The organism is Pontibacter sp. E15-1 (assembly GCF_022601975.1).
Taxonomy (GTDB): Bacteria; Bacteroidota; Bacteroidia; order Cytophagales; family Hymenobacteraceae; genus Pontibacter.
On sequence record NZ_JAKVIR010000014.1, the window covers coordinates 57,672 to 113,814 of the forward strand.

Genomic DNA, 56,143 nt, shown 5'->3' on the forward strand with positions numbered 1-56,143 from the left:
ATGGTTAAATTATTGTACATGTTGGTCTAGCTAGAAGCACTTCTAATTTTGGCTGCGTTCCCTTTCTCTTCTACCAGGATCCTTACAGGATGACAAACGGAAGAAAGCGCTACTTTGCTGCTGCTATTGGCGAAGCCAACAATTTAACAATCCAACAATCAACAATTAAATTACCCCCTCGAACTGGCGCAGGAAGCGCACATCGTTTTCGGTGAAGAGGCGCAGGTCCTTGATCTGGTACCGCAGCATTGTGATGCGCTCAATGCCCATCCCGAAGGCGAAGCCAGAGTATACCTCCGGGTCGATGCCGGAGCTTTGCAGCACGGCAGGGTCTACCATACCCGAGCCGCCGATCTCTACCCAACCGGTGCCCTTGCAGATGTTGCAGCCCTCGCCCTTGCAAATAAAGCAGGTGATGTCGATCTCGGCGCTTGGCTCCGTGAACGGGAAGAACGACGGGCGGAAACGGATCTGCGTGTCCTGCCCGAACATCTCCTTGGCAAAGTAATAGAGTGTCTCCTTCAGGTCCTTGAAACTCACCCCTTTGTTTACGTAGAGGCCCTCCACCTGGTGGAATACCATGTGCGCCCGCGCCGAAATGGCCTCGTTGCGGTATACGCGGCCCGGCATGATGCTGCGGAGCGGCGGCTGGTTGTTCTCCATCAGGCGCACCTGCACCGTGGAGGTATGGGTGCGCAGCAGTTTCTCCTTGTCTTCGCTCAGGAAGAAGGTGTCCTGCATCTCACGGGCCGGGTGGTTCTCCGGGAAGTTCAGGGCCGAGAAGTTGTGCCAGTCGTCCTCCATCTCGGGGCCTTCCGACACGTTGAAGCCGATGCGCTCAAAGATGCGCACAATCTCCTGGCGCACCAGCGAAAGCGGGTGGCGCGTGCCTAGCGTGTTGGGCACCGTGGGCAGGCTGAAGTCGAAGCCCGAGTCGGCAGACGAGGCGGTGGCGTTGGCAAGCTGCTCCTGTGCCTGGTCGAAGCGCTCCTGGGCGCGGTTCTTCAGCGTGTTCAGGAGCTGACCTACCTCGCGGCGCTGCTCCGGCGCTACCTCTTTCAGGTTGTTAAACAAATCGGCAATGCGGCCCTTGCGGCCTATATAGGCAATACGGAATTGCTCCAGTTCGGCAGCGTCGGCAAGCGCCGCCGCCTCTATCTCTTGTGCTACTTTTTGTATGTTCTCCACCATAGTATGCAAAGATAATAATTTGCCTTGTTCTGACCTATTCAGGTAATCCAGAGTTGGTATGGAAAGAGGAGGGTGGGGATAAGCGCATTTAACCGGGGTTTTGCAGGGGCAGGTCGCGACCTGTCCACGATAGGCTGATCCATGAAACGCAGGCAAAGCAGAAACAAAAGCCCGACCTATCGCTCTTCAAATCTTGTGCATTCTGATTTTGGTAGACCTGTTTGGGTGCGATTGCCGGTGCACGATTCGGACAGGTCGCGACCTGTCCCTACGAATAGAACGCTGATGCTGTGCCGCATCGGTAAATTGCAGAACGCGGCTATCCTTTGTAGCTTACCGACGCAAACCCGCAGCTTACCGACTTCTCTGCTGCGCCTGCCTATTGCCTCTGGCCCTGTGGGCTTGCGTTGAGTACCTTTATCTCAGAAACTTAAAGAAAAGGAACAATGGATAACAGAAATCAAACTCCGGACAATAACTATGGCGGCAACGGGCAAAACCCGCAGCGCGGCATGGGTGGCAAAGTAATGGCAGGCCTGCTGCTCGTAACCGTCGGCATGATTATACTTGCCTCCAGGCTCCACATTTTCTTCTTCCCCTACTGGATCTTCTCCTGGCCCATGATCCTGATCGTGATTGGCCTCTTCATCGGTTTCCGGCACAACTTCCGCAAGTCTGGGTGGCTCGTGCTGGTGCTAATCGGGAGCCTTTTTCTGGCCAACGACCTGATCACCGGCCTCGACATGCACGTGTTCTTCTGGCCTGTCCTGCTGATCGGTATCGGGTTGTGGGTGATGCTGAAGCCCAGAAACCGGTATGAAGAATTCAACCAAAACAGGGGACCCCGCACTCCCGGGCCGGGTATGGCAGGCGCCTACGACCAGAGCTCTGGCGCATCTAACCCGGAGGGGTATGCCTCAGACAGCCACTACGATACGGCAGAGGTAGTAGACTCGGCGGCCATACTGGGTGGTGTAAAAAAAAACATCATCTCTAAAAACTTCAGGGGAGGCGAAGTGGTGAGTGTGTTTGGGGGCACCGAGCTGAACCTGAGCCAGGCCGACCTGCAGTCGCCGGCTGTGCTGGAGGCCACGCAGATATTCGGCGGCACCTCCCTGATCGTGCCGGCAAACTGGCAGGTAAAGTCTGAGGTGGTGGCCATACTGGGCGGTGTGGACGATAAACGGCCACTCATGCAAAGCAGCAGCTACGATCCCAACAAAGTCCTCATCCTGAAAGGTGTCGCGCTGTTTGGCGGGCTCACCATCAAGAGTTATTAAATTGCTATGTGTTTACCGTTGATTGTCAGTTGCTATAGGACTACCCGTTTAACAGCTGTTCGCAGGCTATAGCAGCCCTAAAAAGAATCAAACCGATTGCGATATAAAGTAGCTGGAGGAAACTATCACCCTGGTGCATCCACCCCTGCCCCTCCCAGAAGGTGAAATTCTGGATACTTAAACGCTCGCTCCTCTGCTGGGATGGAGGGTATAAATGAAACGGTCAATCGCAACTTGAGCCAACCAACAATTAACAACCACCAATTAACATTCATACCCCATGTCTACGGTTCGTGTCATACTGGTTTACCTGGCTTGGGCGCTGCTGTGGGCGGGTGTGCAAACCGCCTTGCTCTGGTATGGCGGTTTACCCCCGGAACTTGCCGCCGTTGATGCGCTCCTGACCAATCTGCTGCTGGTGAGCGGCAGCTATGCCATGGGGATGGGCTTGCGGTATTACCAGCCAAGTATAAAAGAGGCCGCTTACCTGCTGATCTGGAGCCTGGGGCTGGCGGTGCTCAGCACGATGGCCTTTTACTGGATATCGACGTGGGTGTTTCAGGGAGACACGGTATACCTGGCGTTTATCGAGGCTACCCTGGCCGTGCGCTTTGTGTTTACCTGGCTAATGGTGTTGCTGCTGGTGCTGCTGAGCTGGTTTTGGTTCTATACCCTGGAGCGCCACCAGGACGAGCACCGCCGCGCTGCCGCCGAGAAGCTGGCCCGTGAGGCTGAGTTGCACAGTTTGCGCCAGCAGCTGCAGCCCCACTTCCTCTTTAACAGCCTCAACTCGATTAGCGCCCTGTTGGGGGCCAAGCCGGAGCAGGCCCGCAAAATGATACAGCAACTCTCCGACTTTCTGCGCGGCACCCTGCGCAAGGACGACCAGCAGCAGGTGAGCCTGGCCGACGAGCTGAAGCAGCTGCAGCTATACCTCGATATCGAGAAAGTGCGCTTCGGAGACCGCCTGCAAACGGCCATCGAGGTGCAGGACGAGGCGCTGCCGCTCCTACTCCCGGCCCTGCTGCTGCAGCCCGTGGTGGAAAACGCCATTAAGTTCGGCCTCTACGACACCCTCGGCGACACCGTGATCAGCATCAGGGCCACTGGCCACAGCCGCCAGCTGCAGCTGCAGGTGCAGAATCCCTTCGACCCCGAGACGGCGCAGCCACAGCACGGCACCGGCTTTGGGCTCAGCTCGGTGCAGCGCCGTTTATACCTGCTCTATGCCCGGCAAGACCTCTTGCAGACCCGCCAACACGAAAATCAGTTTATCACCACCATCAAAATCCCGCAACGCCATGATTAAGTGTTTGATAATCGACGACGAGCCCCTGGCCCGCAGCCTGGTAGCCGAGTACCTGCAGCGCCACCCGGCCATACAGGTGGTGCAGGAGTGCGGCAACGGCTTCGAGGGTCTGAAAGCCATCCAGGAGCATCAGCCCGACCTGATTTTCCTGGATATCCAGATGCCCAAAATCAACGGGTTCGAGATGCTGGAGCTGGTGGAGCAGCCGCCCGGCGTGATCTTCACCACCGCCTTCGATGCCTATGCCCTGAAAGCCTTTGAGGCCAACGCCGTGGATTACCTGCTCAAGCCCTTCAGCCAGGAGCGCTTTGACGCGGCCGTGCACAAGTGGCTGGACAAGCGGCATGCGAACACCGCTGACAACACGCCTGCGAACCTGGGCGAGGTGCCCGCCAAGCAGCCCGAGGAGCAGCTGCGCATTGTGGTGCGGGCCGCCAACGACATCCGGATCATACCGGTAAAAGACGTGCTGTACCTGGAGGCCTACGACGACTACGTTAAAGTGCATACCCCCGAGGGCCTCTTCCTGAAGAAGAAAACCATGCGCTACTACGAGCGCACCCTCGACCCCAACCAGTTCGTGCGGGTGCACCGCTCCTTTATCATACCCCTCACCCAGCTCACCCGCATCGAGCCCTCAGAAAAAGACTGCCACGTGGCCTTACTGAAGAGCGGGGTGCGCGTGCCCCTGAGCCGGAGCGGCTACAGCAGGCTGCGCGAAGTGCTGGGTATCTGATAAATTTTTTCAATATAAATCTGCCGCCCCGCCTGCGTGCCACCCGCGCAGCTGCTGCTATCCTTTGCCGGATTACAAACGGGTATTCATCAGAACAATAGGTCAGTTAATCGATTTTTTTGCGCCACGCTGCCAAAGGCCTAGGGTATGATTGGTGTTGTAAGTGCTTGTATTTTAGGCAGAAATAAACATTTACAGGCGTGCTGTGTTGATGGAGAAACTATTATGGAAACTTTTGAAATGAAAAATGTTTCCATAGTTTTGCCCCAGATGAGCGATATGGAGACAGCAGAAAAAACAGACACCAAGGCAAGGATTATGCAGGCGGCCTTTGGCCTGTTCTGCCAGCGGGGCATCAAGAGTGTGTCGATGGACGATATTGCGCAGCACCTGGCCATGTCGAAGAAAACTCTTTACAAGTGGTTTGCCAACAAAGACCAGGTGGTATACGAGGCGATGGAAAATTATCTGGGCAGCATCCAGCAGGATTGCGAAGTGTTCGTCGAGAAGTCGGGCAATGCCATTGAGGAGATTTTTCAGGTCATGGCCCTGACCAAACAGGTGTTCTCCAGGATCCACCCCTCCATCTTCCACGACCTGCAAAAGTACCATAGCACCAGTTGGGAGCTATGGCAGCAGCACAAGAACAGCTTCATGCTGGGCAAAGTGAAAGCAAACCTCCGGCGGGGTATGGCGGAGGGCTTGTTTCGGAAGGAGCTGGATGTGAGCGTGATCGCCCAGGTGCGCCTTTCGCTGATCGAGCTACCCTTTAACAAGTCGGTGTTTCCACCGCACGAATACGACATCAGCCGGGTGCAGCTGGCCGTGTTGGAGCACTACATGCTGGGCATTGCGACCCTGAAGGGGCACAAGCTCATCAACGAGCTACAGCACATCAAAGAGGAAGAATAAGAGAACCCGTTATAGAGCTACAAGGATTATGAAAAGAAGTATTTACCTGATGATCGCCCTGCTTACCGTGTGGGGCACAGGCCACGCGCAGGGACAGGCGCCTATGCCTTTCAGCTTGCAGGAAAGTATTGCGTATGCGCTGCAGCACCGGGCCAGCCTGCAGGCCACGCGCAACCAGGAGAAGATCGCCAAGGCGCAGGTAGGCGAGATCCGGGCGATGGGCCTGCCGCAGGTGAGCGGAAGCCTGGAGGTCGGGGACAACTTCATCCAGCAACAGAGTTTCCTGCCAGCGGAGTTTTTCCAGGACCCCAACAACCCGAATGCGCCGGAGCCCGGCACCTTTGTGCCCGTCACGTTCACGCCCGCCTATACCGGTAACGCAACCGTTTCCGGCAGCCAGCTACTCTTCGACGGAAGTTACCTCATCGGCCTGAAGGCTGCAAAAACCTATACCGAACTCTCCCGGAAAGCAACGGAGCAGAGCGAGATAGAGGTGGCCGGGCAGGTATCGAAGGCGTACTACGGCGTGCTGGTGAACCGCGAGCGCTTTGAGCTGCTGAGCCAGAACCTGCACCGCCTCGACACGCTGCTGTACCAGACCGGGGTGATGTTTGACAACGGCGTGGCCGAAAAACTGGACGTGGACCGCCTGCGGGTGCAGCTCAACAACCTGAGTGTGGAGAAGCAGAACACCGAGCGCCTGATGGCGGTCAGCGAGAACCTGCTGAAATTTCAGATGGGGATAAAGCAGCAGCAGCCGATTATGCTCACCGACAAACTAGCCGAGGTGGAGGTGGATGTGGCCAAGGTAAACCCGCAAAGCTTCACATACAGCAACCGCATCGAGTATTCTATACTGGAGACACAGCGCGACCTGGCCGAGCTGGACCTGCGAAACCGTAAGTCGGGATACCTGCCCAAGCTGTCGCTGAATGCCCGCTACGGCTACATCACGGCCAACAACAGCTTCAACAACATTACTAAAACCCGGAATTGGCTGGAGTATGGCTATGTAGGGGGGCAGTTGCAGGTGCCCATCTTCGACGGCCTGCGCAAGCACTACCAGGTGCAGCAGGCCAGGATAACGATAGAGAACACGAAACTGGGCTTCGAGACGCTGAGCCAGAGCATTGACCTGGAGCTGGCGCAGGCCTCGGCCGAGCTGACGAACGCGCTGGATGTGCTGGTGGCGCGGCGCGAGAACATGGCACTGGCCGAGGATATCGCCCGGGTGGCCAAGATTAAGTTTCAGGAGGGTGTGGGCACCAACCTGGAAGTGGTGACCGCCGAGACGGACCTGCGTGAGGCCCAGACCAACTACTACGCCGCCATGTATGATGCCCTGATCTCCAAAGTGAACCTGGACAAAGCCACAGGCACGTTGCTCACAAAATAAAACCACTGAAGAAAACTTTTCCAAAAAGAACATGAAACGATACATCGGAATATATGCCATGGCCCTGGCCCTGGGGCTGGCAGCGTGCAGCAAAGACGACAACAAAGAGAACCGCCTGGCAGAGCTGAAGCAGGAGCGCGAAAAGCTGGACCAGGAAATAGCCACGCTGGAGGCGGGCCTGAAAGGCGACGGGAAAACTGTGGCCAGAGACAAGAAAACAGTGCCTGTCAGCGTCACCACCATTGGGCAGGATACCTTCCGGCACTACGTGGAGGTGCAGGGCCGCGTGGACTTTGACCAGAACGTGTTTGTGAGCCCCAAGGTGGGCGGCGTGCTGACCAGCATGCGCGTGAGCCGCGGCGACCGCGTGTCCAAGGGCCAGACCATGGCCACCATCGATGCGCAGGTGCTGGAGCAGAGTATCGCGGAGCTGAAAACCCGACTCGAGCTAGCCCAGATCGGCTTCGAGAAGCAGCAGAATCTCTGGAACCAGAAGATCGGGACCGAGATGCAGTACCTCACGGCCAAAAACAACAAAGAGGCCCTGGAGCGTAGCCTGGCCATCCTACAGCAGCAGCGCGACCAGTTTAACGTGAAATCCCCGATAAGTGGGGTGGTGGACGATGTGGTGCCAAACGCTGGCGAGGCGGTGGCGCCGGGTATGGGCATCATCCGGGTGGTGAACACGCAGGACGGCAAGATTGTGGCCGAGGTGTCGGAGGCATACCAGGCCAGGATCTCCAAAGGCGACAATGCCGTGGTATACTTCCCCGACCTGGACAAGGAAGTGGAGATGACGGTAGACGTGGTGAGCCAGTTCATCAACCCGACGAGCCGCGCCTTCACCGTGGAGCTCCGCTTTAAGAACGGCAGCGATATAACCCTGCGCCCGAACATGGTGGCGGTGGTGCGCATCCAGGATTACAGCAAAGCGGGTGTGGTGGTGTTGCCGGTGAACCTGGTGCAGCACGACGAGAACAAAGCCTATGTATACGTGGCCCGGAAAGAGGGCGACCGCTTTGTGGCCGTGCGCAAGGAGATTGAGACAGGTATGGACTACAACGGCAAAGTGGAGGTGCTGAATGGGCTCTCGGGCAGCGAGCAGGTGATCACCGCCGGTTTCCAGAGCCTGAACGAAGGGCAGCCCGTGGTGTTTACGCAGGATGGCCCCGGCCAGAAGTAAGTTAACAGAAGCAAAAGACAATGAAGCAGTTTAAACCAACCAGTTGGTCCATCGATAATAGAACCAGCGTCTATATCATCACCATCATTGTTACCCTGGCAGGTATCTTTTCCTACATCAACCTGCAGAAGGAGAACTTCCCGGATATCGTGATCCCGACGGTTTTCGTGGGCACGGTATACCCCGGCACCTCCCCCTCGGATGTGGAGAACCTCGTGACGCGCCCCATCGAGAAGCAGCTCAAAGCCATCTCAGGCGTAAAAAAGGTAACCTCCAACTCGATCCAGGACTTCTCCATGATCACGGTGGAGTTTAACACCGATGTGGACGTGCCGGCGGCCAAGCAACTGGTGAAGGACGCCGTGGACAAGGCCCGCTCCGACCTGCCCTCCGACCTGCCCCAGGACCCCGATGTGCAGGAGGTGAACTTCTCCGAGATCCCGATCATGTACGTGAACGTGTCGGGCAACTACAGCCTCGACAAGCTGAAGAACTACGCCGAAGACCTGAAAGACCGGATCGAGTCGAACCCCGAGATCACGCGCGTGGACATTGTGGGGGCCCTGGACAAAGAGGTGCAGGTGGATGTGGACATGTATAAAATGCAGGCCGCCAAGGTAACCTTCGCCGACCTCTCGAACGCCATCGCGCGGGAGAACATGACCGTCTCGGGCGGCAACGTAACCGTGGGCGAGATGAAGCGCTCGGTGCGCGTGGTGGGCCAGTACGTGGACCCGACCAAGATCAGCGACATCGTGGTGCAGTCGGTGTCGGGAGGCCACATCCGGCTGGGCGACATTGCTATCGTGAACGAGGGGTTTGAGGAGCAGGAAAGCTACGCCCGCCTCGACAATGCCCCCGTGATTACCCTCAACGTGATCAAGCGCAGCGGCGAGAACCTGATCGAGGCCTCAGACAACATCCACGAGGCGATAGAGGAGATGCAGGGGGCCACGCTGCCCGACGACCTGAAGATCACGATTACCGGCGAGCAGTCTACCCAGACGCGCCATACACTCAACGACCTGATCAACACCATCATCATCGGGTTTGTGCTCGTCACGCTCATCCTGATGTTCTTCATGGGCACCACCAACGCCATATTTGTCGGGCTTTCGGTACCGCTTTCCATGTGTGTGGCCTTTATCACACTGGCCTTTTTCGGCATCTCGCTCAACATGATCGTGCTGTTTGCCTTTCTGCTGGCGCTGGGTATCGTGGTGGACGACGCCATCGTGGTGATCGAGAACACGCACCGTATTTACCACCAGTCCAACATCGGGGTCGTGAAGTCGGCCAAGGTGGCGGCGGGCGAGGTGTTTATACCGGTGCTGGCGGGTACGCTCACCACCATCGCGCCGTTCTTCCCGCTGCTTTTCTGGCCGGGCATCGTGGGCAAGTTCATGCAGTTTCTGCCCATCACGCTCATCATCACGCTGGTGGCCTCGCTGCTGGTGGCCTTTATCATCAACCCGGTGTTTGCCGCGTCTTTCATGCAGAAGGATGAGCAGCGGGAGGTATCGCCGCGCGCGCGCCGCCGCTTTGCCATCCTGAACGGCGTGGCGCTGGCTGTGGCGGTGGTTTGTTATATCATCGGGTGGTATGGCACCGCGAATGTGCTGGTGCTGGCAGTGCTGCTGGTGGCCCTCAACAAGTATGTGTTCGCGCGCATGATCCACGGTTTCCAGCACAGTGTGCTGCCACGGTTCATGAATAGCTACGAGCGCCTGCTCCGCTGGATGCTGGTGGGCAAGCGGCCTATATGGATGTTCGCGGGGGTATGGGCGCTGCTGCTGCTGTCTTTCGTGATGATCGGCATCCGCTCACCAAAAGTGGTTTTCTTCCCCGAGGCTGACCCTAACTTTGTGTATACCTACATCAATATGCCCATTGGCACCGACCAGGCCGTGACGGACTCTGTGGTGAAGGTAGTGGAACGGCGCATCTATGGCGTGATTGGGCAGGAGAACCCGAATGTGGAGTCTGTGATATCCAACGTGGCCATCGGTGCCGGAGACCAGAACGAGCGCAGCGTGACGCCGCAGTCGCATAAGGGCAAGGTGACAGTGGCCTTCGTGGAGTTTATGGACCGGGTTGGCGACAAGACAACCGCTGTGTACCTGAACGAGATCCGCGACGCGGTGCAGGGTATACCGGGCGCCGACGTGACCGTGGGCAAAGAGCAGACCGGCCCGCCCGTGGGCAAGCCCATCAGCATCGAGATTGCCGGAGAGGACTTCCCGCAGCTGATCCAGCTTTCGAAACAGGTGGAGGAATACATCGACCAGCAGAACATCGGGGGTATAGAAGAGCTTCGCTCAGACCTGGAGGACAGCAAGCCCGAGGTGGTGGTAAACGTGGACCGCACCCGCGCCAACCGCGAGGGCATCAGCACCGGCCAGATCGGCTCTGAGATACGGACTGCCATTTTCGGGACCGAGGCCTCCAAGTTTAAGCGCGACGAAGACGAGTACCCCATCCAGGTGCGCTACGCGGAGCCATACCGCGACAACATCGACGCCCTGCTGGGCATGCGCATCACCTACCGTGACATGAACTCGGGGCAGGTGCGCCAGATCCCGCTCTCCTCGGTGGCCACCATCGAGTACTCGACTTCCTACGGCGGCATCAAGCGCAAAAACCTGAAGCGCATGGTCACGCTGGAGTCGAATGTGCTTGCAGGCTACAACCCTAACGAGGTGGTGCAGCAGATTGAGCAGTCGCTGGAGAGCTTCCAGACGCCAGAGGGCTTTGAGGTGCGCATGGGCGGGCAGCAGGAAGAACAGCAGGAAACGATGCAGTTCCTGATGATCGCCCTGGTGGTGGCCTTCTGCATCATCTTCCTCATCCTGGTCACGCAGTTCAACTCGGTATCCAAGCCGTTCATTATCCTGTCGGAGGTGCTGTTCAGCATCAGCGGCGTGCTGCTGGGCTTCTCTATCTTCGGTATGGATATGTCGATCGTGATGACGGGGGTGGGCATTGTGGCGCTAGCCGGTATCGTGGTGAAAAACGGTATCCTGATTGTGGAGTTCACCGACATCCTGATCAGCGAGGGTATGGAACTGAAGGAAGCCATCGTGGAGGCGGGCAAGACGCGCCTCAACCCGGTGCTGCTCACGGCCACGGCCACTATTCTGGGCCTTATCCCGCTGGCGCTGGGTATAAACATTAACTTCTATACCCTGTTTACGGCGTTCGAGCCCCACTTCTTTATGGGGGGCAGCAGCGCCGCGTTCTGGGGGCCGCTGGCCTGGACCATCATTTTCGGCCTGAGCTTTGCCACGGCCATCACGCTGCTGATCGTGCCGGTGATGTACCTGCTCAACCAAAAGCTGAAAAACAGGCTGCGCCGGAACAATAAAAAGGAAACCGGAGCTTTAGAACAACAAGCGCCTTTCCAGGATAAAAAAGTTAGAGAATATACAGTGTAAGACTTATGTTGCTAAAAGACAAAGCGATTGAGAAGAAGGTGATTCGGATCATCAGCAAAACCAAGGAGATACGACCTGCCCGCTTGCGGGCCAACAGGCGCCTGTTTCAGCATTTTGGCTTCGACACGGTAGACGTCGTGGACATCATTCTGGAACTGGAGAAAAACTTTCAGATCACCATCCCGGATGAGGTGCCGATCGACACGGTGGGCGATTTCATACAGTACGTGGAGACGCACGCCCTCCGGAAGGCTGACTGAGCCGGGCAGTTTATACCCCTAAAAGCAAAAGCGAGGAGCACAGCAGTGCTCCTCGCTTTTTTTATGGCTGCCATGTAAACCGGCTCAAATGCTGGCAAGGCGCGGGCCCTGGGCTTTGTTTAAGCGCGCGTGTACTGGTTTGTCCTGTAAAGTTTTGTCGATAGGGTGTCGTTAAAAGATGGAGATGCGGAATGCCTTCAGCTTCTTGTCAAGGTTTTTGGAGTCGGGGCAAACGGTGTCGAGCAGGGCCCAGAACTGCGGCCCGTGGTTTTTCTCCACTGTGTGCGCCAGCTCGTGCAGGATCACATAGTCGCAGAGGTCTTCCGGGAGGCGCATCAGGTGCAGGTTCAGGTTGATGTTGTCGTTAAACGAGCAGCTGCCCCACCGCGATTTGGCGTTCTTGATGAACACGTTCTGATACGTGAACCCAAACTTCTCGGCAAAATAGGCCAGCCGCTGGGGCAGGTACTGTTTTGCCTCCTTGCGGTATGCCTCCTCAATCGACTTGCGGATGAACTTCTGCACATCGGCCTCGCATACATCCTTAAAGGCGGGGTAAAACACGTTGATGTAGCCGTTTTCGACGAGGCAGCGCATGTCGTAGCGCGCGTGCGTGAGCAGGCGCAGGGTATGGTGCCTGGTCCTGAAGTCAGAGTCGTGGGTATAAACCGTCACCTTCTCCTCCTGCTCCTCCATCCGGGACTGGTGTTCCCGGATCCAATCGGCTTTGGTATAGATAAGCTGTTCCGCTTTTTCGAAACTGATATGCGGTGGCACGGCTACGCGCACTCCTTTGAGGGGGCGCACACTAATGCTCAGGCGTTTTGCTTTGTCGCTACGCTCAAACAAAACTTTCCCGATTCCATCAATGTGCAAGTTAACGGAAGAAAGACGAAGAAATGATGAAGACACTTGGCTAAGAGTTAAAGTACAAAATTCTACGTCCAAATATATAGAATAATTTACTTAAAAAAAGTCTATTGATGAATGATTTATGAGATTTTGTTAAAATTAATGTATTTGTATTGTGCTATATCTGAATAAAGTAGGGCTATGATAAGAGGGGCAGAAACCGGCTTAATAAAGTTGCTGCGTGGCAGATAAGTGCAAAAAAAAGCGGCGGCAAACCTGTCTTCTGGTTTGCCGCCGCTTTTTTACCGTGTTGTGGGCTTAGCGCACGTTGCCGCCTGTCGGGAGGTCGTCGGCACTGTTTTTAGGCGCGCGGCTGCTGTCGGTGGTGGCGGCGCGCAGCGAGGGCTCGTGGGTGCTGGTGGTGCTGGTGTCATTGTTCGCACTGTCGCTGTATTTGGGGGTGCCCCACGAGGGGTCTGCATTGTGCGGCTCCGCGTCGTGCTGTGCCACAACGGGCTCCACTTTCAGCGGGCGGCTCACTTCCCAGTCTTTATACTTGTCCAACTCCGACTTAATGCTCGTCATGAACCAAGCCAGCAAGGTGGCGTCGTCCAGGAATCCAATCACCGGTATCATGTCCGGGATCAAGTCAATCGGCGTGATGAAGTAGATCAGCACGGCCACCCCGCCCACCAGCGTGGAAGACGGAATGCCTCTGTACTCGCCGGACATGGCCGCCTTGAGCATGCGCGTCAGCAGTTGCAGGCTTTCCCATACCTCGCTGGCCAGCGCGCCAACCCCTTTCTTCGAGGAGGCTTTCTTGAGGGTGTCAGTGATCAGCTGGGCTACCTGCGAGGGGTGTTTCAGGTATACCTCTGCTTTTTTGAGGATGTTCTTAAAGAAAGGGCTTTGCGCGATGCTTTTGCCCTCTGTTCTGTTATTCTCCATAATGTGAATGTGTAAGTGCTTAAGCTTTGTGGGTTTTGGCTGATTTGGCTTTTGCAATGATGCATGCAAGTTGCTCAAACAACGCTTTCCTTTCTATACTTGCTGCCATTAATTTTGTTATGGGCGGGGTAAAAACAAAAAGGCCCCGCAGAAATATCTGCAGGGCCTTCCGTTTGGGGCACATAGGCCTGCCAGCGGCTAGATTACACGGCCGGCTGCATAAAAGTTCTTGCTGTAATAGGGCTCTTTTAGCGAGCTTACCCGTACGCCGCCGTTGGTGGCCGAGTGGATAAACTTGTTGTTTTTGAGGTAGATGCCCACATGGTAAATCGGGCCTTTGGCGCTGCGCCGGAAAAACACGAGGTCGCCGGTGCGCATCTTGCCCTTGTTTACGCGCCGCACATCCTGAAACATAGAGCCGGAGCTGCGGCTAAGGTTAACCCCATACACATCGTGGAAAACGCGCGTCACGAAGCCCGAGCAGTCTGTGCCCTTCCGGGAATTGCGGCCATACTGGTAGGGGGTGCCAATCCAGGCAGAGGCGGTTTCCACCAGCTGCTTGTAGTTAGGGTCCTTAAAGCGCAGGCCCAGCTTCCTGACGTAGTACTCTTTCAGAACGGGCTCCGGGGCAGCGGTGTCTGCCGCCGGCGCGCTCCACTCCATGGCGCGCACCATGTCCTCAGGCGAGTTTATTGCGTAGGGAGTAACAGGGGCCGTGGCTGTGGCACCCGCTACTGGGGTGCCCTGCTGCGTCGGGGAAACCTCGTAGAGGTAAGAAAGCGCCAGCGAAATAACGGCCAGCGCACTCAGGATAACAGATTTTGTCATAGGGTTTAGCTTGTATGCGGCTGCCTGGGCAGCTTCACAGTTTCACCTTTTGGCGAGCGTTTGGGCCTTGGCAAACAAGCCTGCCAAGGCCCAAACGCGCTTCCCGAGGTATGGATTCTCCTTAGGAAGCTGGCAAAAATAGGCACTACAATCCAAAGTAGCAAACATAGGGGTGTAGGTACTTGCCTGTAAATGTGACGATTCTGTAAATCAACGCCGTTTGCTTGCCCTCAGCGTACTATTTTAGCGCCTGCCAACAAGGGGCGGGCGCATCCATTTTGCAGTCAGAGAAATGAAGTATAAAGTTGTAGAACGCTCGCTGTTTGCCAGAATTGCCCGCATGGTGCTCAAGAGCAGCAACGTGGCCATGGTGCTGGGCAAGAGCATCCACCTGAGCGGCGTGAGCCGCGAGAGCTTCCTGAAAGACGAGGGGTGGCTGGCCCATGAGCTGTGCCATATCCGGCAGTTTCAGGAGCACGGTTTTCTGCGGTTTCTGTGGCTATACCTGCGGGAGTCGATGCGGGTAGGCTACTACCATAACAAGTATGAGGTAGAGGCCCGCCTTGAGGGGATGAAGCACCGCCGCCACCTGAACCCCGCCAGCCGCGCCGAAACCACCATCGACCCGACCGGGCTCCCGCTCCCCATCGATAGCAAACGCGACACCTAAAGCGCACTGTGAAGGGTATGGCATATTGCCTTTTCCGTGGCTGTCGCTTCCGGGGTGTCCGTGCCGTGCGCCGTTAACAAAATCTCCTTTCATCCGTTGTTTATACAACGAACTAAGCGTGTGCTTGAATTTAGCTTCCGGAAGGTGAATTTTAAGCATAGGCTACTTATGTAACACAAAAAACAAACTGAAAATGGCAAACAAACTGGAAGGAAAGAAAATAGCGATATTGGTGGAAGAAGGATTTGAGCAGGTAGAGCTTACCAAGCCGCTGCAGGCCCTGAAAGACGAAGGAGCCGAGGCGCATATCATCTCCCCAAACAAAAACAGCGAGATTAAGGCCTGGAACCATACCGAATGGGGCGACAAGTTTACCGTAGACAAAAAACTGAGCGACGTGAAGGCCGAGGACTATAGCGCACTGCTGCTGCCCGGCGGCGTGATGAACCCGGACAAACTGCGCACCAATCAGGAGGCTGTAAGCTTTGTGGATAAGTTTATGGCAGCTGGCAAACCGGTGGCGGCCATCTGCCACGCCCCCTGGACCCTGATTGAGACAGGCCGCGTGCGGGGCAAAAAAATGACCAGTTACCATACCCTGAAAACCGACCTGAAAAACGCCGGTGCCGATTGGGTAGACCAGGAAGTGGTAGTAGACAACGGCCTGGTGACCAGCCGCAACCCAGACGACATCCCCGCTTTCAACAAAAAGATGATCGAGGAGTTCGCGGAAGGGAAGCACGATCGTTAGGCAGCATTCCCGGCAGCATACATACTAAACAGCAAAAGGCCTCCTTCGGAAACAGGGGAGGCCTTTTGCGTATAATTTCGGGCCGTCAGGCTGTAGGGATAAGATAGTATAACTGCTCCGCCGACGACTCGAGCAGTATAACCAGCACCAGGTCCAGCAGGAAAAGGAAGAAGCCCTGTAAGACGATGGCCTTGCCCCAGCCCATCAGCTGCTCTGTTTTAGCCGAGTTCCGTGACCGCTCCTGCAGGTATGCGCCCAGCACGATGTAGGCCACATCCAGGCCCACGTTCAGGTACAGGATTTTTTTATACCATACATGCAGCTTCAGGCTTTGCAGCAGCGAGGCGGCAGCGGGGTCTTTAGAGAAGATGCTGTACAGGGCCGCCGCCGCGATGATCAGGTTCACGATATTCCAGTAAAGGTTCATCTGGAAATAAAACTTGCGGCTGCGCGTGGCTTTCGTCAGCTTAAAGCTGCCTGTTAGTATGTTCAGTATTGCCCAGCCGCCCAAAATCAGCATCCCAATTTTCAGTGAGGCTGCTTGCTGCTGGTTAAACGCCTGCAACGTGTTGCTTTGCGCAGAGGCTATAAAAGTGAAGAAGAGCAGCGGTAGCAGGCACCAAAATTTTTTCATAAAATAAACGTGTGTTTGAGAAGGAACGCACAAAACCTGCGCTTCGCATACCTGCCGGGAAATAGCTGCCCTGGCCAGAAACGGCTGTAGGTAAGCTGCCGGAGTATAAAGCGTTGGGTGTTAGTTGTCTTCGGGCTTTGCCACCAGGTCAATCCCGATGTTCACTTCCGGGTATATGGTCTTGTCTCCTAACGACCTGTCTGAGCGGTATACCAGGCCCCATTGGGTGCGGTCGATGTTGAAGTTAGCTTTGGCGTGCAGCAGCGAGTCCATCGTAACGCGGGCTGGAAAAGACACGCTCTTGGTTTGGCCTTTGATGGTGAGGTTACCCGTGATGCGGTGCGTGGGGTTTTTAAGCCGGAACTCGCCGTACGTGGCAGCGGGCTTTGCCGCATTTGCCGCCGCCTGCTCCCCGGTGCTGTCGATGCGGGCGATGCCTGTCATCTCGAAGGTTGCGGTAGGGAAACGCTCCACGTCGAAAAAATCGGCAGAGCGCAGGTGCGTTGTCAGCTTCCGGTTGCTCTCGGCGTCAATGGATTTATCCATAGAAGCCGTGTTGGCGACATCCATTACAAACTTTCCGCCGGTCAGCAGCCCATTGTCCATATACAGTTCCCCGCTCTTTATCCGAAACACCCCGTTATGGCGCCCCGTCATCTTCGAGCCAATCCAGGTCACCTCGCTTTTGGTGGTGTCTACTTTATATATATGCGTGGGATCGGCAAGGTCTTTTTTCTCCACAGCGTCGGCAATCACCGCCTCGTCTGTGTTGATGGTGGTATCGCAGGCGGCAAGCAGAAGCAGCATCACGCCAAAAAGCAATCGGGAGAGTGAAGGTATTTTGCCCATCGGTTTTTTAAAAGGTGAACAGCCCAGCATACGGTATGCTGTTGTGAGATACGCTTTAATAGGTGAAAATGATATATAGCCCCCTCGGTGGGGTGGCAACAGCCTAACATCGCGCGCAAGGCTGTGATCTGGCTGCCTTTACTTAAGCACATCAGAACCCTCTAAAAATCCCTGTGTCAAATAGGGGATGGTCTCCTCTGGCTCTGATTTCTGAGGTATGATTTCACACATGGATATCTTATAAAAGCCTTTCTGGGTTACAGGGTATAGAGCACCGGGAGCTACAGAAGCCATAGTGCAGTATATCAGCCGGTTTGGCAGGCCAAAAATGCCTGATTTGGTATGAATGAAGCAAATAACTGCCTCTGCGGTTATTGAATTATTCTAATGATTAAGGTGCGTAGCTAGGTGTTTTGCGCTAGACAAAATAATTAGCCAAAATATAGGCAAAGCTGTGGTTCGATATGAAATTGTAAAGAAATTTGCCCGTTTTTAACCTGTAGTTAACACATATTCGTGGATAACTATAGGCTGTCAACAAAGTTGTCCACAATTATCCACAACAAAAATGGGGAAAGCCTATGGATTTGCAAAAAACTACCTGACTTATCCACCGCCTTATTTTTGCTGCTAAGGCCTTTAGTTTTTGCACTGTCCGGTTATTCCTTTCTTTAGCACGTGCGCAAGCCTGTTTTTGATAGCCAGAACATGTGGCCGCGGATTTCTGTTAGCCTTATGCTATGCTTAAAATCGCCTGGACCGAAATTTTCGCCCACAGCCTTCCCGAGGGCCACCGCTTCCCGATGGCCAAGTACGACCTGCTGCCGGAGCAACTGCTTTATGAAGGCACCATCACGCCCGGGAACCTGTTTGCGCCGGGGCCTTTGCCCGAACAGCATATCCTGGATACCCACGATGCCACCTACTGGCAACGGCTTAGCCACTTGCAACTCACGGCTGCCGAGATCAGGAAAACCGGCTTTCCGCTCTCGGCAGAACTGATACAGCGGGAAATCGTGATCATGAACGGCACACTGCAGGCCACGCTGTTCGCGCTGGAGCATGGCATCGGGATGAACATTGCGGGCGGCACCCACCATGCCTTCACGGACCGTGGTGAAGGCTTCTGCCTGCTCAATGACATGGCCATTGCCGCCAACTACCTGCTCAGGCACAAGGGATTTCGCAAAATACTCATCGTGGACCTGGATGTGCACCAGGGCAACGGGACTGCCCAGATATTTGAGCACGAGCCACGGGTGTTTACCTTCAGCATGCACTGCGGGCACAATTATCCGTTCCACAAAGAGCAATCGGACCTGGACGTGCCGCTGGCCGTCGGCACCGGCGACAAGGCATACCTTCGCCAGCTAGCGCACCACCTGCCGCGCCTGCTTGAGGAGGAGCAGCCGGAGTTCGTGTTTTTTCAGTCGGGGGTGGATGTGCTGGCAACGGATAAACTGGGAAAGCTTGGGATGACCATTGCCGGCTGCAAAGAGCGCGACCGCCTTGTGCTGGAATTGTGCCACCGGCATAGGCTTCCGGTAACAGTGAGTATGGGCGGGGGCTACTCCCAGCAGATTGCGCATATAGTAGAGGCACACGCCAACACCTTCCGGCTGGCGCAGCATATATACTTTTGAGAAGCAACGCGCGCTACTGTGGGCCGGAGGCAAGTGCTAATGCCGCGTCTTTAGCTTATCAGAGTCGTCCTTTTTGTTGGGGAGCAGCAGCTTTTTCAGAATGAAAAAGACAATCGGGGTAATTGCCAGCACCAGTATGGCCATCAGGATTACTTTCATCGCTTTTACAAGCAACGAGATGATGACCACCGAAATCACGACGGAGGCAATCAGAATCAACCAGAAATAGAGGGGTCTTTTGTCCATAGCGTTACGTTGGCTTCTAAGGTATAGCGCATGCGTGCTTGATCAAGATACAAAAAATCAGCGCCTAAGCAAAAGCAATTGCCACCGGAACGCCCACATCCAGCGCAACTCGAAGTGTTCGACGCCGGCCTGGCGGAGCAGATGGCGCAGCTCACTGCGCTTAAAGGCCCGCCATACCGACAGCGGCGCGTCGTTCCGGACCAGGTATGAGCTTGGGAAGATACGGGTGATGTACTTGATCGCGTAGTATGCCAGCCAGTGCCGGTGCAGATCGTTCACGATGACGGCCTGCCGTGCCTGCCCGTGCAACTGCCGGAAAAGCCGGACGAGCTGCGCATCGGTAAAGTGATGGCAAAAAAGGCTGCAGACTATAATGTCGTAGGGGTGCCGGGCAAAGCTCTCGGAGAACACATCGTGCTGCTCCACGCGAATCTCCGGGTAAGCGCCACAGCGCTCCCTGGCATACTGCACCATGAAATCGTTGGCGTCTACCCCGGTCAGTTCCACGGCAATGTGCTTGCGTCGTGCCCAGCGGGCGATGCTTTGCAGGGTGTCGCCGCCGCCGCAGCCAATGTCTGCGATGCGGAGTGGGGATGTATGGTTTTTAGCCAGCTTGTCCAGGGCGTCCAGCACTACCCGATGGCCCCCCAGCCAATTGTTGATCACCTCCAGCTCCTTCAGGTTCTGGCGCAGCTCCTCACCGGAAAGCGTCAGGTCGTCCATCAGCTCGGGCTGGTTAGACCGCTGCCTCAGCTTCTGCATAGTGCACCTTCAGTAACATGGATTCGAGGGTGAGACCAGGACCGAAGGCAAAGCTCAGGATGGGCTCGTTCTGTTCCTCGGTTGTCAGGCTGTCCATGAGGCTCTTGAGCACAAAGAGCACCGTGGCCGACGACATGTTCCCGAAATCGCGCAGCACCTGGTAAGCAAAGCGGTTGTCGTTTTGGGTCATGCCCAGCTCCTGCTCAATTACCTCCAGAATGCGCCTGCCGCCCGGGTGTATGGCAAAAAGGCTGATCTCCGAGACCTTGGTTTTAAGCCCCTTCAGCAGCCGGTCCGTCAGCTCTTTGATGCCTTTCTTGATCAGGTCGGGCACGTAGGAGGAAAGGGTCATCTCAAAGCCGGTGTCGCCGATGTGCCAGGCCATCTCGCTTTTGCCGGCGGGGGCCAGGTCGCAATGAAACGACTGTAGTTCGAGGCTTACCTCCTCGTTTGGGTGGCTTTGCATCAGCACGGCCGCCGCGCCGTCGCCAAACAGGGCATTCGACACCAGATGGTCCGGGGCGGCGTCTTTCTGAAAATGGATCGTGCAGATCTCGGTGCACACCAGCATTACCTTGGCCAAAGGGGTAGACTTGCAGATGGCGTCTGCAAGCTTGATGGCGTTGAAAGCCGCGTAGCAGCCCATAAAATTGACGGCGGTGCGCTGTACGCTGGTAGAGAGCCCAAGGCGCTCCACCAGTTCGATATCCAGGCCGGGGGCATACATGCCGGTGCAGCTCACCGTGATCAGGTGCGTGATCTCTGGCAGCGACACTTTGGCCGCCTGCGTCAGGCAGTTGCGAATCGCCTGCTCCGACAGTTCCACCGCGTACTTGCGATACTCATTCATACGCGTCTGCACCGTCGGGAAAGGCTCCAGCGTTGGGGTGTTGGGATAAAAGGTGAAGTCGCCGTTCTGGCGGGTATAGTCCTGAAGCACGCTAAAGCGCTGGCCGATCCCCGACACGCGGTACAGGGCTTTGAGTTTGCGGGTGGCCTGCTCATCAAACTGCAGCGCGGACGCCATAAAATCCGCGATCTGCATCTGCGGTATTTTGTGGGGCGGGTTGGCCGTGCCGATGGCGCATATATAGCTCTTCATCTAGTTGGGGTTTCGTGTACCGTTTTTGTGTATCGGGTGATGCCGCATGCCTGCGTAACAGGCAAATGCGGCAGTTGTTGTAGCGATCGCGGGAATAAGCCGAAACACACTACCACAGTACGGATGCGCTTGCCGATAAGATTTGAGCCCGTGAGGGTGATGGGTCGCCAGCGGAAGGGCAGGCGACTGTCAGAAGGGCTGCCCGTGGGTGAGGCGCATGATGCGCTGTGTTACTGGCGGCAGGTGCCTGAGCGCCCCCACTGCCACCTCGGAGAGCAGCGTGCTGCCAAAAAGGTGCTGCACACCCCGGCCCACGCGCAGCCGTTGCGAAAACCGCTTGTTCCAGCTGCTGCTGTAGCCCTCCTCTAATGCTTTCCGGTTGTGGCCGTTCCGGAAGTAGTGCAGCACCTGCTCCGTAGCGATTTTGCCTGAGTGGATAGCCATGGCCATACCGTTGCCACAGAGCGGCGTGATCATACCTGCTGCGTCGCCGCACATCAGCATGTGGTTCTCGATACAGGTTTTAGTGGCAAAGGAGATTTCGTTGATCACTTCGGGCTGCTCATACAGGAACGTGGCCTGCTCAAAGATCCGGCGCAGGTGCGGGTTCTGATACAGCACTTCCCGCTCCATTTCCCCGATGCCGCCGTGCTGCTTTAGGTTCTGGCGGGTGGTCAGGTAGCAGAAGCAGTAGCGGTCTTTCTCAATGGCAGAGATGCCAGCATACCCGTCCCTGAAGTTGTGCAGGGCGATCAGGTCGCGGGGGAAGTCGTGCGCGATATGGTATTTGACGCCGATGTAGGGAGAGCGGGCCTTGAAAAAGGAACGGTTCAGCTGGCGGTCCAGCGTGGTGCGCTTGCCATAGGCACCCAGCACCACCGGTGCCTGCAACGAGTCGCCGCCAGACAAACGCACGGTAAAGGCATCGTCGTGAAAGCTGACCTGCTGCGCTGTTTGCTGCAACATAAAACAGACGCCCTGTTTCTCTGCCAGCTGGTAAAGGTAATGGTCGAGGGTGAAGCGGCTCAGGCCGAAACCCCCGAGGTCCAGCCTGGCATCCAGGGTTTTGCCTGTGGGCGACGAGAGTTGGAAGCGCGTGATGCGCGCGGGGCCAAGCGTGTGCAGCTCCACGCCGAGGGCACGCAGGTATGGCAGCACCTCGTTAGACACGTACTCCCCGCATACCCGATGAAAGGGGTATGATTTCTTTTCGATCAGTGTCACCTGCAGTCCGGCCCTCGCCATACCCAGTGCACTGACGAGGCCAGCCAGGCCACCCCCGATTATCACGACATCCTGCGTCAAATTATTTTACGTTATATATTTTTTTAATCCAATATCAAAAGCTTGATTTTGGTGAATGAGGTGCTTTTAAGGTGCACAATACAAGAACAAAAAAAGATGCCGCCCGTTCTAAATAAGTGGAACAACTTTTGATCATATCGAAACAAGACTTTACGACACAAGCTATATGAAACATCTTATACTTTCTCTTACCATCTGTATGACAGTGCTTTTGGCACAGGCCCAGGAGCGCATCCCGGTACAGGTGCAGGCCCAGCAGGCTGAGAAAGAAAATCCCCTTAACCTGGCGTCATCAGACGAGAAAATCGCTATCTACCCGAATCCAAGCAATGGTGTTTTCACCATCTCGGTTGCCAACCTCGACGCGCGCAAAGTAGACCTGCGGATCATGAACGTTATCGGTAACGAGATTCTACATGAAACGTTGGTTCGCACGGATGCGCAATTCTCGAAGACAATCGACCTTAACCGCTATGCCAAAGGCCTATACTATGTAAAGCTTGAGGCAGACGGGTATAGCACGGTGCGGCGGGTAGTGGTGAAATAACATTTCTTTGAACAGACAAAAAAGGCAGGCAGCCGCATGAAAGCGGCTGCCTGCCTTTTTTGTGCCTGACTCTGACGGCGAACAGACTGCCCAGTGCTATGGGCGCTCGGGCAAAATGGCCTTCGGGATATAGCCGGTTTGTGTGGAGGTGTCCTGCAGCAGGCGGGCCTTCACAAACACGGCTTGCGTTGTGTCGATAACATAAATCTGCTGCGACGTGTCGAAATAGGCCAGCACAGTGCCGTCGAAACTTGGGCGGGCATACAACTTCCCGTTGATCAGGCACTTCGAAACGTAGAGAATGTCTTTGGGCAATGGGGCGGGTATACCTGTCTCGCTGGCGATTGTGGCCTCAGCATCGTCCTGCTCCATAAACGTGCGGTTGCCGTTGCAGGCGGCAAGGCTGAAGAGGGCGGCGAAAAGGGCAAGTGCAGAAGCGACTTTCATCTGAGGTATGACATGGCTTGCTACCTATATATGTATTTTTGCAGATAATGTTGCTGCCGGGGCGCATCTTTTTAGCGAAGCAACTCAATTCATACGTAATCGGCTTGGTGGCAAAGCACTTTATACCTATCGCGGCCAAAGGAATTACAAAAGAGATTTATTCGGCGTCGGCACCGCAAAGGATGAGCGGCTGCAATTTTCTTGTGCAGCCGCAGGATTCTGAAGTGCATAAAAAAGCCCCTGCACGGGCGTTGCAGGGGCTTCGGGTGTGGCCTTGCCGCGAGAAGAACCTTTTTGCCACATCTTATTTTGTCTGAGGTTAAAGTGCCAGTTTAGATTGTTCTAAGCATGTTTTTCCTTTTCGAAAGCATAGGGTAATATAAAATATCATAGGGTAAGATAAAGTTTGGTGTCCGAAATGTTTCCGAGGATCCCGGATATTTGTATCTTGCCATATATCAGAGGCAAACTGTATGACACTGAATTACTACCTGGATAAGCCGAAGTCCGAGGCGGACACGGCTATCTATCTGTTTCTCCGGATCGGCAAGCAGACCATCAAAATCAAGAGTAGCCAATACATCCATCCCCGGCACTGGAACACCAAAGCCGACAAGCACGGCAACCATGTCAAACGGAGTTACACCGGCCATGTGGAGTTCAACGGCTGGCTGGACGGTTTCAAAAAGGACATTCACCAGATTTATAACCAGAAGACCAGCAGCAGCGCCGTGACCATCCCGGAGCTGCGCCAGGCAGTACAGGGCTTTCTGGAGAAGAAGGAACCCACTCAATCCACCGGATTCTTTGAGCACTTCCAGAACTTCATTGACATCAACAAAACCCAACGCCGGCCAGCCACCGTGGCAAAGTACAAAGTGGTGAAAAAGCACCTGGAGAACTTTTGCACCGATAAGCGGTATCCTATCGCTTTCGATAACATCGACCTACACTTTTTCGACCTGTTCAAGAGCTACGCCGTGGGAACGCTGCACCACACCGACAACACGCTGTGGAAGGACTTTGCCATCATCAAGACCTTCATGAACTGGGCCTTGGATCGGGGGCTACACCAGAACCTGGCCTACAACAAGTTCAAGGCGCCACAGAAGGAGGTGGAGATCATCTACCTGACCGAGGCGGAGTTGATGAGGCTCTATGATCTAAACCTAAAAGCAGGTAGTACCATGTCCAAGGTGAGGGACGTGTTCTGCTTCGGGTGCTTCACTGGGCAGCGCTATTCTGACATAGCCAACCTGCGCCGCAATGACATCAAAGGCGACCGCTGGGTGCTGCGTACCGTGAAGACCGACCGAAGCCACCAGGTTCCCCTCAACGCTTTTGCCCTAGCTATCCTGGATAAGTATGAAGATGCTGCTCGGCCGCTGCCGGTTATGAGCAACCAGAAGACTAACGAGTACCTGAAGCAGTTGGGGGAACTGGCGGAGATCAATGATCCTACTACCCTCACCAAGCGGCGCGGTTCGGAGAAGCTGGTCAACACGCAGCCTAAGCACAAGTTCATGAGCACCCACACCGCCCGGCGTACTTTTATCACGCTCTCGCTGGAGAAGGGCATGCGGCCGGAGGTGGTGATGCGGATCTCCGGCCACTCAAATTATTCCTCCTTCAAGAAATATATCAAGATCAGCGAGAAGGTGGCCGAGGTGGAGATGAATACGGTGTGGCAGCTGCCGGCGCCGGTGGAAATGAAGGTAGTGTCTTAAGATTAGGGGGGAGATGGAAAATTCAAAAGAATTTAACTTGAAAGTTTGGGTATTAGAGGTTGCAGAGGGAATACCATTTACGGATAATGTCGAATTGTACTTAAACAGTGCGCTCGAAAGTTTTCCACCTAAATATACATCAGAAGCTATACAGTTGCTAACTGAGCAACTGTATACTACTAAGGCGCGATACAAAGAGGACGTACTACTTGCAAGGAAGATATTAAGTAAAGACCCCAACATCATGCCCAATTCACTAGCGGCTTTTATACGGACACCCGGCAGCGATCATACTTGGAAGTTAGCGAGGATTAAGGTTGCGCGCAGACTATTAAAGAATTATAGCATAAGCACACAGGTTCGGAAAACAGAAGAAAGCAATGTTGTTGATAATGCATTGCTGGAGACAATTGGAGTGCATGAGGAAGGGGAGAAGAGGCCCGTGCCTGAGTCGCAGCTTTCAACTCTAAATGACACGCGGTTAAAATATAACTGTTCCCCCGACAAGGCAAAAGACTACTTCATGCAGTTGGCTAAATTCTATGAAGAAGAGCATGTTTTAAACTTTATACATGCCAGCTTTGAGGGTTTTCCGACCTCTGGGAAGCCTGTAAAATTTAAAGACCTACAAGAGGTCAAGGCGGGGTGGGTGCGAAAAATGTTTTATGACTTCTGGTATTACTGCGCTCTAGACAAGAAACAAGACGCCTATGTGCAGGCTGTGCTTGACAACTTTGAGACTTTCTCTTGTGAGCATGAAACACTAAGGAAATCGTTTAAACGAGTGACCCCTAAAGATTATCCATTTTCTTGTAAAATCTTGCGTTAGCCTCGTGCGATTCATGCGTTTTTTAGTGCGACAAAACTTGTCGCATCATTCGCATTTCATCCTTTTTACTCCTTTGCATCATACCTAAACAATTAGATATGAGTGCAAAGGAGTTTTCATTTAAAGCGGAGCTACTGACCGATCAGGAGATAGATCAAATAGCCGACTGCGTGGTGCGCAAGTTGCTGCAGCACGTCCCCACCTTGGCCACCGGGCCGGAAAAACCGGCAGAGGCCCCTATTAAAATGCGAGATGTATGCCGTCTGTTGCAGATCTCCGATACCACCGCCCGAGACTGGATAAGAAAAGGAACACTACCCTGCCACCGAAAGGGCAACCGCGTCTACTTCTTTAAGTCCGAGGTCCTACAATCGCTGGAGCAGCCACTACGCAGAACATGGGGGGGGTGACCATGGAAGCAGCGACAATATCAGAGGCAAAGGAAGAGTACTACCACCACACCTACCCGGAACTCTGCCAGCTGCTTGGAGAGGCTGGGGCGCTGGAGAAAGTAGCGTTATACCAAAATCTCATTCAGAAGCACGGTGCTAATTGGGTAATAGGCAATTGTGAACTGCTGGCCACCTACCAGAATCCATCACTAGCACCGCTGCCGCCGTTGCTGGACGCAGTGGTTAGTGTCTTTTACCGGCCGGTGACCAACACGACGCACCAAAAGCAGCTGACACTCCATGCAGTTGTTAACCTGATCAGAGGCGATGCCTTCCGGTATGAGACCGACCAGCTGCGCACGATTAAGGCGAAGAAGGAAAACCGGCAATACAAAGCCACCGCCTTTTCCTATGCCACCTTCTCCGGAACATTCAATCATAGGGATGATGCAGGGCTGGACAAGCATTCAGGACTTATCTGTATTGACATTGACCACTTGGAGAGCAGCCTGCCAGAGATAAGAGCCGCCATCATTGCGGATCCGGCCACGGTGGTTTGCTTCATCAGTCCCAATGGTGATGGACTGAAGGTCCTGTATGAAATGGACATAGCCAAGCACAGCCAACAATGGTGGTACGAAGGCTATAGAGAGTACCTGTCTGGCAGTTTTGGCCTGGACATGGGCAAGCTCGATCCACAGTGCAAGAACGTCAGCCGCGCCTGCTTCCTGCCTCACGACCCTACTGTTTTCATCAACCCTCACTTCGTCACACAATGACCTACCAACCCATAGACTTGGCAGCATTCCGCTCAAATAGCACTCCAACACCAGCAGAAAAACCAGTAAAGAAAGCAGCTCCTGTTAACCAGGAGGAGGCGGATCTGGAGCACGTTGTTAGTCAGCTCGAGAGCCGGCGTATTGACCTAACCACGGATTATGGCGATTGGGTTAAGATGGGTTTTGCCTTTGCCAGCTTGGGAGATACTGGACGTAAATATTTTCACCGCGTCAGCAGCATATACACTGGTTATGATTACCAGGAGTGCGATAAGCAGTTTGATATCAGCTACAGGAACCACGACGGCAGAACCAATATTGCCAGCTTCTTTCAGTATTGTAAAGATGGCGGGCTGGATATCTCAGCTTCAGCTCAGAATAGAATAGACAATCAGCCGAGGTTACCCAAAACCCCAGCACTGCAAGCCACAGCCACTTCAGAGCTAACAATGGAGGAAAGGTATGAGGCGCTGCAAAAATTCAGGTTTAGTGCTGACAAGCCTATACCTAAGCCTGAGCCGGGAATTAGCATTGACGGGAATGTCATAGCGACACCTGGCAACCTGATCACCTTTGTAGGACAGGCAAAGTCTGGCAAGAGCGGTATAGTAGCCGGTATCACTGCAGGAGCGTTAGCGCTGCCTGGCGACATTATCGATACTCTGGGCTTTACGGTGCAGCGCAATGTAGATGAAAAGGCATTCATTCATATCGATAGCGAGCAGTCTTACTACAATCACTACGCTGGAATGATGAAGGTTCTGAAGCGCGCCGGAAGGCCTAGGGAGCCGGACTGGCTTCACTCCTACAACTTCAAGAGCATCGACATTGCCGCGCGTACCGAAGACCTGAGCATGTTGTTTCAGGTGCTGTCTGAAAGACACGGTGGTATTCATATGGCTGTAATTGATGGTGGTGCGGACCTGGTGTTTGACCCAAACGACCAGAAGGAAAGCAACACCTCCATTGCATTCCTGGAGGCACTGGCCAATCAGCATAATTGCGTGATCATTGTGGTGGTTCACTTTAACCCCGGCAGTGATGGGAAGGTGCGCGGCCACTATGGTAGCCAGCTGGAGCGCAAGTGTGAGAGTGTAGTTGCAGTTAGCAAAGATGAAGACTCTGAGATTAGCACGATCAAAGGCAAGTACCTGCGCAACAGCGGGCTCATACCGAACCTTCAGTTCCGGTATGATGTGGAGAAAGGCTACCATATTTACTGCGGCACTCTTACCAAAGTATCCCGGGCAGACAAAAAGCAAAGTGAGTTGCAGCTGTTGGCTAAATCTGTCTTTGAGGCAGGCCTGAAGCAGTACACCTACACTAAGCTATATGAGACAATCATGAAGCTAGAGGACGTCAAGGACCGGACCGCCAAGAGCCGGATAAAGGATATGCTGGAGGCTAATTTGATTATGAAGACCGGTGATGAGGAACCGGTTTACTCTCTCATCACACCCCCTGAAAATACATCCGATTAGGTATGGTGCAATGGTGCAAAACATGGTGCAATTGCACTCCTGCACCATCGAGCGCATATGTGGTGCAGGAGTGCAGCCGACATATATGGAGGCTGCACCTTGCACTACCCGAACTACATTCAAAACAAACATTCTCTCATTATGGAAAACCCAACCCCACAACACAACAACATACCCTGCTGCCAAGCTTGCCAGCACTGGAACCGGCGAACATCAGAGCAGTATCACCAGGAACTCGGGCAATGGGTCAGCCGCCCTACGAAATTCGGGTATTGCTCCAGCAAGCCGCTCTACCGGGAAAAAGTAGATATAGTGACCAGCACCAATAAGGGGCAGGAGCTCTTTACAGAAGATGAGGAGCTGTATGACCTGGAAAACCTTGACGTGGAATTGTTCACACACGAAGACTTTGGCTGTGTGTGCCACCAAGTAGCCCAGCAATGAAGGTAGCAAAGAGGCGCAGAGCCTACACCACCGCCGAGCTAAGAGAGGTCCGCACGCACTACACTGAAGGGCTCATGCACGGGCGGGAGATGTCCAGAAGGCTGGGCCGATCCTACCTTTCGTTCCGGCAGTTCATCATGCGGCACCCGGAACTCAGGAAAACGAAGAAAAAGGAAATGTTGCCTATTGTTGACATTCCGGCAGAGGGCACCACATAAGGTTTAGTCACTTAAAGGGGGTTAAAAATAGCATTTTAGGTATTTTTATAAAAGAAAAAGCAGCCAGACCCGAAGACCTGACTGCCTTTCATGACAGTACCAGAGGCAATCTAATATGTCATCTACACCAGGCACATAGAGGCCTGAGTAGCTGATACAAATATACGGAATTCTCCAGTGCAAAAGGGACACGTTGGCTTACTTATTTAAGGTTCGACTCCCTGACAGACTGAATATGGCTTTCCCGATACGCCGTAAAGTGCGATTCATCCAAACATCGGACACAGTTCGGACAATAACACCTTATATGCTTAGCAAAAAGAAAGACAGATTCTGTCTGGAGCACATCAAAGACCAGAACGCCACGGCTGCCGCAACACGCGCCGGGTATTCCAAAAAGACTGCCCGGGTGCAGGGATCGCGCCTCCTGAAAGAGCCAGAAGTGCAGGAGCGGCTGGGCGAGCTCCAAAAGCAGATTATGCTGGAGAGCGGGGTGCAAGTGAAAGCAGTGGTAGAGGAACTGGCAAAGGTTGCTTTCACTAATCTGTCGGAGGTGCTGGCCTCCTCTGCCGGTCTGCAGGTGAAACCATTTGAAGAACTTACCGCGTCACAACTGGCCAGCATTGCGGAAATATCGGAGACCGTCAACAAGTACGGCACAACCCGCAAGGTAAAGATGCACTCCAAGCTGCAGGCCCTCGATATGCTCATGCGGCACCTGGGTGGCTACGTGACCGCCTCCGACCTGATCGACCGGTTGCCGCCGGAGCGCCTGGATCAGTTGATTGATGAACTGCTTAAGAAGCTGAACCGATGAGGAAGACACCTGCCACAGAGGGCAAGCGCGACTTGCTGAATCAGTTACTGTTCGGCAGCATGTCGTCAGCTCGGACGAAGGATAAGCCTCAGCAGGCAAAACCCCTTGACGTATACGCGGCACTGGTGGAGTTTATGGGTACTCCGGATGACGAGGTGATCAGAAAGCTGTGCCCACACAAGTTGTTAGCAGATAACGAATGAGAGATACGAGAAGAGACCTGTTAAAGCAGTTGCTGCAAGGCAAGGCAGATCCTGAAACGGTGGCAAAGGCGCTGCAGCGGTTAAACCCCCTAGGCGAGATAGTGCCCGTCTTCTCCTATGCAGATGAGCCTGACATATATAAAGTTGGCGATAAAGCGGGGCTGACAAAGGATGAGATGAAAGAGGCCATCGCGGGTAAGACCCCCTTCATGATTACGATACGTCGCAGCGGGCCGCCGGTGGCTTCCTGTGAAAAAGCCGTAGCGCTATGATGGCATACAACAGCAATGGCAACCGCCGGGAGCTGCTGAAAAGCATACTGAGAGGCAGCGCAACAGTAGAGGAATTGCGGCAGCTGGTGCAGGGGCCTGCCTTGGATTACAGCCTGCTGACGCCCGATGAGTTTGCGGCGCTGAAAGACTATGAGCACCGTTACGGGCGCGACAAAGCCAAATGCAGCCCCGACGACATCTGTACGAAACAGATGGATATTACCTTTCAGAGTTTTACCATGCACGATTTAACGCTGGTTACCCTCCTGAGGTGGAAGGCGACGGCAGAGGCAAGGAAACGCTACCTGTTGGACCGGGTGGACCTGACCACCCTCAGCGAGGAAGAAGCAGATGTGGCCAGCACGGTGGTTGGAAGGCACTGGGTAAAGGTATTAGATATGCCAGAGTGGCTTCAGGAGTAAAGATATTTTTCAGTCATAGAAAAAATAGTTTAAGCGGGGTGCACTGTGCCCCGCCTAAACTATCAGCCCATCCAAACTTTAAACTATTTGTAAAATGGCAACAGCATACACACCGCCTGGCTTAAGCGATTACCCGGAAGTCATTGCAGACTTTTCCCTATTGGGTCAAACAGAGGACGAAGTGCCTGAGAGCCAAGACATCCGAAAGGCAGAATCGGAGACCATACCCGTGCTGGCGGAGTGGGCACCAGCAGACGGCAGCGTTCCCAAAGGTCTGTTCCTGGCAGCTGTGCGCTACAGAGGCGCGGACGGGGTGCGACTCAAGACGCTCGTGCTGGAGGGGCAGCTTAACCGGGCCTATGATCCCAGGACAGGCAGGCGGATGAAGTTCGCCGAAGGCTCCGCCCTGACACACTACATGCCTTTGCCGCCGCCGCCGGGTGCTAATCATCTACAGTAAACCAATTTTCAACCTATAATCATTATCCAAATGGAAAGTAAAACACAAGAGTACCGGGTAGCCATCCCCGAGGAGAAAATCACTTTGACCCGTGATCAGCGGGTGATCGACCTGTTGAACGCCATGCTGCCAGATGTGACAGCGGCGCTGAACACGGCCCTGGCAGAGCTTCAGGCGCTGAACGTCGGCGAGTTCACCATCAGCGACATCAGCCAGGTCATTAAGACGCCCAGCTACCTGGAGAAGCAGGTGCGGGAGCGCATCTCCGAAAACAAGCCGGTGAAGATCGGCAACCTGACGTTCAGTGCCGAGAAGGTAAAGGAGATGGTGGAGATTCCGGATCTGACAGCAGCCAACCGCGCGTTGGCCAGCGTGCAGAAGTCCATCGCCGTGGCCATTAATAACGGTGGGGGTGGCCTGCAGCACGTGCTGGTGCTGAACAACTTTGTGATCAGCGGCTTTGAGGCCACTTTCTCAGAGGAGGCTTTGCTGGGATTTATAGACTTCAATTCGACATATGCAGAGTCGGACGGCGAGAAAGAGGTGGCGCTGGTGCTGCAGGAGATTCAGGAGCGGGTAGACTACCTCGCAGAAAAGTACAAGCTGCCGGTGCTGCAGTACGACCGCAGCACCCAAAACCCTTTGCGACAGGTAAGCGGTTTCGACGGTGCACAGAGGGTGGAAATCGACTACCCACGCATCAAGAGACACATGGACCACTTTGAGGGTCGCAATAAATATCCACAAAACAGATTATAGAACCATGGGTATGAAGAACGGAATCGAAATCCCGAAGGAACGGGTCCTGATGGGCTGTAATTACAGCAAGCTGAAGGAGTACGCCGATGAACTGCAAGGCATCGCAGAGGCCGCTGACACATGTGTGCAGCTTTACAGCCAGTTCAACGTCGGGCCGATCACAAAGCAGGAGCTGGTGCAGCTGGCGAAGGGCAACAGGACCGCAGACGCGCTGGTGCGGGAGAAGCTGGTAGGCAACAAGCATGTAGAGGTGCAGGGCCTGACACTGGATGTGGAGCAGCTGAAGAAGTTGGTGGTGATGCCGAACCTCGCAGGCTTCGAGGCGGCTGTGCATGTACTCAGGGAGCGCTCCCGCATAGCTTCTTCCGGCTCCAAAGACCGCATCAACATCAACGCTGTCGAGATTGAGGACGGCGTGGCCAACTGTGATGCCGCTATAGCGAAGGTGCAGGAAGCCTACTCCTATTACGCGGAGACGGACGATGAGAAAGAGGCTTATCTGGTGCTGTTGCAGGTGCAGGAGCAGCTGCAGTACCTGGCCGATAAGTTCGGGCTGTCTGTGATCGATCACGGCGACCGGCACGCCTCGGTGCTTGTGGAGCAAGGCAGTTGGGATGGGCCGAAGACCTACACGATCAACGGTACCAAACTGAAAAGCAGATTAAGCTAAAGCCCATGAGCCTACTATGTGCCATAACACAGAAGATAAACAGCAGGGAGCCATAGCCATCGGCGGCTCCCTGCTTTGTTGTTGACCGAGAAGGGAACATGGTCCGCGTTGACAGGGAGAAGCTGCCGCGGATAATGGACGCCAAGCTGCGGCGCCTGGAGAAAGTGCGGCCGGAATACTTCAAACATAGCATTAACCCTATACGATAGCGCAGATGCAAGAGCAAGGGCAAACCGTCGTCATCAAGATCAACGTTGATGAAGCGGCCTATAAGAAGAAAATCGTTGACCTGCAGAAAGACATCATCAACGTCAAGAAGCAGGAGCAGGAGCTGGCAAAAGCGATTAAAGTCGCGGGTAGCGCTACCGATGAGCAGATCGCGCAGCAGATCGAGCTGAAGAACCAGCTTAAAGGGCTGACCGCTCAGCAGCGCCTGTATCAGTCCGGTTTGGATGCCAAAGCTAAGACGGAGGCCGCCGCCGCTGGATCCATAAAGCAGATGAGCCTGGCGCTGTCGGAGATGAAGAAGGAGTACCGGGATCTGTCCAAGGAAGATCGGGAGTCTGATTTGGGCGTGAAGATGCAGCAGAACATGAAGGCGCTGAACGACGAACTGAAAGGGCTGGAGCAAAGTTACGGGCAGTTCGGGCGCAGCGTCGGCGACTACACGGGTGGCATCCTCCAGGCCGTGGACGGCACCGGGCTGCTGGCCACCATCACCACCAAGGCCAAAGGGGCTCAGGAGGCCTACACCGCCACTCTAAACATCACCAAGGCCTCCTTAGCAGGCAACATCTCGCTGCTGAAGGGTCTGAAGCTAGCGCTTGCAGCCACGGGCATCGGCGCGGTGCTGCTGCTGCTGGGCGGGCTGGTGAGCTGGCTGACTTCCACGCAGGAGGGTATTGACAAGGTAAACCAGGCCTCCAAGTCCATCACCACGGTTATGTCTTTCCTGAGGGACCGGCTGAGCGACGTGGGAAAGGCGACCATCGACTGGTTTTCAGATATTAAGGATCTGGGCGACCTGCTGCAAAAGCTGGCCGACGGTGTGATTGAGAATGTAACCAGCCGCATCAAGGGCTTCGCCGTTATCCTGGAGGCCATTCAGAACAGGGACTTCAACAAGCTACAGGACGGGCTGCTGCAGGTCGGCACCGGAATAGCTGATGGCACGTCTAAAGCCAAAGCCTTTGCCAAAGAGGTTGGGGGCGTGGCCGTGGAAGCCGCCAAGATAGAGAAAGAGTTTCAGCGGATAGCGAAAGCTGAGATTTCGCTCGGCCGGGAAAGGGATAAAAGCCGCTCGATGATCAAGGACCTGAACTTTATAGCAGAAGATACCGCCAAATCTGAGAAAGAGCGGGCTGCAGCGGCGCAAAAGGCTCTGGCTATTGAGCAGGGGCTTTTGCAGAAGCAAATAAAGCTGCAGCAAGACAAGGTGAATAACATCAAGGCTGAGCAGAACCTCACTTATAACGGCAATGATGAAGACCGCGCACTGGCAGACGCGGAATCCGCGCTGTTCCAACTCAATGAATCCTCCAAGGAGCTGCAGACCACGCTAAACAACAAGATCAATTCCATCAATAAGGAGGCCGTGGCGAAGCGCGTGGCACTGGCAAAGGACTTGACTGAGAAAGAGCAGGCCGAACGCTTACAGCGGCTCTCTGATGAGAAAGCGGCGCTCGAGATAGAAGTACTGCAAGCCATTGAGGGAACCCAAGAAAGGCTAGAGGCTAAGATCCGGCTTGCAGCGAAGGGAATGGAGATAGAGCTTTCAGCTAAGAACCTGACGGAGAAGCAAAAGCAGCTGATACGGGTCAAGTTTGATCAGGAGGAAATTGAGGCACGACGGGAGCAGGCGGAGAAGTTGGTTGCCATTGCCAAAGACCAGGCAGATAAGGAAGCGGCGGCGCGCAAGCTTAAAGCGGATACGATACTAGAGGAGGCCCGGCAGCAGGCCAGCCGCAACGTGGAGGCCCGGCAGCAGGAGGCAGACCAGAAAGCGGAGATTGCGCAGGCCGAGTATGAGAGCGCCCTCCTGATCTCCCAGTCTATCGGTGATATTGCCACGCTTCTGGCCGCAAAATCTGAGGAAGCCGCCAACTTTCAAAAAGCGATCACGCTGTTCCAGATCGGGCTTGCTTCCGCTGAGGCCATTGCCAAGGGTATAGCGGCTGCATCCGCTGCCGGGCCATTCCCTGCTAACCTCATAGCCATTGCAACCACTGTGGCCACCGTGACGGGTAACCTGGTGCGGGCAAAAGAGCTGCTGAGCAGCAGCGCAGCGCCGAAGGCCCCGCAGTTCGCGGAAGGTGGCTATACCGGTGATGGCGGGAAGTATGAGCCAGCGGGCATTGTGCACAAGGGTGAGTATGTGCTTAACCAGAGAATGGTACGAAACAACCCGGAGCTGGTGGAGAAACTGGAGCAGATGCGCCTGCGTGACACGAATCTGAAACTAAGGCTGGAGGCTGTAGGCTTGCGGGGGTATGCCTCGGGCGGTGTTGTTACCGCACCAGCCTATACCATCCCCCCATCTACCCGTGAGTTTCTGTCGGGTACGCCAATACCCGACATTGACTACCGCAAATTGGCGGCAGAGTTAGGGAAGGTCAACATATACACCAAAGTAACAGACCTCAGCACCGGGCTGAACCGGCAGGCTAAGACGGCCAGAATTATCAATCAGTAATTACCATAAAGACCATAACATGAAGAAGTTTATCAACAGAATATTCGGCAGGAAGCGCAAAGGCCCCCAAGCCATAAAGTACACCCTGAACCTGACGGAGCCGGAGCGCAAGGCGCTGATGCGCATCATCGTGACGGGCATGTATCACGAGGTTTCGTTCGCGAAGGTAGGCCGCCTGTCAGTCGATGACCGGGACGCCGCGTTTGACCTGCTGGACGCGCTGGGCGTGGAGCTGGAGAAGGTGCGGGGCGTGACCGACAAGGGCGCACTGGAGGTAGTGGGCATGGATTTTATAGGATAGTGGCCATGAACAGAAACGACAAGATGCCGCGCCCTACCGGGATCTCCCCCAGAGCCTGGGAGATGTGGCAGCACCGGAACCCCCTCGCCGGGAGGGCCGCACACTATGACGGCAGGCTGCAGTTATCCCCGGCGCAGGGCCAGCTGGTGGCAGTGGCGCTGATGGGAGTGCTCATAGACACAGAATGCACGGAGCAGGACCAGCGCGAGGCCTCGCAGGTGCTAGGGCAGCTGGGGTACAAGGAATCCGAAATTCAGGGCATCATGCGTGATCTCCGGTAGCGGAAGAGCATATAGGTTGAATACCGTTAAAATGAGGCCCCTGTACTGCAGGGGTTTCTTTTTTTGTGGGGTAGCCGGTATCGCTTTATAAGCAAATGTTTTTTTGGACGGGTACAAAAGGATCTCCGGGCAGGAACGGCTTTTGGCTCACACCTTAATGGATACCACGAAGACATCTTTAAGCACCTTCAGCCAGTTTGTTTCACTTGCTAAACCTGATATCAGTGCCGACGTAGTTGCGCCGGATAAAATCGATCAGGTCCTCATAGTAGATGCGGTAGTCGCGCTCGTTAACGCGGAAGGCGGGGAGGTAGAGCGGATCCGAGGGGTCACGATGGATGTTGCGCATCACAGTGTCTTTGCTTAACGACAATGTATCTGCCACCTCCTTTGGAGAGATGCCCAGCTTTGGCACGATTGTCACCTCCTTCAAGCGGCCGGTATAGAGTTTAGCTAAATTTGTTTCTCGCTTTGGCATAGTCTTTTTCTTTACAAAAAGGAAAAGGGAGCAATGGGTTTAATAAAACTTGTTATTTGCATTAACGCTATTCTCTGGAGCCTATCGTGTCCTGCGCTTCTGGTACTCCTATTTCCTTATATCATTTTTCTCATTTAATTTCAGAGAAAAAGGACGTGAGGCGACTATTTGTTTTCCTCCTCTTCTGCCACCGCCTCGGCGCAGATCATGCGAATGTATCCTGCAAAACTGATACCCTTCTTCTTGGCTATGGCCTTCAGTTTCTCATTTAAGTCAGATTCCATTTGAAAGTTGACGGTTACTTTTTTTTGCTCTTCTACAGACATTGGATATATGGTTTATCAGTTATACGAAACAAAGATATAAATAACCATCAAAACACAATCAAAATAATTGCAAAATAATTGTAATACCATGAAACATGTTGTATTGTGGTTGCGTTACACAATCATAATACAACCATAATACATTTATTTAATCTTATTTACTGCTCAATATGAAATTTAACGCATTCCAGCGCATGCTGCAAACCAGCGCCTACAGGGCAAAGCAACTCGGTGCCATCTCTGATGAGGAGTACCATGTGTATGAAGCGAACGCCTACAATTATAATGAGGAGGAGCATGCTGTTCTAGAGCAGGATCTCGACATAAAGTGGCGCGCTGCGCTCGAGGCCTGGCAGCAAGATATAAACTCCGCCAGCGCGGCAAGAGAAGCTAAGTTTCAGGAGGAGCTAAGACAGGTACAATTAAGGAGTACCTATAGGAAGAACCGGCGCATTTCCTGCCCCCCGGCACTACAGTTTCAGCTATGGGAATTATCCAGAGCTGCGCGTGCCCTAAAGGTTATCAGCAATAGTGACATGCGTTTTATTCGTAAGGAAATGCGAGAGGCGGATATAGCCTGGCTGCAGGAGCTGTACCGTCGGGTGAAAACCGGACTCGGCGAGAGCTCAGAGTGTCTTTCTCAATAATTATACCCAGGCACCTGGGCAGCAATGTTCAATTTTCGTGAACAGAGTTTTTAAAGAAAACAGTTGTTTTAAAAGGTGCTAAAACATCAATAGTGTCCGATATTTTTCCGAGTAAAGATAAAAACCCCCTTTACAATGCATAAAGGGGGTTTTATGTGGCCTTGCCGCGAATCGAACGCGGATCTAGAGTTTAGGAAACTCCTATTCTATCCGTTGAACTACAAAGCCTTGATTGTTAATTAATTATTTAATTTTTTGTTGCTTTTTTTTACTCAGGACTTTACATCGTTCGGTGCTGATATACATTCATATCCATATATTCAACATTCGCAAGCAAATATACAATAATGGGGACAACTCACAAAGTAGTATTACGGGGAAAGATGAAAACCGACATTAAGTAAGCATCACTGAGACGCATACATGTGCAGGGTTAACAAAAAGGATAGCCTAAGTATAAACTCCTAAGTATAAACTAAAGATAAACCAAGTATACGCTAAGGATATTCGAAATATAATGTACATTTGTACACATACTGCAACATAACGTTGCAGTATGTGTAATAAAAAAGCACATACCGAAAGGCATGTGCTTAGTAAGAAGATTGTCTATCGTTAGTGCGTCAACACTAAATATAGATTGTAGTAAGAAAGAATAATTGGTGGGATATGTGAAAGTAATACCACCAAAGTTGTAAGTGTTTGTAATTCAAAGTTAAAACACTTATTTCTGGATAGAGGGTGCGACTTTTTCGCACCCTTTTTTCGTCTATTAGACATGTACAAAAATACTTAATCCGGTCGTGTATTAAGGTCTAAAGTTGTTCAATTTACCAACATTACTCACATGTTATTGTAAATCAGTTACTTAAAATTTATTTATATAGTTTTTAAATTCACTCATGATAAAATTAATTTATAAAGTTTTAAAAATTATTTAATAAATACAATAACATATACTGGCTGATTTTTGATCTTTGTAAGGAAATCATGTGAGGTATAACAAAAGTAAAAGGACGATCCACATCGTGAATCGCCCCTTGTCTAGCGTTTATGGCTAACATCCTCTTTTTATAAAGCAGGAGATCGAATAGGTTAGGACAGGAAGTCTACTCTTATCTGTACCCGTTCCTCGTCCATTGGCGTCAGGAGTGAGACTTCTACGGCGTCGCCTTCGTCGTAGTGCTTGGCAATGCCACGGATAATGCCCACGGCAACAGCCGCCATCCTGCGCTTGGAGTGGTAATCGACTATCAACTGCCTACTGCCTTTCTTTGTCACCAGTAGCAGCGGTGGGGTAGCCCTGCTGTCCTCCCTTTTCACGGCAGCGTGCATAGCCGACTCAGTGTTAAGCAGCATGTCGTAGGTGCGCCACTCGGGGTCCACGTGCTTTTTGTAAAAGAAGAGCAGGTCCGGCACCAAATACTCCCCGTATCTTTCCATCAGCTGGTGCGGTGGTATCCCGGTAAGCGCTGCGCCTTGCTGCACGATGGAAAAAAGCTCGCTGGTGGGGTACATCTCGTGCATCTGGTACGGGGCGTGCCCGATGTCTGCCGCCTCCAGCAGTTTTACCCATGTGCTGTAGTCATACAAGCTCTCCACGAAGCGCTTGAGCAAGACAAATATGGAACCGTGCATCCTGTCTTCATTGTCACTGTTCTTCTCCATAGTTAGTAGCTACTTTGGCTTCCGCCACTTTTGAAGTTCTACAAATTGAACGGGAGTTACTGTATTTCCCGGATGTGCTGAATGTGGCCCTGGGGCCGTTGTTTCCATATGCGTATGAGGGGACGTCAGCCGTGCCACCCTCTGAACGCGGGTACTTGCCAAGCTAACAGCGAGATATGTCGCCACTTCCCTGCTTACCTAGGTGGCCGTTCTCCTGGAATCTGCCTACTGTCAAAAGCCTGGTCGTTTCCACCAGCCTGTCAATGTTAAACTTGATCTCTGGAAGGAGGAAGCCATACAGGTCTGGGTGTGCCACCTCTACCGTACTGGAAGCCGGGTCGTAATCCAACTTTATAATACTGTTGTCAGACAGAATCATGTTACAATTAATGTAAAGAGATTCTCAGGACACTGAAATCAGTTTTCTTGTTAGGGTATGAGAACAGGTCCTGAGATAGGTGTACCGGCTCTACAAATAGAGCTGCTGCAAATAGCAAGTTAACACATTATTGTGTAATTGTGATACCCAACATAGGTAGCCCATCAACGCGGCCCCACATACCAGGACGTAAACTATTTTATGCCTTGGCTTTACGCCGAAAATTTTGGTTTGGATTTTTCTAAAACAAGAAATACATCTATTGCTTCAAGGAGTTTATATATAGGATTATATAAAGAGCAAAAGAAATGCGGCTCAGGGCGCTATGTTATTTATCCGTGCCTAATAAGACGCGATGGCAATCGCGAAGCCGACCACCGTGAGCACCAGCCCTACCATAAAAATGGTATAGGAGATGCGCAGGATCTTGTATTTGCGGCTCAGCACATCGCCTAGATAATAGATGTCGGTAATCATGTTGTTGTAGAGCGACTTCTTATCGCGCATGATCTCGTGCATCCCTTTCTGGAAATCCTCCAGCGGAAGGTGCGTGAAGTTGCCGAAAAAAAGCAGGTTCACGTTCCGGGTGTTGATTTTCTTCTTCTTGCGGTTGATGGAGAAGCTGGTCACCTCAGGCTGTGCCGAGATGATGGCAAAAACCACCGAGCCCAGCGTGGTGAGCAGCAGCATGCCGATCGGGACGATCAGGGTGCGGTGCTGGGTAAAGTCGGTGCCGATAATGGATGACTTGGCGCTGAGGTAGGTGATCACCACAGACAGGATAATGGCGTTGAGGCTGATCATCATGTTGGCCTTGTTGTCGGCGATGGCGCTGAGGTTCAGGTGTGTGCGGTACGTATTCCGAAACATCGTCTCGATACCCCGCTTGGGCTGCGCCAGCGTCTCGCGGTGCTTCTTCTCAGATTTCTTCTTCTTTTTCTCCTCCTTGCTCAGGCGCTCCCGCTGCTCCTGAATATTGAGGCCCAGTTGGGCGGCAAACATGCGCTGCGCCTGGTTCGAGTGGAACGTGGTCGAAAGCAGGAAATCCATCTGGAAGTGCGCCCACTCGCTGTCCGTGAAAAACTTGTCCTGAAAGATTTCCCACTCCACCCGAAGCAGCTCGGCAGTGGCGGAAAAGGTAGACTTGCCTATGTTTGAGAGATCCGCGTCTACCAGCAACTCTTGCAGCAGCGTCTCCGGGGCCACGTCATGTTTGGTGGCCTTAATACAGCCCTCTATCCGCTCCAGGCGCTCTGTGGGGTAATCGTGCCTGGCCAGCCACTCGGTGGCGATCTTGATGCTCTCCGCCTCATGGCCCTCATATGCGTCTACGTATCCGGTGTCATGAAACCAGGCAGCCAGCACCAGGTCCTGCAGCTGGTCGGGGGCCAGGCCACTGTTCTGGCCCAACTCCTCTGCCACCGCTACCACTTCCAGGGTATGTCGGAAATTGTGGTATACCAGCTTCTTGGAAAGCTTTTCTTTGAACAGGTTGAAAACAAACTCACTGGCTTGTTTGATAAGTTTTGGGTCTTCCATATAAGGTTGTGGTTCTTTGCCAGACGTGAGGCTGCCGCTGACACCATGATGTTTTATATATAGATGCAGCGTCGATACACGTTGCTTGCGGTTACGGTAAAAACAGTTTTTAGTTAGTTAGTAAGGGGCAGAGCCGGGTAAAAGCGTGCCGACGGGCAACAACTAAATGCCGTGCCGCCACGTTTATGAACTTCAGTCTTGCTATACCCGCGTCGCCCGACCGGTATACCGCAGAGGCTCAGGGGTTGCGCAAGCATTCGGGCAGGGGCTTGGCCTCCTTTCTGTGGTTTGCAGCGCACCTCCTATCGCCTTGGCAGCAATACTATAAAGACTCTGATACTCTATGACCCAACATTTACTTAAATGGTGCCGCCTGTGCTTTCACCCAATCTGGCAGGTCCTTTTATGCACTACCCTTACGGCCTGTGTTGCCAACCAGCCTTTCTACAGCCGCGAAGCCTCGGACTGGGAGCAGGACGTTCCGGACCCGGACAACAAAGTGCTTTATACCGTTTTTCTGATCGGAGACGTTGGGGCCCCAGAGCTTGACGGCGAGCCGTCCATGCTGCTCATGCGGAAGCAGATGGAGGAGGCCGGCCTGCAGAGCGCCACGATCTTTCTGGGCGACAACGTGTACTTCAACGGCTTGCCGGAGCCCGACGCGTACGACCGCGAGGTGTCAGAAAAGCGCCTGAACGCCCAGCTCGACATCCTGAAAGGCTACCCCGGCGAGAAGTACATGATCCCGGGCAACCACGACTGGAACCACAGTGGCCGTGGCGGCATCGATGCCATCCTGCGGGAACAGCGGTATGTGAACGAGTACCTGACGGACGAGAACATTGTGACAGGCGGCGACTTCTTTGTGCCCGGCGACGGCTGCCCCGGCCCCTACGAGGTGAAGATCAGCGACGACCTGGTGCTGATCGCCATCGACTCTGAGTGGTGGCTGCACCCCTTCGACCGCCCGTATGGCGACAACACGCATTGTGGCGCGTCCACCGAAGTCGATTTCCTGGTGCAGCTTGAGGATATCATCGAGAAGAACAGCGGCAGCGACATTCTGGTAGTTGGCCATCACCCACTGATGAGCAGGGGAGCCCACGGCGGATTTTTCTCCCTGAAAGATCACTTCTTCCCGCTTACCATGCTGCGCGACTGGATTTACGTCCCGTTGCCCATCATCGGCTCCATATACCCCTTCGCCCGAAAATACGGCGGCATTCTGGAGGATATCCCGCATCCCCGATACCAAGCTTATATCGAGGGCCTGCTCAACATCTTCGATAAATACGACAACATTGTGTATGCGGCGGGCCACGAGCACGCCCTGGAGTACTTTAAGCACAACAAGCTGGCCCACATCGTGAGCGGATCCGGCTGCAAGGTGCAGTATATAAAGCCGGGCGGCAACGTGAGCTACGTGGAGAAGGTAAAGGGCTTTGCCAAGGTGGTGTACTACGAGAACGGTGAGAGCTGGGTGGAGTACTGGGTGCCTGAAGGCAAAGGCGACACCGGCAAGATATCGTACCGCACGCCGCTCTATGCCAAGAAGCCGCGCAAGGAAGTGCCGCTGGTTACAGACAACACCAACTACGCCGACAGCACCATTACCCTGAGCGCCAACGCCAACTATCAGGTTTCCGGCCTCAGGCGGAAGCTGCTGGGCGAGCATTACCGCAAGGTATGGGCCGCCCCGGTGGAAGTGCCGCTGCTGGACATGAAAAATGAGTTCGACGGCCTGACGCCCTACCAGAAGGGTGGCGGCAAGCAAACGGCCTCGCTGAAGGTACGCAACCCCGATGCCAGGGAATACACGCTGCGCACCATCGACAAAGACCCCACCAACGCACTACCAGAATACCTGCAGGAAACGGCGGCACGCACCCTGCTGCAGGACCAGATTTCGGCCCAGCACCCTTACGGTGCGCTGGTCATACCCCCCCTGGCCGATGCGGCGGGCGTTTTCCATACCAACCCGAAGCTGGTTTACATCCCGAATACGCCATACCTGCGCCAGTACATTGATGAGTTTGGCAACACGCTCGCCTTTCTGGAAGAGGACGCAGACGAGAACCATGAGGAAACCGCCAGCCTGGGTTACGCCGAGAACCTGGTGGGCACCGAGAAGCTGTTGGATGAGCTGGAAGACGACAACGACAACGAGGTCGACCAACTGGAGTTTGTGCGCGCGCGCCTGCTGGATATGCTCGTCGGCGACTGGGACCGCCACGAGGGGCAGTGGCGCTGGGTAGAGGAAAAGAAGAAGAACGAGAAAGGTAAGCTGTATACCCCCGTGCCCGAAGACCGCGACATGGCTTTCTTTAAGGTGGACGGGGTGCTGCCGTGGCTGGCCACCCGCAAGTGGGGCGTCCGGAACGTGCAGAACTTCGGGTATGAGTTTACCGATGTGATCGGGTTGAACCTGAGCGCCCTCACCCTCGACCGGACCTTCACCTCCCGCGCCACCCGCGCCGACTGGCTCCGGATAGCGCAGGACATCAAGGCCAACGTAACGGACGAGGTGATTCAGGAGGCGATCCGGCAGTGGCCCGACAGTGTGCGGGCGCTTTCCGGGCCCGAGACAGCCGCAAAGCTCAGCGCCAGAAGAGACGCGCTGCCTCAGGTGGCCGAAGAGTACTACGACTTTCTGGCGCAGTACGTGGATATATCGGGCAGCGACAAGCACGAGCGCTTTGAGGTTACCCGACTGAACGACGAGCAGGTGCAGGTAACGGGATACAAAATCTCGAAAGAGGGGGAGGTGCTGAAGGAAATCTATAGCCGTGCCTTTTTTACCAACGAGACAAAAGAGATCCGCATTTACGGCCGAGACGGCGAGGATGAATTCGTGATCACGGGCGACGTGGACAAAAGCATTGTGGTGCGCATCATTGGCGGCGGCGACGAGGACGAGATCGTGGACAACTCCAGCGTGCGGGGACCGAAAAAGTATACCGTGATCTACGACACCAACACCGGTAACGAGATTGCGTTTGGGCCCGTGAGCCGGGACAAGACCAGCGCCAAGGAGGAAGTCACCCGCTACGACCGCGACAATTACAAGCTGCCCTATGTGGGGCCTCGCCTCTCGGCAGAGTATAACGTAGACGACGGGCTGTTTTTGGGGGCAGGTATGCTGTTGCGCACCCAGAAGTTCAGAAAGGCGCCGTACGCGTCGCAGCACCTGCTGGAGGCAAATTTCGCTTTCCTCACCAAGTCATTCAACATCCGTTATACCGCCGATGTGCGCAAAGTGGTGGGCGACTGGAGCCTGGCGCTGAACAGTGCCGTGCAGGGGCCGCAGTACCAGCGCAACTTCTACGGCTTCGGCAACGAGACGCAACAAATCTCCGACTCCGACGACAGCTATTACCGGGTGCGTTACAGGCGCCTCTCCCTGGATGCCTCCCTATACAAGGACGTCACGAACTTCCTGAAAGTAGGCATAGGGCCCACGTATGAGCGCTTTCAGGTGGAGACACCGGAGCAGGACAACTTTCTGCTCAACGAGGCGCGTGCGGGCCGCCTAGAAGCAGGCACATATAATCTGGAGAGCAGCACGTTTGACCCACAGCACTACGCCGGGGCCGCTGCCTACGCCAACCTGGACGTGATCGGGGCCGGGAACAGCACAGAGGCCAACCCGCGCATCGGGATGCGCTTTTACAACCGGATCAGTTACAACCAGCAACTCGACGGGGAGCGCCTCAGCTATACCAACCTCAGCTCTGAGTTCAGGTTTTACATCAGCCCTAACTTCCCGCTCCAGTTAACGTGGGCAGGCAGGATCGGGGCAGCCCACAACTTCGGCGATTTCCGGTTTTACCAGGCAAATACGCTGGGCGGCACCTCCAACCTGCGGGGCTACCGGAGAACGCGCTTTTCGGGCCGCAGCAGCCTGTTTGCCAACGCAGAGACCCGTATTCAGCTCTTCGACTTTAGCCTCTTTCTCACCCCTGGCAAAATCGGGGTGCTGGGCCTGATAGACGCCGGGCGGGTATACTACGACGGGGAGCCGAGGGCTTCTTTCCTGCGCAGCCTGCATACCGGGTATGGCGGCGGCGTGTGGGTCGACTTGCTGAACCGCACCGTTTTCTCGCTCACGTATGCCATCGGAGAAGATGACAAACTGGCGATGCTAAATTTTGGCTTCTTTTTTTAACACAAAACAAAATAAAAACAGTATAATTTATAAGTAGAGGTCGTTTTCAAAAGCATTGCTTTCTGAAAGCGACCCGCTCAACTCTGAAAAACTATGAAGAAAATAAAACTACTCCCTTATGTGCTGGCTTTATTGGGTATGGTACAGCAGGCCCAGGCGCAAGATAGCAAAGTCGAGGAGATCAGCGATGTGATCGATTACGCATCGCCAGCCGTGCGCGGTATGGGGAAGCCCCGCGGTCTGGTGATCGGTTACGAGCGCTTGCCACAGTTCGATATCGACTCGAAGTCTGACGACCCGCGGTTGGGAAACGGCAGCGCCCACGTGCGCCGCAACAATAAGTTCTTTGTGCGCGCCCTTGCGCCGCTCGTAAACAAGCCGCAGACCAAGGTGATTTTGGGGTTCGATTACAAATTGGAGGAATTTAACTTCGACAACGTGACCCCAAGCTCATACCCACCCTACAGCTACCTGGAAGATAAGGACCTGAAGAGTATTGGCCTGCAACTGGCTTACCTGCACTCGATGGATGATCGTCGCTTTTACCTCATTCGGGTGAAAGGCGAGTTGAACGGCGATTATACCCATGATGACATCAGCATTGCCGATTATCTCAAAACCACTGTGGACCTGGCGTATGGCTGGAAGAAGAGCCCTGACTACGCGATTGGCGTTGGGGCGCAGCTGGGGTATACATTTGGGCGGAAAAACGTCTACCCGGGCATCCTGTACAACCGGAACTTCACGCCGGAGTGGGGTGTGGAGTCTATCTTCCCGGCAAATATCCGTGTGCGCTACAACGCGAACGAGAAAACACTGTTCTATGCCGGCTACCGGTTGGAGGGAGCCAGCTACAACCTGTTTGTAGACGAGGGCCCGCTCGCGCAGTACAAGGATTTAGAGCTGCGCCGCACAGACATCAAGGCGCTGGCGCGCATGGAGCGCGAAGTGTATGACTTTCTGTGGTTTGCCGTGGAAGGCGGCTTCCGGCAGTATTACCGTAACAGGGTTTTTGATGAGATCGGGTCCAGGGATGAGCTGATAAAGAATGACCTGGCAGGGGCAGGCTACGTGAGCGTAGAGCTATACCTGGTGCCACCACGCAGCTGGACAAATAGAAAGTAGCACCAAAGCCTGAGGGCGGTAACACCAAAAAGGGGCAGGCGATCGATGATCGCCTGCCCCTTTTTGGTGTGGTTTGTCTATTTATTCGGCCTTGTCCCGGGTTGGCTTCATGCCTTCCGGCACCAGGCTGCGGAGGTACTCGTACGTGGCGAACTGCGAGCGCATCTCAGTTGAAGGAGAAACCTGGATATAGTTGTTGTCCACATCCCGCGCTTTGGTGTTGTCGGCCAGCTGAAGATCGATGATGGTGCGGACCTGCTCTACCAGGTGCGGCTGCAACAGCGGGAAGGCTACTTCCACCCGGCGGTTCAGGTTGCGTGTCATCCAGTCGGCAGAGGCGACATAGTATTGCTCCTGCCCGTTGTTATGGAAGATGTAGACACGGGCATGCTCCAGATAGCGGTCCACGATGCTGCGCACGCGTATATTCTCGCTCACGCCGGGCACGCCGGGCACCAGGCAGCAAATGCCGCGCACCAATAGCTCTATCTCCACACCGGCCTGGCTCGCGGTATAAAGTTTCTCGATCATGCGCTCGTCCTGCAGGGCGTTCATCTTCAGGATCATGCGGGCGGGCAGGCCTTTCTTGGCGTTTGCTATTTCCCGGTCAATCATCCTGACGAACTGCTGCCGCATGTTGAGCGGGGCCATCAGCAGGTGCTTGAACTCTTTGTCCGGCTGGTGATCCACAAAAAAGTTGAATACCTGCTCTACATCCCGCGTCAGGCGCAAATCTGAGGTGAAGAGGGCATGGTCGGCATATATGGCCGAGGTGTCCTCGTTGTAGTTTCCGGTGCTCAGGTATGCATAGTTAACCAGCTTGCCGTTCTCGTTACGGGTAATCAGGCCCAGTTTGGAGTGCACTTTCAGGTCGGGGGCCCCGAAGATGACGTTTGCCCCGGCCTTTTGCAGCTTGCCCGCCCAGAAAATGTTCGACTCTTCGTCGAAGCGGGCTTTCAGCTCTACCACCACCGTCACCAGCTTCCCGTTCTTCGCGGCCTTGGCCAGGGCCTTGGCGATGGCCGATTTGTCGGCCACACGGTATAGGGTGGCGCTCATGGCGGTTACTTTCGGGTCTTCGGCTGCCTCATTGAAAAGGCGCAGCACATAGTCGAACGACTGGTAGGGGTAATGCACCAGGTAATCCTGCTTTTGCATGGCGGCCAGCAAGCTTGGCTCATGCTCCAGTTGCGGATGCACCAGGGTAGGCTGTGGCGTGTACTTCAGGCTCGGCATGTCAAAGTCAGGGAACTGGAAGAAGTCGCGGAAGTTGTGGTATTTACTTCCCTCGATCAGCTCGTCCTGCGTAATGCCAGTGTGCGCCATCATCATGTCCAGTAGGTCCTGCGGCGACTCCGGGTCGTAAAGCAGGCGGGCCGGATAGCCGGTCTCGCGCTTCTTGAGGCTCTTCCGGATCTTGGCCATCAAGTTACCCGACACCTCCTCCTCAATGTCCAGCTCGGCATCGCGCGATACTTTTACCGCGTGCGCGTCGAAGCGCTGGTACTGCGGGAACAGGTGCGGCATGCAGAAGCGTATCACATCGTCGATAAACATCACAAAGCGGTGCTTCCCTTTTGTGGGGAGCTTCACGAAGCGGCTGCCGTGCTTTTTGGTCGGTATCTCCAGCATCGCGAAGCGCTCCGGCTTGCAGTTTTCCCCGGTCTGGGGCTCCCACATCTTGATGCCGAGGTATACGGTCTGGTCTTTCAGGAAAAGCTGTGTTTCGGTCTCATCGAGGATGATGGGCAGCAGCAGGGGGGCAAGCGTCTCTTCGAAGTAGGCGTGCACCCACTCCTCCTGTTCGGGGTTCAGGTCGTGCTCGGTTACCAGGTGGATGTCGTGCTCCCGCAACCCCTTCTGTATTCCCTCCCGGAAGACAAGGCCAAACTCTTCCTGCTGGCGCCTCACCTCCTGCATTACCTGCCCAAATGTTTCAGAAGGGTCCTCGTGCAGTTTCTTGCGGGTCTTCTCCCCAAGCTTTATCAAGCGCTTCAGCGTGGCGACGCGCACTTTAAAATACTCGTCGAGGTTTGACGAGAAAATGGCCATGAACTTGATGCGCTCGAGCAGGGGTACGCGTGGGTCCTTTGCCTCCTGCAATACTCTGTAGTTAAAGGCAAGCCAGCTCAGCTCCCGGTCTATCAGGGGGTAATGGGGTGTGGCTTTCTCTTCTTTCTCTTTTTCCATGTTGGGTGGTAAGCTTCCCGGGCAGCCGTGTAGGTGGCCTGTCGGGGTTATTTGTAGTTCTTCGGGAAGTCGTAAAACAGCATGTTGGCGTTTTCCTTCTTGATTTCCGCCCATGTGTCGCAGTCAAACTCCAGGCCGATCACGCCTGCGGTGGGCATGCTGCCCACGTGCTGGGGCGACAGCATATTGGCAAACTCGGATATGGCCTCGTTATGGCCCACCAACATTAGGTGTTTCACATCGTCAGCAGTCTGGCGCACTACTTCCAGCAGGTCTTCTTTCCCAGCGCCATATATACGCTCGTCCACTGCTATGTCGTCGGGGTCGTAGCCCATCTCTTTGCCCGCGAGCGTGGCGGTGGTCAGAGCCCGTACCGCCGGGCTGGAGATGATGAGGGTGGGGTTCACGCCCCGGGCAGACAGTTCCTGGCCCATCAGCGGTGCGTCGCTACGACCGCGCTTGCTAAGCGGCCGATCATGGTCACTGAGTTCTTCAAACTTCCAGCTCGATTTAGCGTGCCGCAAAATATATAGCGTTTTCATACGGTATCGGTTGTATACATGCCCGGCTGCAGGCAATGCAACAGCTATGGCATTGCTACTTACTGAAACAAGAAGTAAATGGTTGTGCCGGCAGGCGCTGCGGGGACGGCCCCATTTTGCCAGACCAAAAGCTGTTTTGGCTCATAGCGTGATAGTAGATAGAATTAGCGCTATATAAAGGAGGCGTTATTGCTAAAAATTAAATTTATAAAGAACTTTGCTATTAGAATTACATTCGTTTATTTCGGATGTTTGAAAAATCACTTTATGCATCTCAGTAGCCCTGGCACGCACTTGCGCTATAAGCAAAGAAATGGATATAGCATTTTATAGGTGTTGCAGAGTTGAGTTTTTTTAGGACGATACATAGATTTGTCCTTGTTGGCGTAGCTAGAGGAAGCCTCTACACACTGAGGAACTGAAGCGGATTGAAAAAAGGCACAGTAATTGGCAGTAAGCTTTTGAAATGCAACACTGGAGATCGGTATTGCTATACTGCAGCAAGTCAGCAGCCATACCGCATGATTCCAGCACGACGCGGGATACGCGCTAATAACAGCCAGGCTAAACCCGAAAGCCGGGCGTGAGGAGAGGGCTGCATAAATAAGGGCCTGAAGAGGTATAGAGTTAGTAGAAGGAATAAAGCGCGGTAGGGAGAAAGTCTGCCTCGCTATAGTTGAAACAGTCATGGATACAGAATTTGATTTGTCGCTAGACGCGACGAAGTTAAGCTTAACACATAGCATCTTGAATGATTTGATGCTCAATGATTCCTGGTCAGTAGGGGATGTGGCCACGCTCGTAGAGCTGAAGCCTTTTATGCATACGGAAGAGTGGGAGGCATTTTATTACCGGAGCGGCGAAGAGCGGGAGGTGCTCATTTCCCGCTGGGACGCGCCTACGCAGGCCACCCTGCAAGACACGTCGCTGATAAAGAACGACCAAAGCTTTGTGCACGGCCTCAACTGGAACCTAAAGAACCTGAATACTCATTTTGGCAGAACACGGGAAAGGCTTTACCAAATCGCAGAGACCGTGCGAAATTGCGCGAAGGATGCGCAACATGACCTTTCCCTGGAAGAGTGCTTTGAATACGTTCGGTATGAGGTGATTTTCAAACCCTGGAACGACATGGTCCTGCGCAAGCAAAACACCGTGAAGACGCTGCAGGGGGTATACCCTCAGGCGGAGTTCCGTAAAATGGCGGGCGTAATGGGCCACAACTACTCCGTGGATTACGAGGCCTACCTGGACGGCAAGCTGCAGTACGCGCTGCAAGTGAAGCCCACTTCCTACAACGGCGATGCCACGCATATCAAGCATGCGCAGCAAGCCAACAAGCGTATAAACCAGCTGTATACTGCTCGTTTCGGAGTGCCGGTATACCTTGTTATCTCCGATGAGAAGGGCGAGATACTCCACTCAGAAATCCCGGAGAATCTATAGTAGCTAAGGCTGCCCCCGGGAAATAAAAAACGCCAGCCTGCTGCTTTCGTGTGAGAGCAGCAGGCTGGCGTTTCCATTTTTATACGTTGTTAGGGTAACGCTGGTAATGGAGTTCGGCCACTCTGCGTTGCAGTTCATCGCGCAGCTCGTCCATGTTTATTTTGTCTGTGGCAGACACAAACAAGGCGGGGGCATGCATCTTGGCCATATACGTGGCTTTCAGGTCTTCAATAGACGGGCGCACCTCGGCGCCTTCTGCCGTAAGTTCCTCTTCCCGCTGCTGCAGGTACTGGTCTACCTTATTAAACACCAGCAACACCGGTTTCTCGGCGGCATTAATGTCTTTCAGCGTCTCGTTCACCACGGCGATGTGGTCTTCAAACGAAGGATGCGACACGTCCACCACGTGCATCAGCAGATCCGCCTCCCGGATCTCATCCAGCGTAGACTTAAACGACTCGATCAGCTTGGTTGGCAGCTTGCGGATGAACCCTACCGTGTCGGAGAGCAGGAAGGGGATATCGCTCAGCACGACCTTGCGCACTGTGGCATCCACGGTAGCGAACAGCTTGTTCTCGGCGAACACCTCCGATTTGGAGAGCAGGTTCATCAGGGTGGATTTGCCCACGTTGGTATACCCCACCAGAGCCACGCGCACGATGCCCGAGCGGGCCTTGCGCTGCTCGAAGTTCTGCTTTTCAAACTTCTTGAGGCGCTCCTTCAGCAAGGATATTTTCTCCCGCACAATACGGCGGTCCGTCTCAATCTCCGTCTCGCCCGGTCCCTTCATGCCGATACCTCCTTTTTGCTTGGAAAGGTGCGTCCAGAGGTTGGTGAGGCGGGGCAGCAGGTATTGGTACTGCGCAATCTCGACCTGGGCGTGCGCCTGCGCCGTTTTGGCCCGGAGCGCGAAGATATCCAGGATCAGCAGGCTGCGGTCCACAATTTTCACCTCAAGCTCGCGCTCGATGTTGCGCACCTGCGAAGGGGTCAGGTCATCATCGAAGATAACCATGTCCACGCCATGCTCCTTTACATAGGCGTTTATTTCCTCCAGCTTGCCGCTGCCCACAAAGGTCCCCCTGTCCGGTCTGTCCAGTTTCTGCACGAAGCGCTTGAGGGTGGCGGCGCCAGCCGTTTCGGTTAAAAAGGCAAGCTCATCGAGGTACTCGGCGGTTTGCTCGTCTGTCTGCCGGTAGTTCGGCACGGAAACCAGCACGGCAGTCTCCTGTGGCTTTGCGGTTTCGTAGAAATTCTTTTTCCCCATTAATTGGATTGTTTCAGCGTTGTGGTATAGGCGGCCAAAGCCTCGGTCTCTTGCCGGGTCAATTTGTCGCCAAAGCCAGGCATCAGGCCGCGGCCTTTCTCAATAACGATCATTCTGTCGTTAAGGCTCAAATTACTTTCCTTTAAGTTCGTGGCCCCTCCCATGCCTTTGGCACCGTCGGAGCCATGGCAATTGGCGCACACCTGGGTATAAATGGCTTTTGTGTTTGCCAACTGCGTCTCGCTCAGGGCGGCCACGATCTCCTCGGGCGCGCTGTCGGTCGGATTGTTGAGGCTGGCATCGCCGGTTTCCACAGCGTCAGCCGCAGGCGTTACCGTGCTGAGGTGGTCAGCAGGCTTGTCTTTGTGCATCGCCAGGCTCTTTGTCTCTGCCACGCCATACACATACAGGAAAATAAAAAGGGAGAGGCCGGTGAGTGCCTTGTTCTCGCGCTTGATGCCCACGATGCCCAGCGGAATGGCCGCCAGCACAAGCACAATTTTCACGATAAGCCAGGTAGGCGTGCCGCCGTTGTACAAAAACAGCAGGTAGCCGCCAGTGAGCAGGATGAGCGTGCCGAACACCATGTCAAGCACCTTGGTTTTGCTTCTTACGCTGTTCAGCGCCTCGCGCTTGTTCAGGAAAAGGAGGACCGCCTTTACCGTGAAGAGAAGCAGGAAAAGCACGACTACCAGCACGTGGGTATGCAGAAATGCGATAGGTGGCATAGGTATAAGGAGTTAGTTTTAGGGTTGATACAGATTTGCCGCAATTTACTCGAAATTTTCTGATGCTTCTGCTAAAATGGCTAACTTACGACTTTTTAGCCCAGCCCAAAACCACTCAGAGAACAGGGTTGCCCCTTTATGCGCATAGCCATTGTTATCAACACTTCCTGGAATATCTATAACTTCCGCATGAGCCTGATCAAGGCCCTGCTGGCGGAGGGGCATGAGGTGGTGGCCATCGCGCCCCGGGATGCGTATTCTGAGCGCCTGGTAGCGGCCGGGTGCCGTTTTGTGCCGGTGCAAATGGAGAAAGGCACCAACCCGTTCACAGACCTCCGGCTCATCTGGCGCCTGTACAAAACCTATCGGCAGGTGCGGCCGCAGGTGCTGCTGCACTATACCATCAAGCCGAACATCTATGGGGCAGTGGCGGCGCACTGGGCCGGTATACCTGCCATCAACAATGTGTCGGGGCTGGGCACGGTGTTTATCACACGGGATTATATCTCCAGCATTGCGCTGCGCCTCTATAAAATGACGTTCCGCTATCCGGCTAAAGTCTTTTTCCAGAACCAGGACGACCGCAGGCTGTTTTTGCGCAACAACCTGGTGCGCCCCGATATTACGGAGGTGCTGCCCGGGTCCGGGATAAACCTGCAGGAATTTGTGCCCGACAGGGAGTTCAAACGGCACGAGCCCTTCACTTTCCTGATGGTGGCGCGGGTGCTGTACGACAAGGGTATCGCGGAGTTCGTGCGGGCCTGCAAGCTGGTGCAAGGGAAGTATCCGCAGGTCAGGTGCCAGTTGCTGGGGCAGGTGGATGAGCAGAGCCGGTCGGGCGTGCGGCGGCGGCAACTGGAAGCATGGCTGGCCTCCGGCGTGCTAGAATACCTCGGCACGACCGATGCGGTGGCCAACGTGGTGCGCCACGCGGACTGCGTGGTGCTGCCCTCATACCGCGAAGGCACGCCGCGCACCCTGCTGGAGGCCGCTGCCATGGGCAAGCCCCTGATCGCGACCAACGTGCCGGGCTGCAGGGAGGTGGTGCAGCATGGGATTAATGGCTATCTTTGCCGCGTGCGCAGCGCAGACGACCTGGCCGATAAAATGGTGCAGATGCTGCAGCGAAGCGACGGCGAGTTGAAAAAAATGGGCGAAGCCAGCCGGCAGTTAGCGGCCACCCGCTTCGACGACCGCATCGTGATCGGAAAATACCTGCAAGCGATACAGACAATTTTGAATGACTGACTTTTGAATAAATGAATACAGAACTTGATTCCTCAAATTCAATTATTCAAAATTCAGTTATCCAAAATTCATATATAAACCCGGAGCAGAGAGAGCTTCGCCTAAAACAGACCAACAGAGACAAACATGGAACATAATCTTTTCCACATCGAAGGCCTTATTGAGTTTTTGCCGCGCGTTTTCAGAGACGACCGGGGGTATTTTTTAGAGACCTTCAGCATGAAGTGGTTCGAGCTCTTTGGCAAGCAGCCCGCTTTTGTGCAGGACAACCAGTCGGTTTCGGGGAAGGGTGTGCTGCGCGGGCTGCATTTTCAGAAGCCTCCGCACGCGCAGGCCAAACTGGTGCGCGTTACCACGGGCAAAGCGCTGGATGTGGCCGTGGACCTGCGCAAGGGTTCCGCTACGTTTGGCCAGCATGTGGCCTGCGTGCTGGATGCGGGAAAGCACAACGTGTTCTTTATACCGGAGGGCTTTGCGCATGGCTTTGTAGCGCTGGAAGACAACACGACCTTCCTTTACAAGTGCACCGATTTCTATGCCCCTGCCACAGAGGGAGGCATCCTCTGGAACGACCCGGCCCTGGGCATCGACTGGGGTATAGACGCCCCGCTGGTCTCGCCAAAAGACGAGGTACTGCCGCATCTGAGCCATTTTGACTCGCCGTTTTAATATCGACACAAGTAGTACGACACACGTATCGCGACAAGAAACCCGGGGCAGCTTACTTTCTACGCGAATGGAAAAGAGACGCAAAATTTTGCGTCTCTTTTCCATTCGCGTAGTGTTGTTTTACAGCTCCTCCACTAGCGTTTCCAGGCCCATGCCGCGCGAGCCTTTCACGAGCACATAGCTCTCCGCCACCGGGTGCTCCTGCAGCCACTGCTGCAACGCATTCTTCGTCTCAAAGTACAGGAAGTCGTTGCTTACTGCCGCGGCATGGCGCATGTCCTGGCCACACAGCAGCACCGCATCGAAGGGCTGCTCCGCCACGGCCTCTCCCAAGGCACGGTGCTCAGCGGCGCTCTCTTCGCCCATCTCAAACATGTCGCCGAGTATCACCACCTTTCGGGGGGCGCGCATCGCCCCGAAGTTGCGAACGGCGGCAGCCATCGAGGTTGGGTTGGCATTGTAAGCGTCCAGGATAATCGTGTTACTGCCTTTCTGCAGTACCTGCGAGCGGTTGTTCTCGGGGCTATACCCGGCAATTGCTGCGTTTGCCTCTTGCAGCGGCACGCCAAAATACTTGCCGATACAGGCCGCCGCCGCCATGTTCTCATAGTTGTAGCTGCCTACCAACTGGGTCTGCACCTCGTTCCCCGCCTCATCGCGGTATACCACGTATGGCGAGGCCTCCAGCAGCTCACTGTGGTAGTAGTCGCCGGGGGCTGGATACGTGACTTTGTGTTCGATACGGCGGCTCATGCGCATCAGGTGCTCGTTTCCGGTGTTGATGAACACGGTGCCGCCTGCGTTGAGCAGATGCATGTATAACTCGCTCTTGCCACGCGCCACGCCCTCCAAACTGCCGAAGCCCTCGAGGTGCGCCTTGCCGATGTTGGTGATCAGGCCGTGGGTGGGCTGCGCGATGCTGCAGAGCAGGGCGATTTCCCCGATGTGGTTGGCGCCCATCTCGATGATGGCCATCTCATGCTCCGGGGTTATGCGCAGCAGCGTGAGCGGCACGCCGATATGGTTGTTCAGGTTGCCTTGGGTATACAGCGTGTTAAACTTCCGGCTCAGCACGGCATAGATCAACTCTTTGGATGTTGTCTTGCCGTTAGAGCCTGTTATACCTACGACCGGTATACTCAGCTGCTGGCGGTGGTGCCGGGCCAGTTCCTGCAGCGCCTGCAGGGTGTCGTCCACCACAAGCACATTGTCTGCCGCCAGGGCGGGGTCGTCTACCACAGCGTATTTTGCCCCTTTCTCCAGCGCGGCCACGGCAAACTTTGCCCCTTTAAAATTCGGGCCGTTCAGGGCAAAAAACAGGCTCTGCTCTTGGGTGGCGCGGGAGTCGGTGCTGACGTGGCGGCACTCCAGGTACTTTTGGTATAAGTAGGCGATGTTGTTCTGCATGAAATGCGTAATTTTAACTTCGGTGATACACGTTTGGCAAGGCGTCCGTTCTTAGAGCATGTTTAAAATTCATATTTGGGCTGCAAATTGTTCATAAAGGAACCTGACTTCACCTTTTTATCGCCCCATAGCGCTGCTATGCGGCTCAAAAAACGCTTCGCCAGAACCCTTCCTGAACAACTTTCGCTTCCAAAAACGAAATTTAAACATGCTCTTAAAAGAGTGGGCCCTCCACAGTGGCAATATACATTCAAAACCTTAAAAGCTATAGCCCTGTGGGAGTCGCT

General features: G+C 54.2%; 56 protein-coding genes and 1 tRNA gene. 36 read left to right on the forward strand and 21 right to left on the reverse strand.

The genetic code is table 11. The annotated features are described in order from the left end of the window. Window positions 1-165: 165 nt before the first annotated feature. The gene (gene pheS / locus MKJ04_RS11310; protein ID WP_241641748.1) at window positions 166-1,191 is read right to left on the reverse strand and encodes a phenylalanine--tRNA ligase subunit alpha; all 1,026 of its coding nucleotides are present in this window, start codon (window positions 1,189-1,191) and stop codon (window positions 166-168) included. A 446-nt stretch (window positions 1,192-1,637) separates the two neighbouring features. Here pheS and MKJ04_RS11315 point away from each other — a divergent pair, with 446 nt between their 5' ends. The 8 genes from MKJ04_RS11315 (at window position 1,638) to MKJ04_RS11350 (ending at window position 11,701) form a co-directional block, all read left to right on the forward strand. Next, window positions 1,638-2,471 (forward strand): LiaF transmembrane domain-containing protein, encoded by an 834-nt coding sequence (locus MKJ04_RS11315; protein WP_241641749.1) that lies wholly within the window; start codon window positions 1,638-1,640, stop codon window positions 2,469-2,471. A gap of 280 nt (window positions 2,472-2,751) precedes the next feature. Then, window positions 2,752-3,780 carry a sensor histidine kinase gene (locus tag MKJ04_RS11320; RefSeq protein ID WP_241641750.1) on the forward strand — a complete coding sequence of 343 codons (1,029 nt, stop codon included), beginning with the start codon at window positions 2,752-2,754 and terminating at the stop codon, window positions 3,778-3,780. Next, entirely contained in the window at window positions 3,773-4,516 is a 744-nt protein-coding gene (locus tag MKJ04_RS11325) for a LytR/AlgR family response regulator transcription factor (protein ID WP_241641751.1), read from the forward strand. The genes MKJ04_RS11320 and MKJ04_RS11325 overlap by 8 nt, the downstream gene beginning before the upstream one ends. A 279-nt stretch (window positions 4,517-4,795) precedes the next feature. Beyond that, complete coding sequence (locus MKJ04_RS11330; RefSeq protein ID WP_241641752.1) at window positions 4,796-5,428, forward strand: TetR/AcrR family transcriptional regulator; 633 nt, start codon at window positions 4,796-4,798, stop codon at window positions 5,426-5,428. A gap of 28 nt (window positions 5,429-5,456) precedes the next feature. Further along, complete coding sequence (locus MKJ04_RS11335; RefSeq protein WP_241641753.1) at window positions 5,457-6,824, forward strand: TolC family protein; 1,368 nt, start codon at window positions 5,457-5,459, stop codon at window positions 6,822-6,824. A 31-nt stretch (window positions 6,825-6,855) separates the two neighbouring features. Beyond that, complete coding sequence (locus tag MKJ04_RS11340; RefSeq protein ID WP_241641754.1) at window positions 6,856-8,007, forward strand: efflux RND transporter periplasmic adaptor subunit; 1,152 nt, start codon at window positions 6,856-6,858, stop codon at window positions 8,005-8,007. A 20-nt stretch (window positions 8,008-8,027) separates the two neighbouring features. Then, window positions 8,028-11,441 carry an efflux RND transporter permease subunit gene (locus MKJ04_RS11345; protein ID WP_241641755.1) on the forward strand — a complete coding sequence of 1,138 codons (3,414 nt, stop codon included), beginning with the start codon at window positions 8,028-8,030 and terminating at the stop codon, window positions 11,439-11,441. A 5-nt stretch (window positions 11,442-11,446) separates the two neighbouring features. Beyond that, window positions 11,447-11,701 (forward strand): acyl carrier protein, encoded by a 255-nt coding sequence (locus tag MKJ04_RS11350; RefSeq protein ID WP_241641756.1) that lies wholly within the window; start codon window positions 11,447-11,449, stop codon window positions 11,699-11,701. Between the two features lie 171 nt (window positions 11,702-11,872). Here the strand turns inward: MKJ04_RS11350 and MKJ04_RS11355 are convergent, their stop codons facing one another. The 3 genes from MKJ04_RS11355 to MKJ04_RS11365 all read right to left on the reverse strand — a co-directional run bounded on the left by MKJ04_RS11355 (window position 11,873) and on the right by MKJ04_RS11365 (window position 14,329). Continuing rightward, entirely contained in the window at window positions 11,873-12,613 is a 741-nt protein-coding gene (locus tag MKJ04_RS11355; RefSeq protein ID WP_241641757.1) for a M48 family metallopeptidase, read from the reverse strand. A gap of 258 nt (window positions 12,614-12,871) precedes the next feature. Then, window positions 12,872-13,501: a YkvA family protein gene (locus MKJ04_RS11360; protein ID WP_241641758.1), complete on the reverse strand. Its 630-nt coding sequence runs from the start codon at window positions 13,499-13,501 to the stop codon at window positions 12,872-12,874. Between the two features lie 198 nt (window positions 13,502-13,699). Next, the gene (locus MKJ04_RS11365) at window positions 13,700-14,329 is read right to left on the reverse strand and encodes a C40 family peptidase (protein ID WP_241641759.1); all 630 of its coding nucleotides are present in this window, start codon (window positions 14,327-14,329) and stop codon (window positions 13,700-13,702) included. A 292-nt stretch (window positions 14,330-14,621) separates the two neighbouring features. Here MKJ04_RS11365 and MKJ04_RS11370 point away from each other — a divergent pair, with 292 nt between their 5' ends. Both MKJ04_RS11370 and MKJ04_RS11375 read left to right on the forward strand, forming a co-directional pair. Then, a complete protein-coding gene (locus MKJ04_RS11370) occupies window positions 14,622-14,999 on the forward strand; it encodes a hypothetical protein (RefSeq protein WP_241641760.1) in 378 nt (125 codons plus the stop codon). Between the two features lie 193 nt (window positions 15,000-15,192). Then, on the forward strand, window positions 15,193-15,750 hold the full coding sequence (locus MKJ04_RS11375; RefSeq protein WP_241641761.1) for a type 1 glutamine amidotransferase domain-containing protein: 558 nt from the start codon (window positions 15,193-15,195) through the stop codon (window positions 15,748-15,750). 85 nt (window positions 15,751-15,835) lie between these two features. Here MKJ04_RS11375 and MKJ04_RS11380 read toward each other — a convergent pair whose 3' ends face one another. Beyond that, window positions 15,836-16,384, reverse strand: a complete 549-nt coding sequence (locus tag MKJ04_RS11380) for a DUF6992 family protein (protein ID WP_241641762.1) — start codon at window positions 16,382-16,384, stop codon at window positions 15,836-15,838. Between the two features lie 120 nt (window positions 16,385-16,504). Next, on the reverse strand, window positions 16,505-17,233 hold the full coding sequence (locus MKJ04_RS11385) for a YceI family protein (RefSeq protein ID WP_241641763.1): 729 nt from the start codon (window positions 17,231-17,233) through the stop codon (window positions 16,505-16,507). Window positions 17,234-17,973: 740 nt separating this feature from the next. On the opposite strand from MKJ04_RS11385, the gene MKJ04_RS11390 reads away from it, so the two are divergent. Then, on the forward strand, window positions 17,974-18,876 hold the full coding sequence (locus tag MKJ04_RS11390) for a histone deacetylase (protein WP_241641764.1): 903 nt from the start codon (window positions 17,974-17,976) through the stop codon (window positions 18,874-18,876). 36 nt (window positions 18,877-18,912) lie between these two features. Here the strand turns inward: MKJ04_RS11390 and MKJ04_RS11395 are convergent, their stop codons facing one another. The 4 genes from MKJ04_RS11395 to MKJ04_RS11410 form a co-directional block, all read right to left on the reverse strand. Continuing rightward, on the reverse strand, window positions 18,913-19,122 hold the full coding sequence (locus MKJ04_RS11395) for a hypothetical protein (protein WP_241641765.1): 210 nt from the start codon (window positions 19,120-19,122) through the stop codon (window positions 18,913-18,915). 57 nt (window positions 19,123-19,179) lie between these two features. Then, window positions 19,180-19,884, reverse strand: a complete 705-nt coding sequence (locus MKJ04_RS11400; protein ID WP_241641766.1) for a methyltransferase domain-containing protein — start codon at window positions 19,882-19,884, stop codon at window positions 19,180-19,182. Beyond that, window positions 19,859-20,986: a type III polyketide synthase gene (locus MKJ04_RS11405; RefSeq protein ID WP_241641767.1), complete on the reverse strand. Its 1,128-nt coding sequence runs from the start codon at window positions 20,984-20,986 to the stop codon at window positions 19,859-19,861. The genes MKJ04_RS11400 and MKJ04_RS11405 overlap by 26 nt, the downstream gene beginning before the upstream one ends. Before the next feature lie 189 nt (window positions 20,987-21,175). Continuing rightward, window positions 21,176-22,291 (reverse strand): NAD(P)/FAD-dependent oxidoreductase, encoded by a 1,116-nt coding sequence (locus MKJ04_RS11410; RefSeq protein ID WP_241641768.1) that lies wholly within the window; start codon window positions 22,289-22,291, stop codon window positions 21,176-21,178. A 166-nt stretch (window positions 22,292-22,457) separates the two neighbouring features. Here MKJ04_RS11410 and MKJ04_RS11415 point away from each other — a divergent pair, with 166 nt between their 5' ends. Beyond that, window positions 22,458-22,838 carry a T9SS type A sorting domain-containing protein gene (locus MKJ04_RS11415; RefSeq protein ID WP_241641769.1) on the forward strand — a complete coding sequence of 127 codons (381 nt, stop codon included), beginning with the start codon at window positions 22,458-22,460 and terminating at the stop codon, window positions 22,836-22,838. Between the two features lie 96 nt (window positions 22,839-22,934). Here the strand turns inward: MKJ04_RS11415 and MKJ04_RS11420 are convergent, their stop codons facing one another. After that, the gene (locus MKJ04_RS11420; RefSeq protein WP_241641770.1) at window positions 22,935-23,285 is read right to left on the reverse strand and encodes a hypothetical protein; all 351 of its coding nucleotides are present in this window, start codon (window positions 23,283-23,285) and stop codon (window positions 22,935-22,937) included. Window positions 23,286-23,292: 7 nt separating this feature from the next. On the opposite strand from MKJ04_RS11420, the gene MKJ04_RS11425 reads away from it, so the two are divergent. The 18 genes from MKJ04_RS11425 (at window position 23,293) to MKJ04_RS11510 (ending at window position 36,032) form a co-directional block, all read left to right on the forward strand. Further along, window positions 23,293-23,508, forward strand: a complete 216-nt coding sequence (locus MKJ04_RS11425; protein WP_241641771.1) for a hypothetical protein — start codon at window positions 23,293-23,295, stop codon at window positions 23,506-23,508. 250 nt (window positions 23,509-23,758) lie between these two features. Further along, window positions 23,759-25,012 carry a site-specific integrase gene (locus tag MKJ04_RS11430; RefSeq protein WP_241641772.1) on the forward strand — a complete coding sequence of 418 codons (1,254 nt, stop codon included), beginning with the start codon at window positions 23,759-23,761 and terminating at the stop codon, window positions 25,010-25,012. Between the two features lie 13 nt (window positions 25,013-25,025). Further along, a complete protein-coding gene (locus MKJ04_RS11435; RefSeq protein WP_241641773.1) occupies window positions 25,026-25,841 on the forward strand; it encodes a hypothetical protein in 816 nt (271 codons plus the stop codon). Window positions 25,842-25,939: 98 nt separating this feature from the next. Beyond that, on the forward strand, window positions 25,940-26,251 hold the full coding sequence (locus tag MKJ04_RS11440; protein WP_241641774.1) for a helix-turn-helix domain-containing protein: 312 nt from the start codon (window positions 25,940-25,942) through the stop codon (window positions 26,249-26,251). A 2-nt stretch (window positions 26,252-26,253) separates the two neighbouring features. Further along, window positions 26,254-27,012: a BT4734/BF3469 family protein gene (locus MKJ04_RS11445; protein ID WP_241641775.1), complete on the forward strand. Its 759-nt coding sequence runs from the start codon at window positions 26,254-26,256 to the stop codon at window positions 27,010-27,012. 17 nt (window positions 27,013-27,029) lie between these two features. After that, window positions 27,030-28,493 carry a PriCT-2 domain-containing protein gene (locus tag MKJ04_RS11450; RefSeq protein WP_241641776.1) on the forward strand — a complete coding sequence of 488 codons (1,464 nt, stop codon included), beginning with the start codon at window positions 27,030-27,032 and terminating at the stop codon, window positions 28,491-28,493. 141 nt (window positions 28,494-28,634) lie between these two features. Further along, window positions 28,635-28,937, forward strand: coding sequence for a hypothetical protein (locus MKJ04_RS11455; protein ID WP_241641777.1), 303 nt, complete (start codon window positions 28,635-28,637; stop codon window positions 28,935-28,937). Beyond that, window positions 28,934-29,155, forward strand: a complete 222-nt coding sequence (locus MKJ04_RS11460) for a hypothetical protein (protein WP_241641778.1) — start codon at window positions 28,934-28,936, stop codon at window positions 29,153-29,155. Before MKJ04_RS11455 ends, MKJ04_RS11460 begins: the two co-directional genes overlap by 4 nt. Before the next feature lie 307 nt (window positions 29,156-29,462). After that, entirely contained in the window at window positions 29,463-29,972 is a 510-nt protein-coding gene (locus MKJ04_RS11465) for a terminase small subunit (RefSeq protein WP_241641779.1), read from the forward strand. Further along, window positions 29,969-30,175 carry a hypothetical protein gene (locus tag MKJ04_RS11470; protein WP_241641780.1) on the forward strand — a complete coding sequence of 69 codons (207 nt, stop codon included), beginning with the start codon at window positions 29,969-29,971 and terminating at the stop codon, window positions 30,173-30,175. Before MKJ04_RS11465 ends, MKJ04_RS11470 begins: the two co-directional genes overlap by 4 nt. Further along, entirely contained in the window at window positions 30,172-30,447 is a 276-nt protein-coding gene (locus MKJ04_RS11475) for a hypothetical protein (RefSeq protein WP_241641781.1), read from the forward strand. The genes MKJ04_RS11470 and MKJ04_RS11475 overlap by 4 nt, the downstream gene beginning before the upstream one ends. Next, on the forward strand, window positions 30,444-30,869 hold the full coding sequence (locus MKJ04_RS11480; protein WP_241641782.1) for a hypothetical protein: 426 nt from the start codon (window positions 30,444-30,446) through the stop codon (window positions 30,867-30,869). Before MKJ04_RS11475 ends, MKJ04_RS11480 begins: the two co-directional genes overlap by 4 nt. Window positions 30,870-31,050: 181 nt before the next feature. Continuing rightward, complete coding sequence (locus tag MKJ04_RS11485; protein ID WP_241641783.1) at window positions 31,051-31,329, forward strand: hypothetical protein; 279 nt, start codon at window positions 31,051-31,053, stop codon at window positions 31,327-31,329. Between the two features lie 30 nt (window positions 31,330-31,359). Then, window positions 31,360-32,088 carry a hypothetical protein gene (locus MKJ04_RS11490; protein WP_241641784.1) on the forward strand — a complete coding sequence of 243 codons (729 nt, stop codon included), beginning with the start codon at window positions 31,360-31,362 and terminating at the stop codon, window positions 32,086-32,088. Window positions 32,089-32,098: 10 nt separating this feature from the next. After that, the gene (locus MKJ04_RS11495; protein WP_241641785.1) at window positions 32,099-32,758 is read left to right on the forward strand and encodes a hypothetical protein; all 660 of its coding nucleotides are present in this window, start codon (window positions 32,099-32,101) and stop codon (window positions 32,756-32,758) included. A gap of 214 nt (window positions 32,759-32,972) precedes the next feature. Continuing rightward, on the forward strand, window positions 32,973-35,450 hold the full coding sequence (locus MKJ04_RS11500; RefSeq protein WP_241641786.1) for a hypothetical protein: 2,478 nt from the start codon (window positions 32,973-32,975) through the stop codon (window positions 35,448-35,450). A gap of 19 nt (window positions 35,451-35,469) precedes the next feature. Beyond that, window positions 35,470-35,751 carry a hypothetical protein gene (locus tag MKJ04_RS11505; protein ID WP_241641787.1) on the forward strand — a complete coding sequence of 94 codons (282 nt, stop codon included), beginning with the start codon at window positions 35,470-35,472 and terminating at the stop codon, window positions 35,749-35,751. Window positions 35,752-35,756: 5 nt separating this feature from the next. Continuing rightward, the gene (locus MKJ04_RS11510) at window positions 35,757-36,032 is read left to right on the forward strand and encodes a hypothetical protein (RefSeq protein ID WP_241641788.1); all 276 of its coding nucleotides are present in this window, start codon (window positions 35,757-35,759) and stop codon (window positions 36,030-36,032) included. Between the two features lie 202 nt (window positions 36,033-36,234). Here MKJ04_RS11510 and MKJ04_RS11515 read toward each other — a convergent pair whose 3' ends face one another. Both MKJ04_RS11515 and MKJ04_RS11520 read right to left on the reverse strand, forming a co-directional pair. Continuing rightward, complete coding sequence (locus MKJ04_RS11515; protein ID WP_241641789.1) at window positions 36,235-36,510, reverse strand: helix-turn-helix domain-containing protein; 276 nt, start codon at window positions 36,508-36,510, stop codon at window positions 36,235-36,237. A gap of 164 nt (window positions 36,511-36,674) precedes the next feature. Further along, window positions 36,675-36,836: a BrnA antitoxin family protein gene (locus MKJ04_RS11520; RefSeq protein WP_241641790.1), complete on the reverse strand. Its 162-nt coding sequence runs from the start codon at window positions 36,834-36,836 to the stop codon at window positions 36,675-36,677. A 170-nt stretch (window positions 36,837-37,006) separates the two neighbouring features. On the opposite strand from MKJ04_RS11520, the gene MKJ04_RS11525 reads away from it, so the two are divergent. Beyond that, the gene (locus MKJ04_RS11525) at window positions 37,007-37,483 is read left to right on the forward strand and encodes a hypothetical protein (RefSeq protein ID WP_241641791.1); all 477 of its coding nucleotides are present in this window, start codon (window positions 37,007-37,009) and stop codon (window positions 37,481-37,483) included. A gap of 156 nt (window positions 37,484-37,639) precedes the next feature. Here the strand turns inward: MKJ04_RS11525 and MKJ04_RS11530 are convergent. The 3 genes from MKJ04_RS11530 to MKJ04_RS11540 all read right to left on the reverse strand — a co-directional run bounded on the left by MKJ04_RS11530 (window position 37,640) and on the right by MKJ04_RS11540 (window position 41,069). Further along, window positions 37,640-37,711 (reverse strand) — tRNA-Arg (locus MKJ04_RS11530). A gap of 867 nt (window positions 37,712-38,578) precedes the next feature. Next, the gene (locus MKJ04_RS11535) at window positions 38,579-39,151 is read right to left on the reverse strand and encodes a heme NO-binding domain-containing protein (RefSeq protein ID WP_241641792.1); all 573 of its coding nucleotides are present in this window, start codon (window positions 39,149-39,151) and stop codon (window positions 38,579-38,581) included. 721 nt (window positions 39,152-39,872) lie between these two features. Then, window positions 39,873-41,069 (reverse strand): Pycsar system effector family protein, encoded by a 1,197-nt coding sequence (locus MKJ04_RS11540; protein ID WP_241641793.1) that lies wholly within the window; start codon window positions 41,067-41,069, stop codon window positions 39,873-39,875. Window positions 41,070-41,412: 343 nt separating this feature from the next. Between MKJ04_RS11540 and MKJ04_RS11545 the strand changes: the two genes are divergently transcribed. Then, a complete protein-coding gene (locus MKJ04_RS11545) occupies window positions 41,413-45,234 on the forward strand; it encodes a BamA/TamA family outer membrane protein (RefSeq protein WP_241641794.1) in 3,822 nt (1,273 codons plus the stop codon). A gap of 93 nt (window positions 45,235-45,327) precedes the next feature. Next, window positions 45,328-46,359 (forward strand): DUF6268 family outer membrane beta-barrel protein, encoded by a 1,032-nt coding sequence (locus MKJ04_RS11550; RefSeq protein WP_241641795.1) that lies wholly within the window; start codon window positions 45,328-45,330, stop codon window positions 46,357-46,359. An 81-nt stretch (window positions 46,360-46,440) separates the two neighbouring features. On the opposite strand, the gene ppk1 is transcribed toward MKJ04_RS11550, so the two are convergent. Then, complete coding sequence (gene ppk1 / locus MKJ04_RS11555) at window positions 46,441-48,549, reverse strand: polyphosphate kinase 1 (protein ID WP_241641796.1); 2,109 nt, start codon at window positions 48,547-48,549, stop codon at window positions 46,441-46,443. Window positions 48,550-48,596: 47 nt separating this feature from the next. After that, entirely contained in the window at window positions 48,597-49,091 is a 495-nt protein-coding gene (locus MKJ04_RS11560; protein WP_241641797.1) for a SixA phosphatase family protein, read from the reverse strand. Window positions 49,092-49,838: 747 nt separating this feature from the next. Between MKJ04_RS11560 and MKJ04_RS11565 the strand changes: the two genes are divergently transcribed. After that, on the forward strand, window positions 49,839-50,537 hold the full coding sequence (locus MKJ04_RS11565; protein WP_241641798.1) for a hypothetical protein: 699 nt from the start codon (window positions 49,839-49,841) through the stop codon (window positions 50,535-50,537). Between the two features lie 79 nt (window positions 50,538-50,616). Here MKJ04_RS11565 and hflX read toward each other — a convergent pair whose 3' ends face one another. Together hflX and MKJ04_RS11575 are read right to left on the reverse strand one after the other, a co-directional pair. Next, entirely contained in the window at window positions 50,617-51,804 is a 1,188-nt protein-coding gene (gene hflX / locus MKJ04_RS11570) for a GTPase HflX (RefSeq protein WP_241641799.1), read from the reverse strand. Then, the gene (locus MKJ04_RS11575) at window positions 51,804-52,532 is read right to left on the reverse strand and encodes a SirB2 family protein (RefSeq protein ID WP_241641800.1); all 729 of its coding nucleotides are present in this window, start codon (window positions 52,530-52,532) and stop codon (window positions 51,804-51,806) included. The genes hflX and MKJ04_RS11575 overlap by 1 nt, the downstream gene beginning before the upstream one ends. Window positions 52,533-52,670: 138 nt before the next feature. Between MKJ04_RS11575 and MKJ04_RS11580 the strand changes: the two genes are divergently transcribed. Together MKJ04_RS11580 and rfbC are read left to right on the forward strand one after the other, a co-directional pair. Then, the gene (locus tag MKJ04_RS11580; protein ID WP_241641801.1) at window positions 52,671-53,780 is read left to right on the forward strand and encodes a glycosyltransferase family 4 protein; all 1,110 of its coding nucleotides are present in this window, start codon (window positions 52,671-52,673) and stop codon (window positions 53,778-53,780) included. 126 nt (window positions 53,781-53,906) lie between these two features. Beyond that, window positions 53,907-54,449 carry a dTDP-4-dehydrorhamnose 3,5-epimerase gene (gene rfbC, locus MKJ04_RS11585; protein ID WP_241641802.1) on the forward strand — a complete coding sequence of 181 codons (543 nt, stop codon included), beginning with the start codon at window positions 53,907-53,909 and terminating at the stop codon, window positions 54,447-54,449. A 120-nt stretch (window positions 54,450-54,569) separates the two neighbouring features. On the opposite strand, the gene MKJ04_RS11590 is transcribed toward rfbC, so the two are convergent. Further along, window positions 54,570-55,856: a UDP-N-acetylmuramoyl-tripeptide--D-alanyl-D-alanine ligase gene (locus MKJ04_RS11590; RefSeq protein WP_241641803.1), complete on the reverse strand. Its 1,287-nt coding sequence runs from the start codon at window positions 55,854-55,856 to the stop codon at window positions 54,570-54,572. Between the last annotated feature and the right edge of the window lie 287 nt (window positions 55,857-56,143).

Excerpts from the sequence above, each read along its gene's own strand:
- MKJ04_RS11360 (WP_241641758.1), bottom strand. The coding sequence starts at position 13,501 with ATGGAGAATAACAGAACAGAGGGCAAAAGCATCGCGCAAAGCCCTTTC.
- MKJ04_RS11545 (WP_241641794.1), top strand. The coding sequence starts at position 41,413 with ATGACCCAACATTTACTTAAATGGTGCCGCCTGTGCTTTCACCCAATC.
- MKJ04_RS11340 (WP_241641754.1), top strand. The coding sequence starts at position 6,856 with ATGAAACGATACATCGGAATATATGCCATGGCCCTGGCCCTGGGGCTG.
- MKJ04_RS11440 (WP_241641774.1), top strand. The coding sequence starts at position 25,940 with ATGAGTGCAAAGGAGTTTTCATTTAAAGCGGAGCTACTGACCGATCAG.
- MKJ04_RS11505 (WP_241641787.1), top strand. The coding sequence starts at position 35,470 with ATGAAGAAGTTTATCAACAGAATATTCGGCAGGAAGCGCAAAGGCCCC.
- pheS (WP_241641748.1), bottom strand. The coding sequence starts at position 1,191 with ATGGTGGAGAACATACAAAAAGTAGCACAAGAGATAGAGGCGGCGGCG.
- MKJ04_RS11315 (WP_241641749.1), top strand. The coding sequence starts at position 1,638 with ATGGATAACAGAAATCAAACTCCGGACAATAACTATGGCGGCAACGGG.
- ppk1 (WP_241641796.1), bottom strand. The coding sequence starts at position 48,549 with ATGGAAAAAGAGAAAGAAGAGAAAGCCACACCCCATTACCCCCTGATA.
- MKJ04_RS11325 (WP_241641751.1), top strand. The coding sequence starts at position 3,773 with ATGATTAAGTGTTTGATAATCGACGACGAGCCCCTGGCCCGCAGCCTG.
- MKJ04_RS11575 (WP_241641800.1), bottom strand. The coding sequence starts at position 52,532 with ATGCCACCTATCGCATTTCTGCATACCCACGTGCTGGTAGTCGTGCTT.
- MKJ04_RS11510 (WP_241641788.1), top strand. The coding sequence starts at position 35,757 with ATGAACAGAAACGACAAGATGCCGCGCCCTACCGGGATCTCCCCCAGA.
- MKJ04_RS11550 (WP_241641795.1), top strand. The coding sequence starts at position 45,328 with ATGAAGAAAATAAAACTACTCCCTTATGTGCTGGCTTTATTGGGTATG.
- MKJ04_RS11380 (WP_241641762.1), bottom strand. The coding sequence starts at position 16,384 with ATGAAAAAATTTTGGTGCCTGCTACCGCTGCTCTTCTTCACTTTTATA.
- MKJ04_RS11435 (WP_241641773.1), top strand. The coding sequence starts at position 25,026 with ATGGAAAATTCAAAAGAATTTAACTTGAAAGTTTGGGTATTAGAGGTT.
- MKJ04_RS11480 (WP_241641782.1), top strand. The coding sequence starts at position 30,444 with ATGATGGCATACAACAGCAATGGCAACCGCCGGGAGCTGCTGAAAAGC.
- MKJ04_RS11475 (WP_241641781.1), top strand. The coding sequence starts at position 30,172 with ATGAGAGATACGAGAAGAGACCTGTTAAAGCAGTTGCTGCAAGGCAAG.
- MKJ04_RS11525 (WP_241641791.1), top strand. The coding sequence starts at position 37,007 with ATGAAATTTAACGCATTCCAGCGCATGCTGCAAACCAGCGCCTACAGG.
- MKJ04_RS11400 (WP_241641766.1), bottom strand. The coding sequence starts at position 19,884 with ATGCAGAAGCTGAGGCAGCGGTCTAACCAGCCCGAGCTGATGGACGAC.
- MKJ04_RS11330 (WP_241641752.1), top strand. The coding sequence starts at position 4,796 with ATGGAGACAGCAGAAAAAACAGACACCAAGGCAAGGATTATGCAGGCG.
- MKJ04_RS11515 (WP_241641789.1), bottom strand. The coding sequence starts at position 36,510 with ATGCCAAAGCGAGAAACAAATTTAGCTAAACTCTATACCGGCCGCTTG.
- MKJ04_RS11350 (WP_241641756.1), top strand. The coding sequence starts at position 11,447 with ATGTTGCTAAAAGACAAAGCGATTGAGAAGAAGGTGATTCGGATCATC.
- MKJ04_RS11590 (WP_241641803.1), bottom strand. The coding sequence starts at position 55,856 with ATGCAGAACAACATCGCCTACTTATACCAAAAGTACCTGGAGTGCCGC.
- MKJ04_RS11405 (WP_241641767.1), bottom strand. The coding sequence starts at position 20,986 with ATGAAGAGCTATATATGCGCCATCGGCACGGCCAACCCGCCCCACAAA.
- MKJ04_RS11455 (WP_241641777.1), top strand. The coding sequence starts at position 28,635 with ATGGAAAACCCAACCCCACAACACAACAACATACCCTGCTGCCAAGCT.
- MKJ04_RS11385 (WP_241641763.1), bottom strand. The coding sequence starts at position 17,233 with ATGGGCAAAATACCTTCACTCTCCCGATTGCTTTTTGGCGTGATGCTG.
- MKJ04_RS11390 (WP_241641764.1), top strand. The coding sequence starts at position 17,974 with ATGCTTAAAATCGCCTGGACCGAAATTTTCGCCCACAGCCTTCCCGAG.
- MKJ04_RS11445 (WP_241641775.1), top strand. The coding sequence starts at position 26,254 with ATGGAAGCAGCGACAATATCAGAGGCAAAGGAAGAGTACTACCACCAC.
- MKJ04_RS11465 (WP_241641779.1), top strand. The coding sequence starts at position 29,463 with ATGCTTAGCAAAAAGAAAGACAGATTCTGTCTGGAGCACATCAAAGAC.
- MKJ04_RS11370 (WP_241641760.1), top strand. The coding sequence starts at position 14,622 with ATGAAGTATAAAGTTGTAGAACGCTCGCTGTTTGCCAGAATTGCCCGC.
- MKJ04_RS11460 (WP_241641778.1), top strand. The coding sequence starts at position 28,934 with ATGAAGGTAGCAAAGAGGCGCAGAGCCTACACCACCGCCGAGCTAAGA.
- MKJ04_RS11470 (WP_241641780.1), top strand. The coding sequence starts at position 29,969 with ATGAGGAAGACACCTGCCACAGAGGGCAAGCGCGACTTGCTGAATCAG.
- MKJ04_RS11320 (WP_241641750.1), top strand. The coding sequence starts at position 2,752 with ATGTCTACGGTTCGTGTCATACTGGTTTACCTGGCTTGGGCGCTGCTG.
- MKJ04_RS11415 (WP_241641769.1), top strand. The coding sequence starts at position 22,458 with ATGAAACATCTTATACTTTCTCTTACCATCTGTATGACAGTGCTTTTG.
- rfbC (WP_241641802.1), top strand. The coding sequence starts at position 53,907 with ATGGAACATAATCTTTTCCACATCGAAGGCCTTATTGAGTTTTTGCCG.
- MKJ04_RS11420 (WP_241641770.1), bottom strand. The coding sequence starts at position 23,285 with ATGAAAGTCGCTTCTGCACTTGCCCTTTTCGCCGCCCTCTTCAGCCTT.
- MKJ04_RS11425 (WP_241641771.1), top strand. The coding sequence starts at position 23,293 with ATGACATGGCTTGCTACCTATATATGTATTTTTGCAGATAATGTTGCT.
- MKJ04_RS11430 (WP_241641772.1), top strand. The coding sequence starts at position 23,759 with ATGACACTGAATTACTACCTGGATAAGCCGAAGTCCGAGGCGGACACG.
- MKJ04_RS11560 (WP_241641797.1), bottom strand. The coding sequence starts at position 49,091 with ATGAAAACGCTATATATTTTGCGGCACGCTAAATCGAGCTGGAAGTTT.
- MKJ04_RS11395 (WP_241641765.1), bottom strand. The coding sequence starts at position 19,122 with ATGGACAAAAGACCCCTCTATTTCTGGTTGATTCTGATTGCCTCCGTC.
- MKJ04_RS11540 (WP_241641793.1), bottom strand. The coding sequence starts at position 41,069 with ATGGAAGACCCAAAACTTATCAAACAAGCCAGTGAGTTTGTTTTCAAC.
- hflX (WP_241641799.1), bottom strand. The coding sequence starts at position 51,804 with ATGGGGAAAAAGAATTTCTACGAAACCGCAAAGCCACAGGAGACTGCC.
- MKJ04_RS11375 (WP_241641761.1), top strand. The coding sequence starts at position 15,193 with ATGGCAAACAAACTGGAAGGAAAGAAAATAGCGATATTGGTGGAAGAA.
- MKJ04_RS11500 (WP_241641786.1), top strand. The coding sequence starts at position 32,973 with ATGCAAGAGCAAGGGCAAACCGTCGTCATCAAGATCAACGTTGATGAA.
- MKJ04_RS11535 (WP_241641792.1), bottom strand. The coding sequence starts at position 39,151 with ATGGAGAAGAACAGTGACAATGAAGACAGGATGCACGGTTCCATATTT.
- MKJ04_RS11580 (WP_241641801.1), top strand. The coding sequence starts at position 52,671 with ATGCGCATAGCCATTGTTATCAACACTTCCTGGAATATCTATAACTTC.
- MKJ04_RS11495 (WP_241641785.1), top strand. The coding sequence starts at position 32,099 with ATGAAGAACGGAATCGAAATCCCGAAGGAACGGGTCCTGATGGGCTGT.
- MKJ04_RS11520 (WP_241641790.1), bottom strand. The coding sequence starts at position 36,836 with ATGTCTGTAGAAGAGCAAAAAAAAGTAACCGTCAACTTTCAAATGGAA.
- MKJ04_RS11335 (WP_241641753.1), top strand. The coding sequence starts at position 5,457 with ATGAAAAGAAGTATTTACCTGATGATCGCCCTGCTTACCGTGTGGGGC.
- MKJ04_RS11490 (WP_241641784.1), top strand. The coding sequence starts at position 31,360 with ATGGAAAGTAAAACACAAGAGTACCGGGTAGCCATCCCCGAGGAGAAA.
- MKJ04_RS11365 (WP_241641759.1), bottom strand. The coding sequence starts at position 14,329 with ATGACAAAATCTGTTATCCTGAGTGCGCTGGCCGTTATTTCGCTGGCG.
- MKJ04_RS11345 (WP_241641755.1), top strand. The coding sequence starts at position 8,028 with ATGAAGCAGTTTAAACCAACCAGTTGGTCCATCGATAATAGAACCAGC.